We start from the raw sequence: 56,755 nt of genomic DNA, 5'->3' as shown, positions 1-56,755 counted from the left end.
TCAAGAACACCCGTTAAGAACGCGTAAAGACGGTCTGCGTCAGCCCGACGCGGCGCTTCAATAGTGTGAGCCCACGGAACGAGTGGGGAACACCATGGGAGATGCCAAGCCGTGAACCTATCCGGGACAGCCACTGCGCTGCTCGCCAGGCCGTCCAGGGTTGTGCATGAGTCAATCCCCCCCATTCTGAGCCGGGTACGGCGGGTCCTCGCACCTCGTCATCCGGCGCAGTTCGTGGTGCTCGGGTTCGGGCTGGCGATCATGGTGGGCACACTGCTGCTCATGCTGCCGCTGGCGAAGGTGGGACCAGGCGGCGCCTCCCTATTGGAAGCGTTGTTCACTGCGACGTCTGCAGTCTGCGTCACCGGCCTGATTGTGGTGGACACGCCGGTGTACTGGACCGGATTCGGGCACACTGTGATTCTGGCCCTCATCCAGGTGGGCGGCTTCGGCATCATGTCCTTCGCATCGCTACTCGGCATTCTGCTGGCACGTAAGGTGGGCTTGAAGTCACGCATTTCCGTCGCGGCAGAAACCAAGAGCGGTTTCGGCGATGTCCGCCGCGTTCTCCTCGGCGTCCTCCGAACCAGTCTCATCGTTGAGGGCCTTGTAGCAGTCGTCCTCATGTTCAGGTTCATGCTGCACTACGGGGCGGGGCCCGCGGAAGCCCTCTGGCTGGGGGTCTTTCATTCGATCTCCGCGTTCAACAACGCCGGATTCGCTCTCTACAGCGACAGCCTCATGCAGTTCGTCACGGACCCCTTCATCTGCATTCCCATCGCATCGGCGGTCATTCTGGGCGGACTCGGGTTTCCGGTCCTGTTCGAGCTGCGCAGGGAGTTCCGGCGACCGCTGCACTGGAGCATGAATACCAAGCTGGTTCTCAGCGGGACGGCCGTGCTGCTGGTGTGTGGCGGGATCTTCATCACCGCCGTGGAATGGACCAACCCCGGCACGCTTGGTCCGCTGGAGCCCCAGGACAAGATCCTCGCCGGCTTCTTCCAGTCGACCATGACCCGCACGGCCGGCTTCAACAGTGTTGATTTCGCTGCCCTCCACCCCGTGACCTGGCTTGCGATGGACGCCCTGATGTTCATCGGCGGAGGTCCCGCCGGTACCGCAGGCGGACTTAAGATCACTACGTTCGCCGTGCTCTTCTTCATCCTCTACACCGAGATCCGCGGCGGTGTCGCGGTGAACATTTTCGGCAAGCGCCTCTCGCGCGCAGTTCACCGGCAGGCCATCACCATCGTGTTGCTCGCCACAGCCCTGGTGGTGCTGTCCACGATGTTCCTGATGCTGATCACCGACTTCGGCCTCGACCGCCTGTTGTTCGAAGTCGTCTCAGCTTTTGGCACGGTCGGCCTGTCCACGGGCATCACGGCGCAGTTGCCTCCGGCGGGCCAGCTGCTCCTGATCGCGGTCATGTTCATCGGCAGGCTTGGCCCCATCACCCTCGCCTCCGCGCTTGCCCTCCGGTCACGTCCGGTCATGTACGAATACCCCAAGGAAAGGCCCCTCATTGGCTAAGTCCCGTTTGTTCACCATGAGATCCGTCGAGCAAACCGCGCAGGCGGACTCCGTCGCGGTGCTGGGCCTCGGCCGGTTCGGTGGTGCCCTTGCCCTTGAGCTGGAGGAGTCCGGTACTGAGGTGCTCGGCATTGACGCGAGTGAGGACGTCGTGCAGTCCTTCAACGGCAGGCTCACCCACGTGGTGAAGGCGGACACCACCAAGGAAGAAGCACTCCGCCAACTCTCGCTGCCCGACTTCGACCGGGTTGTCGTCGGAATCGGCAGCGACCTCGAGGCCAGCATCCTGACCACGTCACTGCTGCTGCGGTTCGAGAACATGATCATCTGGGCCAAGGCAGTCAGCGAGGCGCACGCACGCATCCTCGAGCAGTTGGGTGTTTCCCATGTCATCCGGCCTGAACACGATATGGGCAAACGGGTAGCGCACCTGGTGCGCGGCAGCATGCTGGACTACGTGGAGTTCGAGGATAACTTCGCGATGGTGAAGACCCGCCCGCCGAAGGAGTTCTGGAACCAGGAACTTGGCTCGAGCGGGCTGCGGAGGAAGTACGGGGTGACCGTGGTGGCGGTGAAGCGGCAGGGAGAGTGCTGGGACTACACGACCGCAGGCACCACCCTCTACAGCGACGATGAAATCATCGTCGCCGGTCCCACCTCCAAAGCAGAGAAGTTCAGCGCCATCCTCTGAGGAGGGACAGGCTCTGACAGAATGCAGCCATGCGCATACAGGGGACGGTAGGGCTGGGGAAGGCGAGGACTACCGTCGGCTTTGTCCTCGCTGTGATCCTGCCGCCCCTGCTCGAACTCCTCATGATGCCGGCGGGGAACGACTTCCTGGCCGTCGAGGTTCTGCTGCAGCTGGCCGCAGTTGTAGCGGTGGCGCTGGTCGGTGGGCTGTGGCCGGCGCTCCTCGCAGCGCTGTGGAGCAGCCTGATCCTCAACTACTACTCAACTGAACCGGTCGGATCCCTCGAGATCGCGGACCCCGAGAACCTCCTGACTCTCGTCATCTTCATAGGCGTTGCTGTCCCGGTGTCGCTGGTGGTCGGACTCGCTGCGCGGCGCTCGCAGGAAGCGGCACTCGCATCCGCGGAGGCGGCGACGCTCGGCGAGCTTGCGCGCGGAGTCCTGGCCGCCGAGGATTCCCTGAAGGGTTTCCTCGAGCACGTCCGGAACCACTTCGGTATGCGAACGGCGGCGCTGTTCCGAGAAACAAACGACGACGACGGCGCGCGCCCCGCCCGGGCAGGGGCACTCCAGTGGGACGTGGTGGCGAAGACGGGGACGCCGTCGTCGTCGGGCAGGCAACACCTGGACCGCGCAGACGCTGCAACGGATATCGACGGCGGATACCGGCTCGCGCTGTACGGACGCGTCCTGTCCACCAGGGAACAGCGGCTGCTCGGAGCGTTCGGATCCCAGTTCGCAGCGATGCGCCAGCGGCAGGAGCTGGTCGCGAGCACGGAGGAGAACCGGCGGCTGGCCGAGGGCAACGTCATGCGCACGGCCATCCTGCGCGCTGTATCCCATGATTTGCGCACACCACTGACGGGGATCAAGCTTGCCGTCAGCAGTCTCCGTCAGGAGGGCATCCGGTTCACGCCGGAAGAGGAGGCAGAGTTGCTGGCGACCATCGAAAATTACTCTGACCGGCTGGAATCGCTCATCGACAACCTGCTGGACATGTCCCGGTTGACCGGCGAGGCGGTGACTCCGCACATCGGGCCGGTGTATTGGACGGAGGTCGTCTCCGCTGCGCTGCAGGGATCGCCGCCGGGCCGTATCCGCGTGGAGCTGCCCGCGAACATGCCGCCGGTCGAAGCCGACTACGGGATGCTCGAACGGGTCATCGCGAACATCGCGGAGAACGCGGACAAGTATGGCGGCGAGGGTGACATCGTGATCGACGGCGCCGTTTCCGGCACAGTGCGCGGCGTCCCGGCGAGCGAGTTGCGGATCAGCGACCACGGCGTTGGGATCGATTCAGCTTCTCTCACCCGGATGTTCCAACCCTTCCAACGGTTGGGGGACGCAGCGGCGGGTACCGGCGTGGGGCTGGGACTGGCCGTCGCGCGCGGATTCACCGAGGTCATGGGAGGCGAGCTGACCGCCGAACCGACGCCCGGCGGCGGCCTCACCATGGTGCTGCGGATGCCCCTGTCCACGGGCGTTGCGGCATGACGACGGTCCTGATTGTCGACGACGAGCCCCAGCTCCTTCGGGCGCTGCACATCAACCTCCGTGCTCACGGCTACCGGCCTATCCCGGCTCCTGATGGACAGTCCGCGCTCGCCGCAGCGAGTGAACACCGGCCGGACCTGGTGGTGCTGGACCTAGGCCTGCCGGATCTCGACGGGGTGGACGTCATCAGGTCGCTTCGCAACTGGACGCAGGTGCCCATCATCGTGCTTTCCGCACGGCACGGATCAGAGGACAAGGTCGAGGCGCTGGACGCCGGCGCTGATGATTACGTGACCAAACCCTTCGGGCTGGACGAGCTGCTGGCGAGGCTGCGCGCGGCCGGGCGACGCGCCGTCGTCGTTCCTGAAGTTCCCACCGTGGAGACGGGAAGCTTCATGCTCGACCTCGCGGCCCGCAGGGCCGTGCGCGACGGCGCGGACGTGCGGCTGACTCCGACGGAGTGGAGGATAGTCGAGCTGTTGGTGCGCAACCCAGGCAAACTCATTTCCCAGAAGCAGCTTCTGATGGACGTCTGGGGTCCGGCGTACGCGAAGGAGCTGCAGTACCTGCGGGTCTACCTGAACCAGGTGCGCGGCAAGCTTGAGCCGGACCCCGCACGGCCGCGGCACTTCATTACCGAGAGCGGAATGGGGTACCGGTTCGAGCCTTAGTCTGTACCTATGACAACTGGTGTTCTGCTGGCCGTATGCCGTGTCCATGCGCTGCTGCCCACGAAGGATTCCACGGGTCTTACGGCGATCGACAAGCGCGCCGCGGAGGGCCCTGTGAAGGTGCATCCTCTCGGGCTGACCGGTGACATCCAGGCCAGCCGGAAGCACCACGGTGGGCCAACAAAAGCGCTCTACGCCTACTCCCAGGCTGACGCGGATTTCTGGTCAGCGGAGCTCGGCCGCGACATGGTGCCGGGCAAGTTCGGCGAGAACCTGCGCGTTGACGGCCTCGAGGCCACCCATGCCGTTATCGGTGAGCGCTGGCGGATCGGTGAGGTTATCCTCGAAGTGACCGAGCCGCGCACTCCCTGCGTGAACTTCGCCCGCTACCTCGGTGAACCCAACTGGGTGAAGCGTTTCGCGGCCGAGGGGCGGATCGGCACGTACCTCCGGGTCGTGAAGGGCGGGCAGATCGAGGCGGGGGACGCCGTCGTCGTCGAATCCCGGCCCGGGCACGGCGTGACCGTCGGCCAACTTTTCGCCGGCCTCTCGCCTGAGCAGGCGGACCGGCTTCAAGCCGCCGACGACGACGGCGCGCAGCTCACCCCCGACGTCCGGAAGGTCCTCGCGCGGGCACGGCAAGTCCCGGCGCCCACGCCCTGAATCGAACAGGCAGGACACGCCGCGAATAGGGCGGCTGAATCGGCGTGTCCTGCTGAATCGATGACTGTGCGCAGCCTCACGCCGACCCTGGGTCGGCTTCGGTGAAGCACTGCAGGCGCGTACTGTACACTGGAAACATCCCCCACACCGGTTTTCCCTTGATTCCTGCCCTGAAGCGGCATGGATTGGTTGTGTTGGGGCCTGCGGCGAATAAGCCAAGCAGGCAGATTCATTCAGGGAGCGCCGGCTAGAGAACATTGCACTTCACCGCTGTGAAAGCGGCCGAAGCTGAAATGTGAGGTCCTGCCGCGGGATTGAAACAGCGCTGGATTTCCTGTTCATACGGCTGCCCTTAGCCGTCCGGCTCCTAGTGAAGGACTACTTCCTCATGCCTGAAAATCTGCCCTCCGACGTCACTGACACGCCAGAAACCGAAACTCCTGATACAACGTTCGCCGACTTCAACCTGGACGGACGCGTCCTGGCTGCCCTCGCCGACGTCGGATACGAGAAGCCGTCGCCCATCCAGGCGGCTACCATCCCCGTGTTGCTGGAAGGCCGCGACGTCGTCGGCCTGGCCCAGACCGGAACCGGCAAGACCGCCGCGTTCGCTATCCCGGCGCTGTCAAGGATGGCGGAACTCGCTGACCTGAACGGTCCGGCGAAGTTCACGCAGGTCCTCGTCCTTGCACCGACCCGCGAGCTTGCGCTGCAGGTTGCGGAGGCGTTCGCTTCCTACGCCAAGCACATCGACAACTTCACCGTCCTCCCGGTGTACGGCGGATCGGCTTACGGTCCCCAGTTGGCCGGTCTCCGCCGGGGCGCGCAGGTTGTTGTCGGTACGCCCGGACGCGTGATCGACCACCTGTCCAAGGGCTCGCTGGACCTGTCCAACCTGGAGTACCTCGTGCTCGATGAGGCTGACGAGATGCTGCGCATGGGCTTCGCCGACGACGTTGAGCAGATCCTTGCGGAAACTCCCGAGGACAAGCAGGTGGCACTGTTCTCCGCCACCATGCCCGGTGCTATCCGCCGCATCGCACAGAAGTACCTGAGCAACCCTGCTGAGATTACGGTGAAGGGGAAGACCTCCACCGGCACCAACACCCGCCAGCGCTACCTGCAGGTGATGGGCCCGCACAAGCTCGACGCCATGACGCGGATCCTTGAGGTCGAGGATTTCGACGGAATCATTGCGTTCGTGCGCACCAAGATGGCCACTGAAGACCTGGCGGACAAGTTGCGTTCCCGGGGCTTCCAGGCAGCTGCCATCAATGGCGACATCCCGCAGCAGCAGCGTGAGCGCACCATCGAGGCGTTGCGTGACGGCAAGATCGACATCCTGGTCGCTACCGACGTCGCAGCCCGCGGCCTCGACGTTGAGCGCATCTCCCTCGTGGTTAACTACGACATCCCGCATGACACCGAGTCCTACGTGCACCGCATCGGCCGTACGGGCCGCGCCGGGCGTTCGGGTGACGCGATCCTGTTCATGACGCCGCGTGAGAAGTACCTGCTGCGCTCCATCGAGAAGGCCACCCGCCAGCCGGTGGAACAGATGCACCTCCCCTCTACCGAGACCGTCAACGAGCTGCGCCTGAACAAGTTCGCCGAGCGCATCACTGAGACGCTCGCCACCGAGGACGTCTCGATCTTCCGCAACCTGATCGCCAACTACGAGGACGAGCACAACGTACCGGCAGCCGAGATTGCCGCTGCGCTCGCCATCATGGCTCAGGGTGGGAACCCGCTCCTGGTCAAGGACATCCCGCAGGCACCGGCCGGCCAGAAGGAGCGCGCGGGCGGACGCAAGGACGGCTTCGGCTCACGCGGACCGACGCGCACCCTGACCGAGGGCAACGCCACCTACCGTATTGCGGTGGGCCGTCGCCAGCGCGTCATGCCGGGTTCGATCGTCGGCGCGATCGCCAACGAAGGTGGGCTCTCGTCGTCGCAAATCGGCGGGATCGACATCCGCGCTGACCACACCCTCGTGGAGCTCCCCGCTGAGCTCAGCAAGGACCAATGGCGCGCCCTGTCCAAGACCCGCATCGGCGGCGAGCTGATCCACCTTGAGCTCGATAAGGGCCGTCGCCCCAACCGCGAACGTCCTGCCGGCGACTTCAAGAAGCCTCACCGCAAGGGCGAGGGCTTCCGTAAGGATCGCGACCACGACGGCGGTTTCCGCGCCGACCGCGGGCACGACGGCGGCTTCCGCAGCGAGGGCTTCCGGTCGGACCGCGCGGCGGGCTCGGATGAGCGCAAGCCCCGCCACAAGAAGGGTGCAGGCGCCGGCAACGGGCGCCGCGACAACTGGTGATTTCAGTAGGCTGATTCGACGCCGAACTGGACCATCCGCAAAAGCGTCGTTGTTGGGCAGGATCGTGGCAAATTCCCCACGATTCCGCACAATAGCGGCGCTTTTCGCCGTTCTGAACGGTGCCCGGCGTCGTTCTTTCACGTGTCCCAAGGGTCCTCCGCGAGTGGTGCCGAGAGAATTTCTCAGCGCGGGATTTAGCTGGTAAAGTTTTCTGCTGTTGCCCCCCTAGCTCAGTGGTAGAGCGCGTTCTTGGTAAGAACGAGGTCACCGGATCGATTCCGGTGGGGGGCTCTCAAATGGGAGGCCCGCCGCAGATCGTAAGATTGAAAGCGGGCAGTCTCATTTGTGGCGGTGTAGCTCAGCTGGTTAGAGCGCACGACTCATAATCGTGAGGTCGCGGGATCGAGTCCCGCCACCGCTACAGGCAGCAGGCCGGCAGTTCTTTTTGGAGCTGTCGGCCTGCTTTTTGTTTCCCTGGGCCGCCACCCGTTCCGGCGCAGTGATCAGCCTCCTTATAGTATGGTCCGCGAGGCACATCAACAGGACAGGAACCATGACTGACAACAACTCGGCCTGGGGCCCCGGCGACAACCCGGAAGACTTCCCGACCAGGGCAAGCAGACGGCGTGCCGGCAAGGATCCCGGCACCGGACCCATCTCCGAGGTCCCGAGGTTCGCGGACCGCTTCTCGCCGGCCGAGGAAGCACCCGAGCAGGGACCAACCGTCCACGCCGAAGCCGAAGAGCAGACGGTGCGCCGTCCCGTCCTCGACATCCGCTTCGACGAATCCGCAAACAGCACGAGCACCTGGACCACATCCGTCCCGGTCACCTTCCCTACCCAGGCAGACGGCAACGGGAGCGGCAACGGCAGCAGGCCGTCCGTAACGTCCGCCCGGAGCGCCGGAACTGCAACGACGACGCCGCCGGACTCCACTCCTGGCGCACCGGCTGAATCGACCGAACTGGCTGAACCGGCCGAATCAACGACGACGACGGCGCCCGCCTCAGTGCCGGACGCCGCGTCGCCGCCCGCCTCCGTGCCGGGCGCACCAAGCGTTCCCCCGCGTTCGACCCGGCGGCCTGCGGACGAGCCCGAGGGCCGCCGTCGTTCCTTCCTCGCAACCGACAACGGAAAAGTGCCGGCGGAGACGGGCTTCCGCGGGCTGTTGACGAAGATCGGGATCCGGGTGCCCCCTTCGAAGCGCGAGCTCATCCAGCGGGCCAACACCCGCGCCGTCAGCCAGCACTGGCCCGGCCCGCGCACCATCTCGGTGGTGAACGGCAAGGGCGGTGCCAACAAGACGCCCACAACCGTGATGCTCGCCGCCGTGTTCGCGCGCAACGGTGGCGGTCCGGTTCTCGCCTGGGACAACAACGAGACCCGTGGAACACTGGGCTGGCGTACCGAGCAGGGGCCGCACAGTTCAACCGTGATGGACCTGTTGCCGCAGACCGGCCATCTTCTTTCCCCGTCCGCGCAGTCGGCGCTGCTTGCCCGGTTCGTCCACCACCAGATCGAGGACAAGTATGACGTCCTGCGGTCCAAGCCGGATGTGCTTGCGTCAGAGCAGAAGGTCACCTCGGATGACTTCGATGCGCTGCACGAGGTGGCATCCAAGTACTTCCGCCTGAACATCGTGGATTCCGGTAATGACGAAACCGCCGAGCGTTGGTTGCGGATGATTCACCACACCGACCAGCTGGTGATCGCGACAACCACTCTCGAGGAGCACGCGGAAGCAGGGGCACTGCTACTGGAAGCGTTGCGTGCGCGCGGCGGGAAGTACGCTGAACTGTCGCAGAACGCCGTCGTCATTGTCAGCCAGTCGGACAAGAATGGTACGGCTGCACAGGCCCAGGAGATTGCCGACGGGTTTGGGCAGCTGGCACGTCGTGCAGTCACTATCCCGTACGACGTCGCACTGCTGAAAGGCCGTATCCGCTGGGGCGCACTGAAACCCGCTACCCAGAGTGCGTGGCTTGGTGCGGCTGCCGCGGTGGCCGAAGGACTGTAAATAATCAGCTTGCTTATCACTTTGATCATTCCTAGGCTTGGAACGTAAGCCAACGGAATGGAGGAAGCATGACTGCGCACGATATTTCAGGCAAGAAGGTAGCTTTTCTGCTCACGGACGGCGTGGAGCAGGTCGAGCTAACCAGCCCGTGGGAGGCCGTCAAGGGTGCCGGCGGTGTCCCTACGCTCGTCGCTCCCTCGGAGGGATCAGTGCAGGGCTTCAAGGGCACGGAGAAGGGCGACGCATTCCCGGTCGACCTGACGCTCGATCAAGCCAATGCGGATGACTTCGATGCGCTTGTCCTTCCCGGCGGTGTGGTGAACGCGGATCACCTCCGTGTCGAGAAGAATGCGCAGGCCTTCGCACGCAGTTTCTTCGAACAACACAAGCCGGTGGCCGCAATCTGCCACGCACCGTGGCTGTTGATCGAGGCCGGCGTCGTCAATGGTCGTGACATGACGTCCTACCACACGCTCGAGACTGACCTGCGGAACGCCGGCGCCAATTGGACGGACGACGAAGTGGTGGTGGATCAAGGTTTCGTGACCAGCCGCAACCCTGACGATCTCCCCGCCTTCAATGACAAGGTCCTCGAGGAGATCGCGGAAGGTCCGCACGAGGGTCAGACCGCCTAGCTCAACGAATAACTGCGGAGGGTCCGGTAGCGTGGCGACATGCTCACCGGACTCTTCCTTTGCCACGGCGTGTCCTGGGCAACCTCCGGCCCCATCCTGGAGCTGACGACGCCGCAGGGGACTCCCAAGTCGCTCTCACTAGCGGAGCCGCAATTCGTCGGGTTCCGTGTCGACGGCCCGCCCGGACAGCGGTACTGCACGGGTTACGCCCAAGCGATCGGACCCACCGAACGCAACGCGCTCCCCTGCCCAACACAGACGACGGCGGAGCGTGGGTACCAGTGCGGGCCTTGTTTCGCGCGGGATGACTTCCGCTTCATGCACGACGTCCACCGTTCGGGCATCGCCCCGCCCGGGCTGGCGGCCTACCTCGCCCAGGATCACTGGCTCTACATCGCTACCTTCGCCGACGGGTCCACGAAGGTAGGGACGGCCTCGAACCGAAGCAAGTGGACGCGCCTGGCTGAGCAGGGCGCCGTCGTCGCCCGTTTCGTGGCCCACACCGAAGGCGGCCGCGTAGTTCGCGTTCTGGAGGACACGGTGACGCGCCATCTCGGACTACCGCAAGGCGTGCGGTCGGCGGTGAAGGTCGCCGGTCTCGCTCGTCCCATGCCAACGGACAAGCTCGATGCGGTGAATGGGGAGAACAGCGCGCTCGCGCGCGAACTGCTGCGCCAAGACATCGACATCGACGGCTTCCACGGAGTCGATGAGCGGTGGGATCCGCCGGCGTCCTGGCGACCAGTGCTTGCCGCGCGTGCACAGGTGTACGCGCCGAGCCCGGAGGCGGGAGAGCACGGGGGAGAAGTGCGATTCCTGCTCGGTCAAGTGGCACTTGTTGACCTGCCTGAAGGGAGCTTCCTCCTGGATCTTTCTCGCTTGCGAGGCCGGCGCCTTGAGCTCGGAAGCTTCAGGTCGCCGCCGATTGCAGTGCAGGACGAACTGTTCTGACGTTGCGACATGATGCTTCGCCGCCCGTCCTGATTGGCTAGCCCCTCGCACCGCAATCGCGCTACGGTGGCGGGCACCCTGCCGATACGCTTGTACCCATGCTGAATACGCCGTGGGAGACCGGTTCGCCGCTCTACCGGAAACTGGTCATCTCCGCCCTGATCCTGACCGGCGTCGGGATTCTGCTTGCCGTCGCCGGGGCAATGCTCCAATCCGATGTGCTGGTGTACGTGGCGATGCCCATCATCGTTGCGGGCCTGGCTGCGCACCTGGCAGGACTGGTGGTGCGTGGCAGGGATGCCCGGCGTCGTCATCGTCCAACCAACGGACGGTAAGAACGCGCCATTACAGCTAGGCTTGTGCAAGCTGGAACCGCTGGAAAAGGAGCTTCATTGACCATCAATCCGGACCTGCACGGCCGCAGTTATCCTGCCGCCGAGGTCTACGCCGTCGGCCGGGAGAAGATCCGCGAGTTTGCGCTCGCAGTAAAAGCCACGCACGCGTCGCATTTCGACGTTGAGGCCGCACGCTCCCTCGGACACCGCGACCTGGTTGCGCCTCCTACATTCGCGATCATCGTTGCGCAGCGTGCCGATGCGCAACTGATCAATGATCCGGAGGCGGGAATCGATTTCTCGCGCGTTGTCCACGCCGACCAGCGGTTCACGCATCACCGGCCCATTGTCGCTGGCGACGAACTCGTAGCCGAACTGCACGTGGACCAGGTTCGTGCCATGGGCGGCGGGGCGATGATCACCACACGCGCCGAAATCTCCACCGTTGAGGGCGAGAAGACAGCAACAACGACGTCGTCCATCCTGGTCCGCGGAGAGGAGCAGTAACCATGGCGGTAACTTTGACAGACCTTGAGATCGGACAGGAAGTCGGACGTACCTCCGTCGCGGTCACGCGGCTGGACCTGGTCAAGTATGCGGGTGCTTCCGGAGACTTCAATCCCATCCACTGGAACGAGTCCTTCGCACGCGGAGTGGACCTGCCCGGCGTCATTGCACACGGGATGTTCACCATGGGCACCGCGGTCCAGCTCGTGACGGAGTGGATCGGCGACCCGGGAGCGGTCATCGATTACCAGACGCGTTTTACCCGGCCGGTGATCGTTGAGGACACTACCGGGGAGCAGGACGCTGCCGGCGCCGTTGTCGAAGTGGTTGGCGTTGTCGGGGCGCTGGATGCTGACAACTCAACGGCTCGCATCGACCTGACCGTTTCAGCGGCAGGACAGAAGGTGCTGGTCAAGGCGCAGGCAGTGGTTCGGGTTTGGTGAGTACCCTCGCCGAACTGACCACGTCTGCGGTCGGCGGCCCTGCACGCAAACTGGTTGAGGCGTGCACAGAGGCGGAGATCATCGACGCGGTTCGCTCAGCGGACGAGGCAGGCGAACCCCTCCTGCTGATCGGCGGCGGTTCGAACCTTGTGATCGCCGATAGCGGATTCAACGGTACGGTGGTGCGGATCGCCTCGACGGGCTTCACCGTCGACGACGACGACGCCACCTGTGGAGGCGTGATGGTCACCGCCCAGGCCGGGCAGCCATGGGACGAGCTGGTCGGATATACAGTGAGGCACGCGTACTCGGGTTTGGAGGCGCTCTCAGGAATTCCGGGCTCAACCGGCGCCGTGCCGGTGCAGAACGTGGGTGCATACGGTACGGATGTCTCCCAGACAATCGCTATGGTGCGGACCTATGACCGCGAGACAAAGTCGATCAAGTCCCTTGCGAACTTCGACCTTGCATTTGGGTACCGCGATTCGCTGCTGAAGCGGACCACAGAGTCGGGTTCGCCGCGATACGTGGTGCTGACTGTCCAGTTTCAGCTGGGGCTTGGCCGGATGAGCAGTCCCGTCCGGTACGCCGAACTTGCCCGCGAACTTGGTGTCGAGGTCGGTGGTAGGGCTTACGCCAACGACGTACGCAGGGCCGTTCTGAGGCTGCGGTCGGCGAAGGGCATGGTGCTCGACGCCGGTGATCGCGACACCTACAGCACCGGATCCTTCTTCACCAATCCCGTGGTCAGCGCCGACGTAGCTGCTTCGTTGCCGGAAAGCGCGCCGAAATATCCGGCGGCGGACGGCAAGGTTAAGCTCACCGCAGCCTGGCTGATTGAGAATGCCGGCTTCGGGAAGGGTTTCGGGTTGGCTGATGATCCCGGTTACGAAGCCGCCGGTGGAAGGGCAGCTCTCTCCACCAAACACACGCTGGCGGTGACGAATCGCGGCGAAGCCTCTGCGGAAGACCTCCTGAGTATCGCGCGACTGGTGGCCGACGGCGTGCACCGGAACTTCGGCATCCGGCTGCACCCCGAACCACTTCTTATTGGATGTTCACTCGCTTGACCGGCTCTGGGCCGGTCAAGCCCGTGCATGAACGGCTCACGTGACCACCCGGCGTCGTGCCTTTTCCGCTGCCGCCCGTGTCTGCATGACGGCGTGACGGTGCCACCTGCTGTCCACGAGTTGGCGGCTGCACAGCCACTGCACCAGGCGGGACACAAGACTGATCTGCGCGAGCCTGTCGTGGAAGTCGGTAAGAAGCCAGTGTGAACTCAGAAAACGGGGGAGCGCGAACACGAGATCCTCGGCTCCGAGGACTCTCGCGAACGCTCCTTCGGGTTCGAACTGCCGTTCCAGGTTCAGAAGCGTCACGGTATCCGCTCCCACGGTGGCATCTCCTTCCGTCTCCAGGAAGAGCCGGAGGTGAAGAAGGACGCGCGCATACCGCTCTACCGTGGCGGGGTGCTTCCCACTTGCGCTCCCTGAGAAGTAGCGGGTCAGGATGTCATCTACGGAAATCTGGTTCATGCCGCTCAGTCTGCCGTCCGCCTCCGACATTTTCGGGGGAACGTACATTCGAACGAGGGAGACCGGATGAAACCTACAGGTTGCCGGTTGCGATGAGCAGCATGCGTCGGAGCGGCTCGGCCGCGCCCCACAGCAGCTGGTCGCCCACCGTGAAGGCGCTGATGTACTCCGGGCCCATCTCAAGCTTGCGGATGCGGCCGACGGGGATGTCCATGGTCCCGCTCGCTGCTACCGGCGTGAGCTGCGTCATCGACGCTTCCTTGGTGTTCGGCACCACCTTTGCCCACTGGTTGTCGGAGGCGATGATGTTCTCGATCTCACTGACCGACAGGTCCTGAGTAAGCTTCAACGTCAACGCCTGGGAGTGGGAACGCATTGCACCGATGCGGATGCATAGCCCGTCGAAGGGGATGCGCGCACCGGGAGTGACGTCCGTACCGAGGATCTTGTTAGTCTCCGCCCCGGCCTTCCACTCCTCTTTCGACTGGCCGTTGCCAAGGTCAGCATCGATCCACGGAATGACCGAGCCGGCAAGCGGAACACCGAACTGGGATGCGTCCATCTCCGGATTCTTCTGCTGGGCGAGTACCCCGCGGTCGATCTCGAGGATCGCTGAAGCCGGGTCCGCCAGGTTATCCGCAACAGCACCGTGGATGGAGCCGAACTGGTTCAGCAGTTCGCGCATGTGCCGTGCACCGCCGCCGGAGGCCGCTTGGTAGGTCATCGATGTGCCCCACTCAACCAGTCCGTTCTTGAACAGCCCGCCGAGGCCCATGAGCATGCAGGAAACCGTGCAGTTCCCGCCGATGAAGTTCTGTACTCCCCGGGCGAGCCCCGCATCGATTACGTCCCGGTTCACTGGATCGAGGACGATGATGGAATCGTTTTCCATCCGCAGTTTCGATGAAGCATCGATCCACAGGCCGTCCCATCCGGCGTCGCGCAGTTTGGGGTAGACCTCTGCGGTGTAGTCGCCGCCCTGGGCTGTGATGATGATCGGCAGTTTGGCGAGGGTCTCGACGTCGTAAGCATCCTGAAGGGGCGCCGCCCCCTCGGCGAACGACGGCGCAGCGCCGCCGGCGTTGGAGGTCGAGAAGAAAACGGGATCAATGAGCCGGAAGTCACCCTCATCCTGCATGCGCTGCATGAGGACTGAGCCAACCATTCCGCGCCATCCGACCAAACCGACGGAGGGCACGGACGCGGACGCGTGAGCTGCGGAAGTCATGGTTCAAGTCTAGGGGAGCCCCGCGTAAGCGTCCGTTTTCGGTTACGTCACAGGCACAGTACGACGACGGCGCCCGGCTTCACTGAATGGGTCGTGGAAGTCCGCGTTCCTTCCGCAGTTGGTGTGCTCGCCACTCGCGGCGAAAGTTCCTCGTGGCATAAATCCCGAGCAGCACAAACAGGCCAGTCACGATCAGGAACCAGCCAGCCTCCGGATCCCGCTCAACGAACATCCCATGGATCGGCAGATACAGAAAGATCATCGTGATCACAAGAATGGCGAGGACGTACACCAGATGGCCCCACCAGGTGCTTATCTTGGGGCCGAGTCCCGTACGGCTGACGCCATACTCGTCAGGCGTATAACTGAGCAGCTCACCATTGACTGCGCGCACGAGGATGCGCTTCTCGCCGGTGCGTTGAATGTATTCTTCATGGGCCGCAGTAGTTGCGGCATCCCGGTGGGCCCTCTCGGAGGCCTCTGACATGCTTCGCGCGGACTTCGAATCGTAAACCACGGGCTAGCCTTTCTGCGTCCACAGGCTGATCCGGAACCGTGTTCCATTCTCTGATGTGTTCCAGTCTTCCTGGGGATCCACACCGTGCAGCTTCCACGATCCAACCAGGACCGGCGCGTACGTATCGCCGTCGGCCGAGGACTCAATCAGCGTCACCAGCGCAGCATTGGCGAGCGGCGCGGCTTCCGCGTAGATCTGCCCGCCACCGATAATCCAGATCTCCTCTGCCCCCTCGCTGCGGCGGGCTTCAGTGAACGCCTCATCCAAAGAGCCGACGACGACGGCGCCAGGGTAGCCGGCCTGGTCCAAGGTTTGCCTGCTCACCACGATGTTGGTGCGCCCCGGCAGCGGACGGTAGCGCTCCGGGAAAGATTCCCAGGTGCGCCGGCCCATGATCACGGGATGTCCCTCGGTGGTGCGCTTGAAGTGCGCCATGTCCTCGGGTAAACGCCAGGGCATGCCGCCGTCGCGTCCAATAACGCCGTCAACCGTCTGGGCCCAGATCATGCCGATCACCGGTGTCCCGACAACCGACGCCGGCTTCAGGAGTTCACTCATACGGCGATCGGAGCCTTGATCGTGGGGTGGTGCTGGTAGTTCTCCACCGTGAAATCCTCCAGGGTGTAGTCGAAAATGGTTTCCGGCTTACGGTTCAGCCGCAGGGTCGGGTATGGGTAGGGCTCCCGTGAGAGTTGCTCGGCAACCTGGTCCAGGTGGTCGTCGTAGATGTGTACATCACCACCGGTCCAGACAAACTCACCGGGCTCAAGCCCCACTTGCTGCGCAACCATCAGCGTGAGCAGTGCGTAGGACGCGATGTTGAATGGTACGCCGAGGAACGTATCAGCCGAGCGCTGGTATAGCTGGCAGGAGAGCTTTCCGTCCGCCACATAGAACTGGAAGAAGGCGTGGCAGGGTGGCAATGCCATGTTCTCAAGCTCGGCGACGTTCCATGCGGAGACGATGTGCCGGCGTGAGTCCGGTTTGGACCTCAGTCCCTCGATGAGGCGTTCGATCTGGTCGATGTGCCCGCCGTCCGGTGTGGGCCACGAGCGCCACTGCACGCCATAGACGGGGCCGAGCTCGCCGTCGTCGTCCGCCCACTCGTTCCAAATCCGGACGCCGCGCTCCTGCAGCCATCGAACGTTGGAATCGCCGCGCAGGAACCAGAGGAGCTCCAGGGCAACCGACTTGAAGTGGACCCGCTTGGTGGTGATGAGCGGGAAGGACTCGGCGAGATCGAACCGGAGCTGGCGGCCGAACACGCTCCGGGTACCAGTACCTGTGCGATCCGATTTCGGGGTTCCGTTTGCGAGGACGTCGCGGAGCAGATCTTCGTACGGAGTGGGAACCGAGGTAGTCACGGGACTAAGCCTATCGGGCGAGGGGCCCGGCCTGAGCGAAGCGAAGGTTGGGAGCCCGGTAGGCGCTATCGGGCGAGGGGCCCGGCCTGAGCGAAGCGAAGGTTGGGAGCCCGGTAGGCGCTAATCGTTGTGTGGCTGGCGGTAGGCGCGATTGGGAGCAGCCCGTGCTCACCGGTAGAGAGACGCAGACTCGGATGGCGTCGCGCTCCCCGTTCGCCGCATCGGCCCGGGGAGCAGAAGGACAACGGCGGCGAAGGCGAGCATAACGGACTGAGCGGCAAACAACTCCGGTGCCATTCCAGCGGAGGGCGGTTGGTAGATATCGAAGAGCGTAGCCAGCGTCAGGGACTGGGTCCCTATGAGGTATGCGGTAAGCACCAGCATTGCCGAGGTAAGACTACGCACAATCCGATGCAGGGTTACGGCACGCAGCAGTCGGTCCTGGGCTGTGTCCGCATGCAACGACTTTGGTCGAGTCAAGCACGCCCACGCGGCGATTATCCCCAGCAGAACAAGCACGACGACGGCCGCAAAGCTGGGCACCAGCTCACCACCGGCACCGGGCGCCGCCAGGACAAGGAGGATGACGCTGTATAGCGCTGCTGCGATTGAGAGCACAAGGGCAGTCAGCAGCCATACGGGCACGGAACCCCATGAGGAAACATACGCTCTGGAACCCGGCGCATGATTGCGCCGGATCACCAGTTCGACCCCGAGCTGAACCATGAGGAACATGGAGTATCCACTTGCGATCAACACAAGCAGTGCGGTCCCCGGAGGCATCACGAACATCGCCACAGCAGTTGGAATGCCGATCAGGAGCAGCAACGCGAAGCCTATGCGTCGACCGGCATCGCTGATCTGGAGTGCCCGTGCGTACGTGCCCGCTGCTGCAGTCGGAAGCGTAGCTGGAGCGGCCAATTCGCGGTGAAGTAGCGGGGGTTTCCACAGAATGACAGCAATAAGGAGAGCCATGCAGAAGAACATGATTGGGTCTCCCAGACTGCCCCAGATCGACGGGGTGCCGATCTGGTGCAACTGGTCGGTGGGGAGCCCATTGCGGGAATAAGCAGAGGTGGCTGAAATAATGCCGGCCAGGGCGAGGGTCGTTGTCCGGAATAGCCGATTGAGGCTGATTCTTCGCACTTGCATGTCGTCTTCAACCACTAAACCCATGAAAGGGCGGCGGCCGATGACGGCCAAGGCAGCAACGGTCACGCTCAATCCGAGCACGAGGAGTGTTGCGCCAAGCACGATCGCGAACTGCGCACCCGGCACGCGTGCTGCAAAGGTCATGCTGATTGTCCCGGTGTAGTTGGTGCCTCCTGGTACACCGGGGAGGAAGGCTGCCGCACCAACCAAACAGGCGGTTGGCAGGCCAACCCCGACGGTCAACGAAAGAAGTTTCCATGGCATCAGTGTCCGCGCCCGGTCGACGAGCCGGACGCTCTTCCAATCGCAAGCTCCCGCCCGCCGCCAACTGAACTGCGCAAGAACGTAGACAGCGCCGAGGGCAATCAACGGAACCGTGACATCAACGAGGACAGCAATCAACCCGTGCCGGTCCGTGAATGTGGACGCAGCGGAACTGAAGTCTGGGCCTAGGCGGTCGTACTTTTCCGTATTGCCGCACCCACTGGCGAACAGCGCGATGAGGGCGGTCCACATACCGTGGCGACGTACGGCGCGAAGAGCGTCCTCCGAGGTGCCGGGCTTATACGCGTTGAAGCGAAGCAGGCCGTAGGCGACTGCGGCACCCAGACCGAGCGTCCACAGCGCCGATGCGGTCAGATCCATTTTGTCCCCCAGGGAATGTTTCGGTGCAAGTTCAGCGAGAGTCAGTCGTCATAGGCACGGAACTGCTCGACCGAAACAACTTGGCCGTGGTTCTTGCTGCTCACATGGCAGATGATCGCCTCGCCCGGTGCAAGGTACGGGTCAGTGGTGGGTAGCAGATTGGCTAGCTCCAGGCTCATGTGCTTCCGCAATACGTCGAGCGCAAGGGGGAGCACCGGACGGTGGGTGCACACGGCCACCGGCACCCGCTTGTCGAACAGCTTCTCGATCACGCCCTTGGCCTTGCCCGGTTTCCGGGCGGCGTTGTGCTCGGTGATCGCGTCTACAAGCTTCAGCTTCGGGTCAGCCCGCTTCACATACGGCATGACGGTCTGGACACAGCGATCCCAGGGGCTGCTCACCACTCGTTCCGGTGCCCATGCCTGAATCAACCTGCTCACGGCCACTGCCTGCCGTCGGCCGGAAGCGGCCAGCGGCCGTTCGCCTTCAGCACGCGTCCACGATGAGCGCGGCTTCGCCTTCGCATGTCGCACCAGAATGAGTGGCCAGGAAGCCAGGTTCTGTTCCTGGAAAGCCGCAACGAGCGCCTGGACGGGCTCACGGTCGGACGGATTGGTCAACAGCTCAAGTGCACGCTCGGGGCAGCACCACAGGAATTTGTCCACCTCCTTGCCGTCCGGCTTCACCTTCACGCCTTCGGTGCGGGCAGCCCAGTAATGCACGACCTTGAGTCCGGACGCCACCTGGTATTCGATTGAGGGCAGCGGTATGCCGAGCTTGATGTCGATACCGACCTCTTCACGGACCTCGCGCACCGCACACTCCGGCGTAGTCTCACCTGGATCGATCTTGCCCTTCGGCAGCGACCAGTCCTTATACCTCGGCCGGTGGATAAGGAGGACTTCCAGCTTCCCCTGTTCCTTGCGCCAACACACTGCACCGGCGGCGACGACGGCGACCTGCTGGGTGGTCGCCTGCCCCAACACGCCTGTATCGGGTGGTGTCTTCACCGGCGCGCGGGTTGCAGACGGCTGCGGGAGCGTGAGGCAAGGAGCCAGGACTGCACGTCACTCAGGGGGGCGCCGTCGTCGTCCTTGTGGTGGCGAATCCATTCGCCATCACTGCCCAGGTGCCAGCTGGCTGTCTCCGGATCCAGGTAGCGGTCCATGAGCGAGAGCAGATATGCGATGTGCTCGGGAGCCGAGAGCTGGACCAACGCCTCGACCCGACGGTCCAGATTGCGGTGCATCATGTCCGCAGAACCGATAAACACCGCCGGATCACCTCTGTTGGCGAAGGCAAAGACACGGGAATGTTCAAGGAACCGGCCCAGCACAGACCGCACGGTGATGTTTTCGCTCAGCCCGGGCACACCCGGCCGCACGGAGCAGATCCCGCGCACAATCACGTCGACGCGGACGCCGGCCTGGGAGGCGCGGTACAGCGCATCAATGAGCGCCTCGTCGACGATCGAGTTGACCTTGATGGTCACCCGCGCGTCCATCCCGGCCTGGGAGTTGATGATTTCCTGCTCAATGCGCTCAATCAGCCCCGAACGCACGGACCGTGGAGCAACGAGCAGTCGTTCAAAGGTGGACTTGGGTGCGTAGCCGGAGAGCTGGTTGAACAGCCGGGAGAGGTCCTCGCCAACCTGGTCGTTTGCAGTCAGCAGGCCCAGGTCCTCGTAGTAGCGGGCAGTCCTCGGGTGGTAGTTCCCGGTCCCGATGTGGCAGTAGCGGCGAAGCCCGTCAATCTCCTGGCGCACCACGAGGGAAAGCTTGCAGTGTGTCTTCAGGCCGACAATCCCGTACACCACGTGGACACCGGCCTGCTCCAGCTTCCGGGCCCACGAGATGTTGGCCTGCTCATCGAACCTCGCCTTGATCTCGACGAGCGCGAGAACCTGCTTGCCGGATTCAGCGGCGTCGATCAGCGCATCCACGATGGGGGAGTCCCCGGAGGTCCGGTACAGGGTCTGCTTGATCGCCTGCACCTTCGGGTCCACGGCGGCCTGCTCAAGGAATGCCTGCACGGACGTGGAGAACGAATCGTACGGGTGATGCAGCAGGATGTCCCGGCGCCGCATGGCAGCGAAGACGTTTGCCGCCTTGGACGTTTCGCTCTCGTTGAGGTCGCGGCTGGTGTGCGCGACGTGTTTCGGGAAGTGCAGGTCGCCGCGGTCGATGCGCGAGATGACGCTGAGTCCACGCAGGTCCAGCGGGCCCGGGAGATCGTAGACTTCGGCCTCATCCACACCGAGCTCGCGTGACAACAGGGCGCGGATGCTCGGGTTGATGTCGGTAGTGACCTCAAGCCGGACGGGCGGGCCGAACCGCCTTCGCAGCAGCTCCTTTTCAAGTGCCTGAAGGAGGTTTTCGGCGTCGTCCTCCTCCACTTCCAGGTCCTCGTTGCGGGTTACGCGGAAGGTGTGGTGCTCCAGCACTTCCATGCCCGGAAACAGCTGGTCGAGGTGGACGGCGATGACGTCTTCCAGCGGTATGAAGCGGGCGGTCCGGCCCGCTACGTTCCCGGCACGCGGTCCGTCAACCGAGACCAGCCGGGGCAGCTGATCGGGCACCTTGACGCGCGCGAACAGTTCCTTCTCACTCACGGGATTGCGTACCACGACGGCGAGGTTCAGTGAGAGCCCCGAGATATACGGGAACGGGTGCGCCGGATCGACCGCGAGCGGTGTCAGGATGGGAAACACTTTCTCGGCGAAGAGCTTGTTGAGCTCGGTCTTCGCCGCGCTGTCCAACTGGTCCCAGGTGGTCAGGTGAATGTTCTCGCCAGCCAGCGCGTGCCGGATGGAGTCGGCGAAGATCGCTGCGTGGCGGCGCTGCAGTTCGAGTCCCTCGGTCATGATCGTCTCAAGTTGCTCAATGGGGCTCAGCCCGGCAGCCGACGGGACAGCCAACCCGGTGGCGATTCGGCGTTTCAGCCCGGCAACGCGGACCATGAAGAATTCGTCGAGGTTGGAGGCGAAGATCGAGAGGAAGTTGACCCGTTCCAGCAGCACCAGATCAGGGTCCTCGGCGAGATCCAGCACCCGCGCGTTGAAGTCCAGCCAGCTGATCTCCCGGTCCAGGAACCGGTCCGGCGAGATCTCACCCGCGGGCAGCAGGCTGGGCGCGAACTCCGGTATGTCGATACGGTCCTGGGTTGCCCGGGCGGGAGCCACTTCCGAGGACCCATACCGTGCCGGTACCCGGGCGGCGGTTTCGGCTTCCATAGTGTCTCCTTTGTGGTTCTGACGTGCCCCGCAACCTGCCTCGACGGCAGCTAAGGGGCCCTCCTCAACCTTACAAGTTGCCGCCCGCAATACCCGGTGCGTACATTACGTCGACGTCCCACCGGGTGAACCCCAGCGAACGGTAGAGCGCGATGGCCGCGGTGTTGTCGGCGTCGACATAGAGCATGATGGCCTGGAGCCCCAACGAATGCAGGTGTTCGATCCCGGCAATCGTCAGCGCCTTCCCCAGCCCCATTCCTTGTGCCTCGGGCGTCACACCAACCACGTAAACCTCGCCGATGGCGGGGTGCTTGCCGCTGCGCGGGTGTACCTTCGTCCAGTGAAATCCGAGCAGGCGGTCATCCGATTCACGGACGGCGAGAATCAGCCCGGCCGGATCGAACCAGTCCTCCGCCATGCGGGCCTGCAAGTCTTCCAGGGTGGTGGAACCCTGCTCGGGGTGATGGGCAAACGCGGCGGCGTTGGCTTCAAGCCACGCCTGCTCGTCCCTGCCCGGCTCGAACGTGCGTAGGAGCACGCCGGCAGGTACGACGACGTCGGGCACCGCTGCTTCCAGCGCCGCCCTGGTCTGGCGCATGCGCCAGAGCTCCCGTACCGGGGTGAAGCCGGCATGGGCGGCGAGTTCGACGGCGGCGGCGTGGTTTCCGTGGGACCAGGCACGAAGTTCGGGCAGCCTGTGCTCCTTCAACGCCTGCACGAGACTGGCGCCCACACCCTGGTTGCGGTAGGTGGGCCGCACTACAAGTTCCAGGACTCCCGGTTCCCTGTCTGCCCGCGGAAAACTGACGACGGCGACGCCCGCAAGCTCTTCGTCGTCGTTCGTCCCGCCGTCGCTGGCGTAGGTGGCGAGGACCAGAAGGCCGTCGGGATGCTGCCGGGCGGTCCGCAGGTTGACGAGTGTCTGTTCGGACAGGGGCGGATTGCCGTCCGCGTCTTCTGCGGCCCGGGCCAGGCCGATGATGTCCTCCAGCACGCCGTCCTGCGGTGCGCCGTCGATGGTCAGTATGGGCCAGGTGGATCCTTGCGCTGCGCTCATGGATTCAGCCTAGTGGCCCGTGAGTGTTGAGATAATCGCTGAAACAGCCAAGCTTTCGGCGATTATCTACGCACTCAACAGGGGTGAACGGCGGCACTGTGAGGATTTTTGGTCTGAGTGCTCGGCTGGGGTAGGCTTTTTGAGCGCTCTTCGGGAGCGTTGAGGGGGATGCGCCAGTGGGGCGCCCTCGATACGTTCGACCCGTATGTCCTCCACTTAGCCGGTTCCCTTTCCGCCCAGCGGGAGGGAACCGTTTCGTTTAAGCCTGCTGACTGACTCCGGAGTCCTCCGGCTGCCGGGACAGCGTGAACCTGTAGCCAACGTTCCGCACTGTTCCGATCAGCTGCTCGTGGTCAGCTCCAAGCTTGGCCCTCAGCCTCCGAACATGGACATCGACCGTGCGGGTGCCGCCGTAATAGTCGTACCCCCATACCTCATGGAGCAGTTGGTCACGGGTGAAAACCCGCCCGGGGTGCTGGGCGAGGTACTTCAGCAACTCGAATTCCTTGTAGGTGAGGTTCATCGGCTCACCGCCTACCCGCGCGGTGTAACTCGCCTCATCGATGAAAACGCCGGAGGCGTGGATCTCGCTGCTGACCTCCTCCGCCGCGCTATTGGCCTTGGCGATCACCAGGCGCAGGCGCGCCTCCACCTCGGCCGGGCCGGCGGAGTCCAGGACGACGTCGTCGGCGAGCCAGTTCGCGGCGACCGCAGCCATCCCACCCTCGGTGAGTACGAGCATGAGAGGTGCGCTGAGCCCGGTTGCGCGCAGGAGCTGCGTGAGGGAACGGGCACCCACCAGGTCTTTTCGGGCGTCGATGATGACGACGTCGCAGGGCTCGGTTTCCAGGAGTGCCGTGGGTTCGGCGGGCAGGATGTGAACCTTGTGGCTGAGAAGCTCAAGCGCCGGAAGGACGTCCACGGAGGAGCCCGGGCTGTTGGTCAGCATCAGGATGTGCGGCATATGTCCTCCAGAAATTTGGGACGCGCATCATCGGGCGGGCGCTACGGAACCGAATGCCGACAACAGTGTGCTGGGGCGGCCGGCGAGCGGGTTCCGTCCATTATACCGGGTGTGATTCTCCGCACGCCGTAACGTTTCGTCCACAACCCCTTTTCGCCCGGCGCGCGACGGTAAGGCAGTATTGCAGGAGTGAGGATGTTGATGGCGGGAATCGTGGCGGCGGCAGCGCTTGCCGCTCTCGTGACAGCCGCCTACATCTCGCCCGAGGCGAGCGCCGCCGTCGTCGGCGTCTTGATCCTCATCGCGGCCATCGGCTGGCCGTACGTTCTCGGCGTCCCTGCCCGCAAGAGCCAGTCCGCGGTGATCGCGCTGAGCGCGCTGGCTGCCTCCGCCACTGCCTATGTTGCCCCTGACGGCAGCGCGCTGGCGTGGTTGCCCGTTGCCCTTGCACTGGGTCTCGGCGCGGTTTTCCTGATCCAGCTCATCCGGGGCACGGGCCAGAGCCATCGTCTCGAATCAACGCTTGGAGCAAGCGCCGGCCTGTTCATGATCGCACTCGGGGCCGGCTGGATCGCCGCGGAGGGGCTCGCCGTGAACGAGGGTTCCTCAGGCGTCACCCTTGTGACCGGCATCAGTGTCCTGATGGCGATTGCAACTGCCATGCTCCCGTGGCCGGACCGCATAGTCGGTCCGCTCGGCGTTGTGCTTGCGGCGCTCGCGGGCCCGCTTGCCGCACTCATCTTCACCGATGTGGAAGGCCTTGCCGCAGGTATCATCGGCGCGGTCTGCGGAGCGGTGGTCATGGCCGCACGGCGGCTTTTGATCACCCGTGACGCGCCGCTGAACGTGGCCGCAATTCTCTCTGTCGGGGTTGCGCCCATCCTGGCCCTTGGATCTCTCGTCTACTTCCTGGACAGGCTGCTGCTCAGCTGACACATGGGGCAGCTGAGCAGTTGCGGCGCGTTAGGATGGAGCCATGTCGATTCTTGCGCTGGAAATCTTCTTCATTTCGCTGCTGGTCATTGCGGGGCTGGGAATGGCCGGCTTCGCGGCGCTGGTCATCACGCGCCTGTACAAGGGCCAGAAGTAACGCACGCTGATTCATGTCGTTTGAGATCCCCACGGACCTGACCCCCGAACTCGTACCGCTGTCCTGGTTGCTGGGCACCTGGGAAGGATCCGGCAGGCTCGGTGAAGGCAACGCCGATTCGGAGCACTTTTTCCAGCGGGCCAGTTTCACCCAGCACGGTCTGCCGTATGTGCAGTACACGGCTGAGAGCTGGCTGACCGATGAAGAGGGAAACACCCTGCGCCCGTTGTCGGTCGAGACCGGATTCTGGGCGCTGGACCGGAAACTGAACGACGCCGACGTCGGCCCCGGTCTTTCCCCCGCAGACATTGTTCCTGCGCTCAAGAGTGCCGATGAAGTGGAACAGTTCCGCAATCAGGAGGGCGGCTTCGACATCACGGCGACCATCGTCCACCCCGGCGGCATCGCCGAGCTGTACTACGGCAGTATCAAGGGACCGCAGATCCAGCTCACCACGGACCTCGTGATGCGGGGGCAGCATTCAAAGGATTATTCGGCGGCAACCCGCCTGTTCGGCCTGGTCAACGGGGACCTCTTCTGGCGCTGGGACGTCGCCGCAGAGGGCAGTTCGCTGGAGCCGCACGCCTCGGCGATCCTGAAGAAAACCGCCTGAACACGGCAACGCAGCCGCACAGCGGTTCACCCTCCGTTGGAATAGCGCCGCCTCAAAGGAACGTTGGTACCCATATGAGCTATTCGAGTCCGCTCCTTTCCATGCCCGGAGCAGTGGAGTCAGGCGCGCCCGATTCCGGCGTGGCCGCCCACTACGGAGACCCTCTCAGGGAACAGCGGGCGCTGGCACGCGGTGAAGCGGTGGTGGATCTCTCCCATCGCGGCGTCGTGACGGTGTCCGGTCCGGACCGGTTGAGCTGGCTCAACACGCTCTCCTCCCAAATGCTGCTCAACCTGCAGCCGGGGGAGTCCACCGAAACCCTCCTGCTCACCGTTCAGGGCCGCATCGAGTTCAGCCCCCGCATACTCGACGACGGCGAAACCGCCTGGCTGCTGACGGAGGAATGGGAAGCTGCTCCTCTCGCTGACTGGCTGAACCGGATGAAGTTCATGCTGCGCGTGGAAGTGACGGATGCCTCGGACCAGTGGGCCGCCGTCGGCGCGGTGAAACCCGTTGAGCGATTCGAGGACCGCGTCACCTGGATCGACCCCTGGCCGAGTATCAGCGTGGGGGGTTACGCCTACAGCGTCGTCGCGGAGCCGGCGCACCCCGGCACCGACCGCCCCTGGTTCGAATACCTCGTGCCGCGTGCAGAGCTTGCCGATGCTGTGCAGGGTATTCCGCTGGCTGGCATCATGGCGTCCGAGGCATTGCGTATTGCGGCCTGGCGCCCACGGCTCGGCGTCGAAACGGACGAGCGGACCATCCCCCATGAACTTGACCTCCTGCGCACGGCGGTCCACCTGTCCAAGGGTTGCTACAAGGGTCAGGAAACCATCGCCCGCGTCCACAATCTGGGACACCCGCCGCGCCGCCTGGTGTTCCTGCAGCTGGATGGGAGCCAACACACCATGCCTGCGGCGGGCAGCGCCGTCGTCGTCGGCGGCCGGACCGTGGGGACGCTGACCTCGGCCGCCCAGCACTACGAGATGGGTGCAGTGGGTCTTGCCGTCATCAAGCGCAGCGTCGACGCCGGAGCCGTACTGGAGGTTCTCGACGGGGAAGAACGGTACGCCGCAGCACAGGAAATCATCGTGGCTCCGGATGCCGGCCAGGTAGTGGGCCGTACCAAGGGGTTCCTCAAGGGCGCGCGACCATGACCGGGCAGGGAGCAGAAAACCAGGCTGCCGAGCAGGCGATCGCGCTTGCGCACCGGCTGATGGACGCAGCCCGCGAAGGGAATGGCGCCACACTGCGCAAGTACCTCGACGCCGGTGTTCCCGCCACACTGACCAACGCGGCGGGGGACAGCCTGCTGATGCTCGCCGCGTATAACGGGCACGCCTCAGTGGTGGAAGACCTGCTTGCCCGCGGCGCAGGTGCCAACACGGCGAACGACCGCGGCCAGACACCCCTGGCGGGTGCTGTCTTCAAGGGTTACAGCGACGTCATCCGGGTGCTTGTGGACGCTGGAGCCGATCCTGACGCCGGCACACCATCGGCGCGCGAAGCCGCGACGATGTTCGGAAGGTCGGAGCTGCTCGAACTGTTCAGCCGGTGACAGGCTCAAGCGACACGCTCGTCTGACTTCCTGCCAATTCGAAGCCTGCGCCCAGCGCCGTGTGCTGCGATGCCACATTGTCCGCCCTGGCACGCCACTGCGGCACAAGCCCGGAGGCCATTGCCTCTTCCACGGCGACCGATGCCGCGAACTGCGCCAGGCCGCGCCGTCGTTCTTCAGGGGCCGTAATTACACCCACATGCGCGAGGATGCCCGCCCAGACGTCATAACCGGCCCCGGCCAGTGGAACTGGCGGGTCGCGGTCATCGTCCATCAGGATGCAGTTGTGCTCCATGGCGCTCAATCCGACTTCCGCGACGTCGTCGGGCGGGCAGAGCCGTTCCAGGGCGACGCTGTGTTCGGGATCGCTGCTGACCGGCGGCCCATCTTCGGCGAAGGTCGGCAACGCGTCGCAGAAGTAGAGGTGAGCCTCGCCGAGCGCGCGTCCGCCGTGCGGGCGGCTCAGCGAGAGCAGCGTCGAATGGCGTGCGAGTTCAACGCCGGTGATCCCGTGCGCCGCCTCCACCGCCCAGGACGGTCCAACGAGGGCTTCCTGTCCGAAGAGCGAAACGAACGTGAGCACCGAGGCACTGTTGTCCTCGCGGTAGATGCGGTCCCCACCCTGTGCCATCGCGCCGTCGTCGAGCTTCAACAGGCGCGACCACGCGAGCTGGATGATCGAAACGGTGCCGGGTTCCAAATCCATACCGGCAAGGTTAGCTGACGAGGGAAGTCAGCCGAACAGTATGGCGGCCTCGTCATAGCGGTGCTGAGGTACACGTTTCAGGTTCCCGAGGGCCGCCTCGAATCCGACGTGGGCAATCTCCGTGCCGTGCAAAGACACCATGGTGCCCCAGAGCCCGTCCACTACGGAATCGACGGCGGCCATCCCCAGGCGGGTGGCGAGCACCCGGTCGAAGGCCGAGGGGACGCCGCCGCGCTGGATGTGGCCGAGGATCGTGGCGCGCGTCTCGATCCCGGTGCGTGCTTCGATCTCCGGGGCGAGCTGATCGGCAATTCCGCCCAACCGCGGCCGGCCGAAAGTATCGAGGCCGCGCTCGGAGTGGGCCTGCTCGAGGTGGGCGGGAACAAAGCCCTCTGCCACCACAACGAGGGGCGCGCGCCCGCGGTCACGGGCGTCGGTAACCCACTCGCACATCTGCTCGATGGATGTCTGCTGCTCGGGGATGAGGATGGCGTGGGCGCCGGAGGCCATCCCGGCGTGCAGGGCAATCCAGCCGACATGCCGGCCCATGACTTCGGCGACCATGCAGCGGCTGTGCGACTCACCGGTGGTCCTCAGGCGATCAATCGCCTCAGTGGCGATCTGCACGGCGGTGTCGAAGCCGAAGGTGTAATCAGTCGCGTCGAGGTCGTTGTCGACTGTCTTCGGCACGCCCACAATCTTCAGTCCGGCATCAGTCAGGCGCTTCGCTGCGGCGAGTGTACCCTCTCCGCCGATGGCGATCATCGCATCGATACCCAACCGCTGAAGGGTCTCCTTGATGGCCTCGGGGCCGCCGTTCCCATCGAAGGGGTTGGTGCGGGAAGTACCGAGGATGGTGCCGCCCTGCTTGGAAATGCCGCGGACCGCGTGACGGGGAAGGTCAATGATGTCTCCCTCGACCACGCCCCTCCACCCGTCGCGGAACCCGACGAACTCGAGGTCATGGGACTTGATGCCATTCAGTACGGCGCCACGGATAACAGCGTTGAGGCCGGGGCAATCGCCGCCGCTGGTGAGGATGCCGATCTTCATAAAGGGGAGTTCCAATCAAGAGTGGACGGATGACTATGTCAGGCGCCTCCTTGAGCCCCGTATGATTCTAGACACACTCGCGGTTGCACGCTCAAAGATGTCTCCACCGGTCCGTGGCAGGAAGCAGGCCACGTTCCATGGCCAACACCACAGCGCGTGTGCGGTCATCGACGTCGAGCTTCGCGAAGATCCGAAGCAGGTGTGTCTTGACCGTTGTCTCTGCGATGAAAAGCTTCGCCGCAATTTCCGGGTTGCTGAGCCCCTGCGCCACCGCCTGCAGCACCTCGACCTCCCTGGGCGAAAGGGCAGGCAGTTCCGGTCCACGCAGCCGGGAGACCAGCTTCGCGGCAATCGGGGGAGCGAGCACCGTCTCACCGCGGGCCGCGGCCAGAACGGCACCAATGATGGTTTCCCCAGGGGTGTCCTTCAGGAGATAGCCCACAGCGCCGGACTCGACTGCCCGCATTATGTCCGTGTCGCCGTCGTACGTCGTCAGCACGAGGACCTTGACGGCGGGTGCGGCAGCAAGGATTTGGGCCGTTGCTCCGGCGCCGTCCAAATGCGGCATGCGCAGGTCCATGAGTACGACGTCGGGGGCACACTCCACGCTCGCGGACACCGCTTCCCTGCCGTCCCCGGCTTCGCCCACCACGAGCAGCCGCCCGTCCGTGCTCAGGAGTGCGCGCAGGCCCGCCCGCACGATGGGGTGGTCGTCAACGATGAGGACGCGAACCCTGACGGCGTCGTCGTTCACTGTGTTGGAGCCTCCTGTGTCGAAGCTTCCTGCCGAGGAGCTTGCTGCCCTGGAGCTTCGGGCTCGGCGGCCCCTTTAGCGAGCGGCACGGTCATGGTGAGCCGGGTCCCCTGCCCCGGAGCGGAGCGGACGTCGAGCGCCCCGGCAATCTCGGCCAGCCTCGCGCGCATGGAGTGCAGGCCATAACCACCCGGACTGTCCGCAACCGCAAAGCCCTCGCCGTTGTCGGAAACGGTAAGAACCAGGTCGCCGTCACGGGTCTGAAGAACCAGTTCAACCACGTCCGCACCGCTGTGGCGGCGGACATTGCTGAGAGCCTCCTGCGCACAGCGGAGCACGGCAATCTGCTGGGCGGACTCAAGCGGGGGCAAACTGTCCGGCAGCGTAAGGCGCACCTCACGGCCCTCCTGCACCGACGCTGCCCCGACGCGCCTCAGCGCACCGAGCAGGTCACCGCCCTGAAGCTGGGAAGGCCCGGCGGAGGCAATGAGCGCCCTCGCTTCCTGCAGGTTCTCCCGTGCCGTCGCGCCGATCGCAGTGAGGTCCGTTTCCAGATCCGTGGCCGGCGCTTCGGGTGATCTTCGGCGCAATCGCGCCTGGGCCGCTTCGGACAGCATGATGATCGAGGTGAATCCCTGTGCCAGGGTGTCGTGGATCTCGCGCGACATCCGTTCCCGCTCCGCCATGGCTCCCTGCTCCTGGTGCGCGTGGGCGAGCTCAGCGCGGGCGGCCTTGAGCTCAGCGATCAGCTGCCCACGGTCCTCGCTTTGGTCGATGATCTTGTAAATCCATAGGCCGAGCATGCTGGACGCCAGGAATGAGATCAGTGCCTGCAGCGCCACGCTTTGCAGGTTCTGCGGGTCGGTGCCGAACAGGCTGAGCTGCCCGAGCGCCACCACGGTGCACAGCACGGCGGTGGCAATCAGTCCGCCCCTGGGCGATCCGGAAAACATCCACACCTGCGGGAACGCGATGAAGAGCAGTACCGCGCCCGAGCCCGAGAGGAAGGCCAAAAGCCCCACAGTGGCGATGAGTAGCACCACGTACGCCCGCGGACGCCACGTTTCCAGATACTCCAGCCGGGCCAGGAACGGATAGGCGCCTGCCAGGACTGCAATGGCGATGAACATGGCCGCCCGGGTACTGCCGCCTTCAACGCTCAGCAGCACCACGAGCACCACAGATGCCAGGGCCGTGTAGAAGCCGATGTGCCACCAGCGCATACCTCTCAGCCACACCGAATCGTCGGGCAGCAGCGTCGGATTGCGGGCCGGTTCAACGGTCATGGGTTCACTGTACGACGGCGGCTGCGGGCAAGAGACTGCGCGGTCACTTCTGCGGCGGCCAGCGGAAGAACAGTCGCGCGAGGACCAACCCGGCCACGAGCCAGACGCCAATCACCACCGCGGCCATTCCCAGGTTCCAGGTCCCGCCGGGCTCTACCGTTTCCCAGCCGGCGGGCAGGAAAACAGAACGCATTCCACTGGCGGTCCAACGAAGCGGAGTGAGGTCCGCAATAGTGCGCAGCCAATCGGGGATCTGCGAGAAGGGAAAGTAGACGCCGGAGATGAAAGAGAGCAGCAGGGGTGGAACAGCGGACATGGTGGACGCTCCTTGCCCGGACTTCGCCAGGCAGGCAAACACGATTCCGACCGCTGACCAGGCTGCGGTCGAACCCAGGAGCAGCCACGCGAAGGTAAGCCACGCGCTCACTGTCGTTGGCAGCTCGACGCCGAACAGGAACCGCGCGCCGAGGAGGAGAAGCGCGCTCTGGGTCACGATCAGGAACGCGGTGACTCCGGTCTTGCCGAGGAAGTAGGACAGGCTGGGTAGCGGTGTCCCGGCCAACCGCTTGATGGATCCGTTGAACCGTTCGTCCGCCACATAGCCGCTGAGGTTCTGGAAACCGCTGAGGATGGTGCCCAGCGCAAGCATGCCCGGCAGGTAATACTCAGCGGGGGTCAGCAGCGACTCCGGCCTGGCTGGATCGCCCATGCTTGCATCGCTGCCGAAGACAGTGCTGAAGAGACCCATCATGATCAGCGGGAAGAACAGGGTGAAGACGAGCGACATGGGGTCCCGCGAAAACATCCTGGTTTCGAGCAGGGTCCGCCGCCAACCCAGCACCAGGGCGTTTGGTTTCCACGGAGTTGAAGTGCTGGGGCCGCGCGCGTCCTGAAGAGTGCTCATGATGTGGCTCCTGCTGTGTGGTCATGGCTGCGTTGCCCGGCGCTGGTTTCCTTGTGCTGCTTGAGCAGCTCGAGATAGATGTCTTCGAGGGTCGGTACGCGGACCTGCAGGTTTCGCGGTTCGCGGCGGCCGCCGTCGCTGAGCCGGTGCACCAGCTCTGCCGGCTGCTCCGTGACCTCCTCGCGGGCGATGCCCGGGTGGGCGCCGTCGTCGTCGTTCCAGGTCACCCGGGGCCGGCGAAGCTCAGGCCCCCCGAGCGAGTCGGGTGTACCCTCGGCAATCAGCTGGCCGTCGGTGATGATGCCCAGCCGGTCCGCTAACTGTTCCGCCTCGTCGAGGTAGTGGGTGGTCAGGACAATGGTGGTGCCTCCCGCGCGGAGTCCACGGATCAGTTCCCAGAAGGCGCGCCGTGCGTCAGGGTCGAACCCGGTGGTCGGCTCGTCGAGGAAGAGCAGTTCGGGGTTGCCGATGAGACCCATGGCAACGTCCAGCCTGCGCCGCTGGCCGCCCGAAAGGGTGCTGATGCGTTGGGAATCCTTGCCGTCCAATCCCACGGCGGTGATGAGTTCGTCCACGTCGCGGGGGCGGGGATAGTAGGCGGCGAGAGCCTGCAGCGACTCGGCCACGCGAAGCGCACCGGCGTCGGTTGCCTCCTGCAGGACAACGCCGATCCTCGCCCGAAAGGACGGCACAGCCTTGTACGGGGTGGTTCCGAGGACGCTGACCCGGCCGGATGTGGGTTTCCGGTGCCCCTCGAGAATCTCGATCGTGGTGCTCTTCCCGGCGCCGTTGGGGCCGAGCAGGGCGTAGGTTTCACCCGCCCGGACTGAGAAGCTCAAGCTGTTCACGGCGCGCAGTACGCCTGACTTGGCAGCGGGGTATTCCTTGGTGAGGCTGTCGACTTCGATCGGCAAGGCAGGGCCGCCCGCCTCGCCAGTATGCGGGGACGCGTTGAACGCGGTGGTTCTCATGACTCAAGCGTGCCGTCCCCGGGTGTGGTTGCGTAAGCGTATGTCGACTGAAAGGGCGTGTCCACCGGTTGGTGGACACGCCCTTTGCAGAGTCTTCGACGTACACGTCAGCGGCGATTCCCCACCAGTTGCTCGAGGGCGATGGTGCCGTCGGTCTTGGGCAGCAGGATCCACAGCACAATGTAGAGCGGGATTCCGATGAAGGGCAGCAGGAAGCTGAGCAGCACACCGAGCCGGACAAGGCCGACCCGCCAGCCGAGCTTCAGCGCGATACCGGAGGCAATGCCGCCGAACCACCCGCCGGGGGCACGCTTGATGGGTGAGGAGCGGAGGGCGTTGAAGAAGGAGTTCATGGGTCCATGCTTTCGTATTGGAGGTTGCTTGTCACGGGGTCTCGTTGCGGTCCGGGCTGTCTGTGGCTCCTACGACGACGGCGGCAGTGGCCGCGCGCGGTCCACTTTCCTCTCGCGGCGGGTCATCGACAGTACGCCGCCGACCACGAGGGCGAGGCCGGTGCCGATCAGCAGAGCCATCACCACCAGAACGGGGTCCAGCATGATGTCCGTGAGTGCGCCGGCAAGGATCAGGGCACCGACCACTATGGTGACCACACCCCAGATGATGGTTCCGGGACGTACCCGGGTGGCGCCGTCGTCGTGGTTGGTGGTGTGGATGGAGCTCATCGTTGCTGCCCGCTTTCGGTGTCTTCAAGTGCTGCTTCTGTGGTGGAAACCGTGACGTGGCTGACCACTCCGCGGACATCCAGGATGATGCGGGGGCCTTCGGCGCCCTCATCGATGTGGAGGGTGCCCGGCCGCCAGATTCCGCCGAGGGTAGTGGTGTCCGCCGCGGTTACGAGCTCAGTGGAGCTCAAGGCCACCATGGACCGGACATCCACGGGAACGTCCTCAGGCACCAGGATGCCCACGTTTCCCGCAGCAGCGTTGACCGGGATGATGACGTCCTCGGTGATGCCGTCGAGGTCCGTCAGGTCCAGCCGGCCCTGGCCGGCCACGACTGTGTACCCCTCTTCGGCCGGTTCGACGCTGCTGATTGACCACTGGCCTTGCGTTGCGAGCACCCAGTTGCCGGTTGACGGCACGGCAGCGGAGACGATGCTCGCTATGAGGCCCACCGCCGCGAGGAATCCAAGTACTCCGGAGGTTTGCCCGCGCATCCCCATCAGGACCACACCGAGCCCGATAACCACCACGCCTGTCGCCACGGCAACGGTGAAGCGGTCACCGCCCAGGGACAACAGCCCGAGGTAGTCGAGGGCGAGGACCAGGCCGGCGAGAAGTACGGCTCCACCGAGGAACACGGCGACATCGGCCCCGCTGGGCCCCGGCACTACCGGCTTCGGCGCCTTCTGTGGCTTGTTCACCGGCGGGGTGTACGGCCGGGGATGGAAGGTATGCGGCGCGTACTGTGCCGTCTGGTCCCTCGGTGTCTCCACGGTGAGCGGCATAGTGTGCGCCGTGTGCCCATCCGTCGGAACGGGTGTGCCTGCATCCGGGGCGCCGGCGTCTGCCTTCTTCCGGTTGGCCGAGTTGGAAATCCAGTAGACGATGAAGACAACTACGCCGATCCAGAACAGGCTCCAGATGAAGCCGCCGAATCCTCCTGTACTGCCGAAGAAGGGCACATTCGGACGCCACAGCCCCAGGATCGAAACAACCAGGGCCCCGGTCATTCCCGATGTCCAGCTGCCACGGGCAGCTGACTCGGCGTGGATCCGTCCGTCTGGTTCCGGCAGGAGCGCCCAGGCCAGACCGTATGCGAGCAGACCGATGCCGCCGAAAATCGCGAGTACGACGAAGAGCCCGCGCACCAGGATGGGGTCCAGGCCGGTGCGTGCAGCGATCCCGCTTGCCACACCGCCAATCCAGCGGTCCTGGCCGCGAACCACGTTCAGGCTCCGAAGCCAGCCGAAGAAGCCGCCTGCTCCGGCCGGACGGTTGGTCGCTGTGGGGGTCGGTTCAGTCGAAGGTGATTCACCGGACGCTGCCGATCGGTCTGCTGGTTCGTCCGGCGTCGAAGGAGGGTCCTGATGCGAGTTCATACATTCATCCTGCTGCCCGAAACCGGGACGGACCATCGGGGCTCACCCTGAACCTCCCCTGAGCGGTACCCGGATTCCCCTGATAAGCGGTTGCGCACGGCCCTGACCCCATCTAACTATGTTTCGATTGGTGCATGAGACTTGCGCTGATCCGCTCCGACGACGCCGTGATCGCCGGTGTCTGCGCAGGCCTGGCCGCCCATCTAGGGGTGTCCCTGCGTGCGGCACGTATCGGCATGGTTGCGCTCGCGCTGGTGGGCGGAGCGGGTCTGGTTCTCTATGGCTGGCTGTGGCTGCTTGTTCCGACAACTGAGGAACGACGGCGCGCGCAGTCCACGGCAGCTCAGCCGGCCGGGCTGCGGTTGGGTGCGCCCGCGCTCGCCGGCCCCGAGCCTGAGACGACCGGCGTCATACGTTCGCCGGGGCGCCGGGAGGTGATTATCGGCGTCGGGCTTCTGGTGGTGGCTGCCGCGTTCGTCGCCCAGCAGCTCGGTGTGAACATCCAATGGGGTTGGCTGGTACCGGTCGGTGCGGTGGCGCTGGGCGCGGTGCTCGCGTGGTCGCAGATTGATGAAGCCCGTCGGGCCAAGCTCATGGACCACGCGGGAGCCACCCGGGCAGACGGCCTCGCCCGGCTGGCGGCCGGTCTGGTCCTCGTCATGGTGGGCGTGCTGATCCTAGTCTCCGGTTCCCTCTCATGGCAGTTCTCCTGGCCGGTGCTGCTGGCGGCCGGTGCGGTACTCGGCGGCGTGGGTCTGGTGCTGGCTCCTTGGGCAGTGAAGTTCTGGAAGGATCTGGAGGCTGAGAGGGCAGGGCGTATCCGGGAAACTGAGCGCGCCGAGATTGCCGCGCACCTTCACGATTCGGTGCTGCAGACCCTCGCCCTCATCCAGAACCGGGCCGGATCGGAGCAGGACGTTGTGCGGTTGGCGCGGGCACAGGAACGGGAGTTGAGGCGCTGGCTTTATGCGGATGCCGCACGCCGAACCGGGAATCTTGCGGACAGCATCAAGGCCGCGGCGGCGGAAGTCGAGGAAGCCTACGGGCACCCCGTCGACGTCGTTTCAGTTGGTGACATGCCGATGTCCATGCGGCAGGAAGCTCTGGTCCAGGCCGCGCGGGAGGCGATGGTCAACGCAGCCAAGCACGCAGGCGGTGCCATCTCCGTCTATTTCGAGGCGAGCGGGGGCGTATCGCAGGTGTTCGTGCGGGACCGCGGGAACGGCTTCGACCTCGATGCCGTACCTGCCGACCGGCTGGGAATACGTGAATCCGTCATCAACAGGATGCAACGGCACGGAGGAACTGCAGGGATCCGCAGTTCAGAAACAGGAACGGAAGTGCAATTGACCATGCCGGAAGCCGAAGCAGGTGGGACACATGAGTGAGCCGGTGACCGTCGTCGTCGTCGATGACCACGCCATTTTCCGGTCGGGCCTCAAAGCGGACCTCGACGGACGGGTGCACGTGGTTGCCGAGGCCGCGACGGTGGAGGATGCGGTCACGGTGGTAACTCAACACCGGCCGCAGGTGGTCCTGCTGGATGTCCATCTGCCCGGCGGCAAGGGCGGCGGCGGCGCGGAGGTGATTGCCGGCTGCGGCGACGTCCGGGATTCCACACGGTTCCTGGCCCTCAGCGTCTCGGATTCGGCCGAGGACGTGGTTACCGTAATCCGTGCCGGCGCCCGTGGATACGTTACGAAGACCATCTCCGGAGCGGACATCTCGGATGCCGTCCTGCGGGTCGCTTCGGGAGACGCCGTCTTTTCTCCGCGCCTCGCGGGCTTCGTGCTGGATGCGTTCGGCACTGCGGCGGTCGCCGCCGTCGACAGTGAACTGGACCGCCTCTCGGCGCGCGAACTCGAAGTGATGCGGTTGATTGCGCGTGGATACAGCTACAAGGAGGTTGCCAAGGAGCTGTTCATCTCGATCAAGACCGTCGAAACGCACGTCTCAGCGGTGCTCCGGAAGCTCCAGCTCTCCTCAAGGCACGAGCTCACCCGGTGGGCTGCCGAGCGACGGCTTCTGTAAGAAACGTCCTAGCGTGCGGTGCCGAGGAACTGCTGAAGCCGGCCCACGCCCTCAGCAAGATCCGCGTCGCCCAGCGCGTAGGAGAGGCGGAGGAAGCCGCTGGGACCGAACGCCTCACCCGGCACGACAGCAACCTCTACGGTGTCGAGGATCAGCGCCGCAAGCTCAGCCGAAGTCAACGGTCGGGCCCCGGCAAGCTCGCGTCCCAACAGGTTGCGCACGTCCGCATATGCGTAGAACGCACCATGCGGCACGGGGCACTCAACGCCGTCGATCTCGTTAAGGCCGGAAATTATGGCACGACGACGGCGGTCGAAGGACTTCTTCATCTCATCCACTGCGGTCAACGGCCCGGACACAGCCGCCAACGCAGCCATCTGCGAAACGTTCGCGACGTTGGAAGTGGCGTGGGACTGCAGGTTCGTTGCCGCCTTCACAACATCCTGGGGGCCGATCATCCAGCCCACCCGCCATCCGGTCATTGCGTAGGTCTTGGCCACACCGTTCAGGATGACCACGCGGTCGCCGAGCGACGGCGCGGCAGTGGCGATCGAGGTGAAGGGTACGTCGTCGTACGTGAGGTGTTCGTAGATCTCGTCCGTGATGACCCAGAGACCTTTCTCCGCAGCCCAATCGCCGATCTCACGGACCTGTTCCGGTGGGTATACGGAGCCTGTCGGGTTCGAGGGGGAAACGAACAGAAGGACTTTCGTGCGGGGTGTGCGGGCTGCTTCGAGCTGGTCGACCGTGACGAGGTAGGACTGCTCCGGGCCGGCGAACACTTCAACAGGCACGCCGCCGGCCAGCCGGATGGCCTCGGGATAGGTGGTCCAGTACGGCGTGGGGACAAGAACCTCGTCTCCGGGATCCAGGAGCGTGGCAAAGGACTCATATACGGCCTGCTTGCCGCCGTTTGTCACGAGTACCTGGGACGGGTCAACCTGGTATCCGGAGTCGCGCAGGGTTTTCTCCGCGATTGCCTTGCGCAGTTCGGGGAGGCCGCCTGCGGGGGAGTAGCGGTGAAACCGTGGCTGCCTGGCGGCCTCGATAGCCGCCTGAACGATGTAGTCCGGCGTAGGGAAGTCGGGCTCTCCGGCACCGAAACCTATCACGGGCCGCCCTGCGGCTTTCAGCGCTTTGGCTTTCGCGTCGACGGCGAGCGTGGCGGACTCAGCGATCGAGGCGATTCGCTGGGACACACGCCCGGCGGCATGCTGGGTCAGGGCGTCGGCGGCAGTCATGGTCTTCCCGTCGGTCGGAGGATGAATTCCCCTCCAGCTTAGGGCTTCAGATGGAGTGAACGCCCGTCATGACGCACCGCCGTATCCCCTGCGTTGACCGGGACACGGTTGGATCCCTGAGTCGGATCCCGTCCGGTTCGACGTTGCGTTCCAGATTGCGTAGACTAATTCCTCGGTGTTGAAATCGCCATGCTGTTCTGTGCCTGCATTACGGGCACAGGTAGCGGCGGGAATCACTCCAAAGGGTAGTGGCGCAATTGGTAGCGCAGCGGTCTCCAAAACCGCAGGTTGCAGGTTCGAGTCCTGTCTGCCCTGCGCATCACCGTCATGGATGGCATGCGGCAGTGCGGCGTTGAACGCTCAGTGAGTCTTTGGTCAGTGCGGCCGGCTCAGATACCTAACAAGATTGATGAGGTTGAAGGTGACCGATACGGCTGCGAGCAGCTCCAAGGGAAGCCCCTCCGACAAGCAGGAACCCAAGCGCGGGTTCTTCGGCCGGATCATCCTTTTTGTCAGGCAGATCATTGCCGAACTGCGCAAGGTGGTTGTACCCACACGCAAAGAGCTGGTGCGGTTCACCATCACCGTCCTGGTGTTCGTGATCATCATGATGCTCATCGTGACCGGTCTGGACTACCTGTTCGGATCCGGCGCAGTGTGGCTCTTTGGCGGCGAAGGCTAGTTTCTGCCTCCAAGGGGCAGTATCGAGCAAGCACAGCAATCCAGAAAGCAGGCAGCTAGGTGTCCGAGCAAGAACTCGAACGACAGATCACAACCGACGAGGAAGATCTGGGTACCGAGGATGAGGTAACCACGGCAGGTGCACAGGACGCACCTGCCGATGCTGTTGCGCCCGAAGACAACGACGACGCCGCTGAATCTGACGCCGCTGAGCCCGAAGCTGCTGAGCCTGAAGTTGACCCTGTTGCTGATTTCAAGGCGAAGCTGCGTCGGCAGGATGGCGACTGGTATGTGATCCACTCCTACGCAGGTTATGAGAACCGCGTGAAGGCCAACCTGGAGACCCGTATCCAGACCCTGGACATGGAGGATTACATCTTCGAAATCCAGGTGCCCATGGAAGAAGTGGTGGAGATCAAGAACACCACGCGCAAGATTGTGAACCGGGTTCGGATTCCGGGGTATGTGCTTGTCCGCATGGATCTCACCGACGAATCGTGGGGTGCGGTGCGCCACACGCCGGGCGTCACCGGTTTTGTAGGAAACGCACACGATCCGGTGCCGTTGAGCCTGAATGAGGTTTTCTCCATGCTGGAGCACACCATCGTGAAGGCTGGGGCGGAGGCCGGCAAGCCGGCTCGGGCCCAGGCAACCCCGACCCTGGTCAACTTCGAGGTTGGCGAATCCGTGACGGTCAACGAGGGTCCGTTCGAGACCTTGCCGGCAACCATTTCGGAAATCAAGCCCGAGTCACAGCAGTTGGTTGTCCTCGTGTCGATCTTCGAGCGCGAGACGCCGGTGACCCTCTCCTTCAACCAGGTCACCAAAATCCAGTAAGCTTCGTCCTCGTCGGGTTCGCTTTGATCCGGCAGGACGGCCGGCCGCCACGCCATGGCGGTCAACAATCCACGGGACGCTCCTGTCACGTGGAACGAATGTAAGAAAAGGACCCTTTCATGGCCCCCAAGAAGAAGGTCACCGGCCTCATCAAGCTGCAGATCCAGGCAGGCGCCGCCAACCCGGCTCCTCCGATCGGTCCTGCACTTGGTCAGCACGGTGTCAACATCATGGAGTTCTGCAAGGCGTACAACGCCGCCACGGAATCCCAGCGCGGGAATGTCATTCCCGTCGAAATCACGGTGTACGAGGACCGCTCGTTCACCTTCATCACCAAGACTCCGCCGGCCGCAGAGTTGATCAAGAAGGCTGCGGGCGTCCAGAAGGGCTCGGCTACGCCGCACACCGTCAAGGTCGCCAAGCTGACCAAGGCTCAGGTTGAGGAAATCGCCACCATGAAGATGGAAGACCTCAACGCCAACGATGTTCAGGCTGCAGCCAAGATCATCGCAGGCACCGCCCGCTCCATGGGCATCACCGTCGACTAACGGTTGACAACACCAATCATCAAAAAAACACCGTGCCTCACCGGCCCGGATGTTTGTGGCAGGGCCGAGCGCGGTCCGCAGACCACAACTGCATAAGGAGAAAGAGCAGATGGCAAAGCGCAGCAAAGCATATGAGGCAGCTGCCGCCAAGATTGACGCGAACAAGCAGTACGCGCCGGTCGAGGCAGTAAAACTGGCGAAGGACACCAACCCTTCGTCATTCGATGCAACGGTTGAGGTGGCTTTCCGCCTCGGCGTTGACCCCCGCAAGGCGGACCAGATGGTGCGCGGCACCGTCAACCTGCCTCACGGTACCGGCAAGACGAAACGCGTCCTCGTGTTCGCAACCGGTGACAAGGCTGAAGCGGCAATTGCTGCCGGCGCCGATTTCGTCGGCTCCGATGACATGATCGAAAAGGTTGCCGGCGGTTGGGTCGATTTTGACGCCGCCGTTGCTACTCCCGATCTCATGGGCAAGGTCGGCCGCCTCGGCAAGGTTCTTGGCCCTCGCAACCTGATGCCGAACCCGAAGACCGGCACGGTAACCCCGGATGTCACCAAGGCTGTCAACGACATCAAGGGTGGAAAGATCGACTTCCGTGTCGACAAGCACTCCAACCTGCACTTCATCATCGGCAAGGTGTCCTTCGACGCGGTCAAGCTGGCTGAGAACTACGCGATCGCGCTGGAGGAAGTGCTTCGTCTGAAGCCGTCCGCTTCGAAGGGACGCTACATCCAGAAGGCGACCGTCAGCACCACCTTCGGACCGAGCATCTCCGTCGATCCCAACGTCACCAAGGTTCTGGCAGACGCGTAATTAGCGGATTTCCCAAAGGGCGGGTGCAGCTTTGGCTGCATCCGCCCTTTGTTTCTTTATGGCGAATCTGTAGTGATTGACAGTTCCCAATCAGTGCATCATCATGATGCTATGACCACTACCTCCGTCAGCATCCGGCGCTATGAGCTTCCGGAGTCTCTCCAGGTTCCTGAAGCGCGGCCGTTCATCGCTGCCTCAGACCTCAGCAACCTCGTCGAGCGCGAAATCTGGGGCAACGATGACCACAGTTTCACGGCCGAAACCCGGTTCGAGAACGCCCGCCCCAATGGCTACGAGGAGCGGGCAACCTTCCTCGCATTCGCGGGTGAGAGGGTTGTGGGAAAGGCCGTGGTCGATGTCCCGCTGACCGATAACCTGCGTACCTGCTACGCCTACGTGCTGGTACACCCGGAATCTCGGCGCGGGGGTATCGGCGCGTCTCTGTACGCGGCAGTCGAGGGCCATGCGCTGTCCATGGGCCGGAATACACTCATGGCCTGGACGGACCAGCGGGCGGGCTTTGACATGTCGAAGGATGTACTAGTCCCGGCCACAGGGGCGGGTTCCTTCCCCGCGCAGAGCCTTCCGGCGCTATTTGCAACGCACCTTGGTTACACGCTTGCGCAGGTGGACCGCGCAAGTGTCCTCCCGGCCCCCGGAAATGCACAGTTGAGGAACCTCGCTCTACAGGCGGCCAAGGCAGCGGGGCCGAATTACGCCATCGTCGACTGGATGGACAGATGCCCGGACGGGGTACTTGAGCAGTACGCCCAGTTGCGTAAAACCATGAGTACCGACGTCCCTATGGGTGAACTCAAGTGGGAAGTCGAATCCTGGGACGGCGCGCGGGTGCGCGAGGGGGAGGAGCGGTTGATGCGCGAAGGCGGTAGCAGCCTGGTGCGAGCCGTCCTCCACAAGCCCAGTGGCGATTTGGTTGGCCATACTGTCCTGGAGCGCAGGGCGGAAAAGCCGGACACCGTCTATCAGGAAGATACGCTGGTGCTTTCGCCGCACCGCGGACACCGCCTGGGTAGGTGGTTGAAAGCTGAGAACCTGATCGCCGTCGCTTCTGCGTGGCCCGAAGCCCGGCGCATCTTCACCTGGAACGCCGAGGAGAACGGCCATATGCTCGCCGTCAACGTGGAACTTGGCTTCGAGCCCGTGGGGTTTACCGCGGCGTGGCAGAAAGTGCTGAATGGGTAGCCGGGGTGCGATGACGGCGGGCGCCCGTCGTCGTCCGCTTTTGTCCCTTGATTTGGCGGGTAGCTCCCGCTCCCGTAAGCTTGAACAACCAAAGACCGTCGGTCGATGATCACCTCCGCAAGAAGCGCAGTTCGCTGTGTGTGGAAGTGAGCGTCTGAAAGTTCCCTATCAAAGGGCGGCCAGCGCAGGTGAACGAAGCTCACTTCCTCAGGGTTTATACCCTGCCGGTGGAAAGCCCCGTGCATCTGCGCGGGGCGTTTTTTATTGGAACCGTACACCGGCACCAATTCCCCGGAAGGAGGGTTATGGCAACGCCAACAAAGGTTTCGGCCGTGGATGAGATCACCACTGATTTCAAGGAATCCGCCGCCGCTGTCCTAACCGAATACCGTGGGCTCTCTGTTGCACAGCTCAAGGAACTGCGTCGCTCGCTCGGCGCGGACACCAAATACGCTGTCGTCAAGAACACCCTGACTGGCATTGCGGCCAAGGAAGCCGGTATCGACGCGTTCGATGGCCAGCTTGCCGGACCTACCGCAATCGCCTTCATCAAGGGTGACGCCGTTGCTGCGGCAAAGAGCCTGACGGATTTCGCGAAGACCAACCCACAGCTCGTCATCAAGACCGGTTACTTCGAGGGTAAGGCCCTCGACGCTTCGGCGGTTACCGCTCTTGCTGCTCTTGAGTCACGTGAGTTCCAGCTTGCCCGTGTTGCAGGTGTCCTCAAGGCACCCATGTCAATGCTTGCCCGCGCCGTCGATGCGCTGCGCATCAAGTTGGAGGAGAACGGGGACGCTGCACCTGCGGCAGCAGCCGTTGCTCCCGCGGCAGAGGAAGCACCCGCAGCTGCGGATGCGGCACCTGCCGAGGCTGCGGAAGACGCAGCTACCCCCGAAGAGAAGTAAGTCTCTCACCCACCAATCTCCCGGTGCCGCGTGCACCATTTCAGGAAGGATGCTTAGCCATGGCGAAGCTCACCAACGAAGAGCTCATCGAAGCTTTCAAGGAACTGTCCATCATCGAGCTCTCGGACTTCGTAAAGCTGTTCGAAGAGACCTTTGACGTCACCGCTGCTGCTGTTGCTGTTGCCGGCCCCGCCGGTGGCGGCGCTGGCGAAGCTGCCGAGGAAGAGAAGGACTCCTTCGACGTCGTCCTCGAAGCTGCCGGCGACAAGAAGATCGCGGTCATCAAGGAAGTACGTGCCCTGACCTCCCTCGGCCTCAAGGAAGCCAAGGACCTGGTCGACGGTGCACCGAAGGCTGTCCTCGAAGGCGCAAACAAGGAGACGGCAGAGAAGGCCAAGGAGTCCCTCGAGGCCGCCGGCGCTACCGTCACCCTCAAGTAAGTTCCTCGAACTTCATAAAGCAGCCTCGGAACCGTTCGGTTCCGGGGCTGCTTTGTCTGTTGGAGCAGATCAGTCGCGGTATAGCAGGAGGGCTTCGCCCTGGCCGCCGCCTCCGCACAGCGAAACTGCGGCCTTACCGGTTCCCCGCCGGTTCAGTTCCGTTGCTGCGTGGAGCGCAAGTCGGGCACCCGAGGCGCCGATGGGGTGGCCGAGGGCGATCGCACCACCGTGAATATTGCACTTCTCGAGCGGGAGGTCCAGATCCTTCAGGGACTGGCACGCTACGGATCCGAACGCCTCATTGATTTCGATGAAGTTCAGATCCGCTGTCGACCAGCCGGCGCGCTCGAGCGCTTGGGTGATCGCGCGGGAGGGCTGGGAGTGCAGCGAATTGTCCGGTCCCGCTACCTGGCCCGGACGGCCGACGACGGCGAGCACGTTCAGTCCGCGTTCCGCGGCATTGGCGCGGGTTGTGAGAACGAGTGCGGCAGCGCCGTCCGACAGCGGGGAGGAGTTTCCGGCCGTGATGGACCCGTCTTTCGAGAATGCCGGTCGGAGTCCCGCAAGGGTGTCTACGGTGGTGTTCGGGCGGACACCCTCGTCCTGGTTCACGACAATATCCTCGCCCTTCCGTTGCGGCACGCGCACGGGGATGATCTCCTCGTCGAATACGCCGGACTCCATGGCCGCGGCGGCGCGCTGGTGCGACGAAGCCGCAACCGTGTCCTGCGCGGTGCGGTCGATTTTGAGGCTGGTGTTGCCCCGTTCGGTCGAGGATCCCATCGATTCGGCGTCGAAAGCATCGGTCAGGCCGTCATGCGCGACCGAGTCCACGGCGGGCATTGTTCCGTAGGTCCAGCCCTGGCGCGCACCGGGAAGCAAATGCGGACCGCGGGTCATCGATTCCTGGCCGCCCGCAACCACCACGGTCGCCTCGCCGCTTCGGATGAGGCGCGCGGCATCGATCACCGCAGTCAGGCCGGAGAGGCAGACCTTGTTGACCGTGACACTGGGGACATCCCACCCGATCCCGGCCTTGATCGAAGTTTGGCGGGCGGGATTCTGCCCGCAGCCGGCCTGGACCACGTGGCCCATAATGACGGCGTCGACGTCGCCGGTCGAGACGCCCGCCCGATCGAGCGCGCCCGAGACGGCGAAAGCACCGAGCTCCACCGCGCTGAAGGACGCGAGCTGCCCGTTGAGGCGGCCCTGCGGTGTGCGGGCGCCGCCTACGATGACGACGTCCTGCGGATTCTGTTCGAGGGTATTCATGGGATTACTGCTCACTTTCGTCATTGAAATGCCGCTATGCACAAGGCTACCGGCGCCAGGGCCAACTCAGCTAATGGTCATTCACTGAAATCATTTGACCGGGGAGCAATGGCCGACGCTCGCATATACCACATCGGGTTGGACATTGTCGCTAGCTGTGCCGTACAGTTGATATTTGCGTCTTCCCTCATAACCTCAGCCTTCATATAGCGGTGGGCTTTGCCTCGCATTTGCCATTTAACGGATTTCTCGACGATCGAGATCTTCCGTCCATTGGTTGCGGGCGTCAGGTTGGCACCGAAACGGTGCGGGGAGTGATCGTAAGAACACGCCTGTTGGTCTGTGGAAGGATCCCTCTTGGTCGCCCCGAGCACCTCAAATAATGCAACCGCTACCAGCCAGGTCGACGCCGACGGCGCCGCACCCCGGCTATCATTCGCAAAGATTCACGAACCGCTGGATGTTCCCAATCTTCTAGCCCTCCAAACAGACAGCTTTGACTGGCTTGTCGGTAACGAGCGTTGGAAGGCGCGCGTCAAGGAGGCGCTGGAGCAGAACATCCCCGGCGTAGCCACCACTTCCGGCCTTGCTGACATCTTTGAAGAGATCTCACCGATCGAAGACTTCCAGGGCACCATGTCCCTGAGCTTCTCCGAACCTGAGTTCGCGGATCCGAAGTACACCATGGCTGAGTGCAAGGACCGCGACGCCACGTACGCTGCACCGCTGTACGTCAAGGCCGAGTTCATGAACAACAACACGGGCGAGATCAAGCAGCAGACCGTGTTCATGGGCGACTTCCCGCTGATGACAGAGAAGGGTACGTTCGTCATCAACGGCACCGAGCGTGTCGTCGTCTCGCAGCTGGTCCGTTCCCCAGGCGCCTATTTCGAGCGCGCTGCGGACAAGACCAGCGACAAGGACATCTTCAGCGCGAAGATCATCCCCTCGCGCGGTGCATGGTTTGAGCTGGAGATCGACAAGCGCGATCAGGTCGGCGTTCGTCTGGACCGCAAGCGCAAGCAGTCGGTCACCGTCCTCCTGAAGGCGCTCGGCTGGACCGAGGGCCAGATCCTGGAGACCTTCGGTGAGTACGACTCCATCCGCGCAACCCTTGAGAAGGATGCTACGGAGACCCAGGAAGATGCCTTGCTGGACATCTACCGGAAGCTGCGTCCGGGAGAGCCGCCCACGGTTGAGGCTGCCAAGACCCTGCTGGACAACCTCTACTTCAACTCCAAGCGCTATGACCTGGCGAAGGTTGGCCGCTACAAGATCAACCGCAAGCTCGGCATTGACAAGAACCTCGGTGATCCTGACGCCTCAGTCCTGAACATCGATGACATCGTTGCGATGATCAAGTTCCTGGTTGCCCTGCACGCTGGTGAGAAGACCCTGGCCGGTAAGCGCGACGGCGAAGAGGTGGAGCTCCGTGTCGAGGTCGATGACATTGATCACTTCGGCAACCGCCGCATCCGCGCCGTCGGCGAGCTCATCGAGAACCAGGTCCGTACTGGCCTGTCCCGCATGGAGCGCGTTGTCCGCGAGCGCATGACCACGCAGGATGTCGAGGCGATCACGCCGCAGACCCTGATCAACATCCGTCCGGTTGTCGCAGCGATCAAGGAGTTCTTCGGGACTTCCCAGTTGTCGCAGTTCATGGACCAGAACAACCCGCTCGCCGGCCTGACGCACAAGCGTCGCCTGTCGGCACTAGGCCCGGGTGGTTTGTCCCGCGACCGCGCCGGCATGGAGGTCCGTGACGTCCACCCCTCGCACTACGGACGTATGTGCCCCATCGAAACCCCTGAAGGCCCGAACATCGGCCTGATCGGTTCACTGGCGTCCTACGGCCGGATCAATACCTTCGGTTTCATTGAAACCCCGTACCGCAAGGTCGAAAACGGTGTTGTGACGGACCAGATCGATTACCTGACCGCGGATGACGAGGTGGAGCGCCTTATTGCCCAGGCAAACGCTCCGCTGGATTCGAACAGCAAGTTCGAAGAGGACATGGTCCTGGTCCGTACCCGTGGTGGTTCCGGCGAGCCGGTTCTCGTTGCCGCAACCGACGTTGAGTACATGGACGTTTCCCCGCGCCAGATGGTTTCGGTCGCAACGGCAATGATTCCGTTCCTCGAGCACGACGACGCCAACCGTGCGCTCATGGGTGCCAACATGCAGCGTCAGGCTGTGCCGCTGCTGCGTTCCGAGCGTCCTCTCGTGGGAACCGGCATGGAGCGTAACGCCGCTGTTGACGCCGGCGACGCCGTGACGGCCAACAAGCCGGGCGTTGTCACCGAAGTGTCGGCTGATCTTGTTGCCGTCCTGAACGACGACGGCACCGAGACCAACTACCCGATCATGAAGTTCGCGCGCTCCAACCAGGGCAACGCGTACAACCAGCGGGTACTGGTCGCAGAGGGTGACCGCGTGGAGTACAACGGCATCATCGCCGACGGCCCGTCCACCGATCAGGGTGAACTGGCTCTCGGCAAGAACATGCTCGTTGCCTTCATGTCCTGGGAAGGCCACAACTTCGAGGATGCGATCATCCTCTCGCAGCGCATCGTCTCCGACGATGTCCTGACCTCAATCCACATCGAGGAGCACGAGGTTGATGCCCGCGACACCAAGCTGGGTGCCGAGGAAATCACGCGTGATATCCCGAACGTCTCCGAAGAGGTTCTGGGCGCGCTCGACGAGCGCGGCATCATCCACATCGGTGCTGAGGTTGAGGCAGGCGACATCCTGGTTGGCCGTGTCACACCGAAGGGTGAAACGGAACTGACCCCGGAGGAACGCCTGCTGCGCGCGATCTTCGGTGAGAAGAGCCGCGAAGTCCGTGACACCTCGCTCAAGGTGCCCCACGGCGAGTCCGGTACGGTCATCGGCGTGCGTATCTTCGATCGCGACAACGACGACGAACTGCCCCCCGGTGTCAACCAGCTCGTGCGGGTCTACGTCGCGCAGAAGCGCAAGATCACCGACGGCGACAAACTCGCCGGCCGTCACGGTAACAAGGGCGTCATCTCCAAGATCCTGCCCGTCGAGGACATGCCGTTCCTTGAGGACGGCACACCCGTCGACATCGTCCTGAACCCGTTGGGTGTTCCTGGCCGTATGAACGTCGGACAGGTATTGGAGATCCACCTTGGGTGGGCCGCCAAGCAGGGCTGGAAGATCGAAGGCGAGCCCGAGTGGCTCAAGAACCTTCCGAACCTGCCGCGCGAGGTAGCTTCGACCACCGTCGCAACCCCCGTCTTCGACGGCGCGACCGAGGACGAGATTGTCGGCTTGCTCAACTCGACCAACGTGACCCGTGACGGCGAGCGCCTGATCGGCGAGTCCGGCAAGGCACGGTTGTTCGACGGCCGTTCCGGCGAACCGTTCCCGGACCCCATCTCGGTGGGCTACATGTACATCCTGAAGCTCCACCACCTGGTGGACGACAAGATCCACGCCCGGTCCACCGGTCCGTACTCGATGATCACGCAGCAGCCGCTGGGTGGTAAGGCACAGTTTGGTGGCCAGCGCTTCGGCGAGATGGAAGTTTGGGCTCTCGAGGCCTACGGCGCGGCGTACACGCTGCAGGAACTTCTGACCATCAAGTCGGACGACATCCATGGACGCGTCAAGGTGTACGAGGCCATCGTCAAGGGCGAGAACATCCCGGAGCCCGGCGTTCCGGAGTCCTTCAAGGTTCTGATCAAGGAAATGCAGTCGCTGTGCCTGAACGTGGAAGTCCTTTCCACGGACGGCACCACCATTGAGATGCGTGACTCGGATGAAGAAGTCTTCCGGGCCGCGGAAGAGTTGGGCATCGACCTCTCACGGGCCGAGCCGAGTTCTGTCGAGGAAGTGTAAGGCGACGTATCGGACTTAGTTCCGGGCCGATGCCTGGAGGAAAGGCGGCTTTAATATTTCGGAGGCCGCCCGCGGCCGAGGAAATTTCGTTGCCGCCGATCCAGGTAGCGGTCCGGGACACCCGGCACCCAACCAAACACCTCCCACCGCACCCAAAGACTTCTTGAGTTTAGAGATAAAGAGAGACAGGGACCACATGTCCAGCGAATCCTCATTCGGCCTCATGCGAATCGGCCTGGCCACCGCGGAAGAGATCCGCGGCTGGTCGTACGGCGAAGTGAAGAAGCCGGAAACCATCAACTACCGCACGCTCAAGCCTGAGAAGGACGGACTCTTCTGCGAGAAGATCTTCGGTCCTTCCCGTGACTGGGAATGCTACTGCGGTAAGTACAAGCGCGTGCGCTTCAAGGGCATCATCTGCGAGCGGTGTGGCGTTGAGGTCACCCGTGCGAAGGTGCGCCGTGAGCGGATGGGCCACATCGAGCTCGCAGCTCCGGTTACGCACATCTGGTACTTCAAGGGCGTCCCCTCGCGTCTTGGCTACCTCCTTGACCTGGCGCCGAAGGACCTTGAGAAGGTCATCTACTTCGCTGCCTACATGATCACCTCGGTTGACGAGGAGAACCGCCACGCGGAACTGCCGAATCTCCAGGCTGAGCATGACCTTGAGAAGAAGCAGCTGGTTGATCAGCGCGATTCAGACATCGCGACGATTGCCCGCGACCTTGAGGATGAGCTCGCTCGTCTTGAGGGTGAAGGTGCGAAGGCTGCCGACAAGAAGAAGGCACGCGATTCCGCCGACCGCCAGATGGCAAACGTCCGCAAGCGTGCCGACGCCGAGATCGAGCGCCTGGAGCAGGTTTGGGACCGCTTCAAGACCCTGAAGGTCGCTGACCTTGAGGGCGACGAGGGCCTGTACCGCGAGTTGCGCGACCGCTACGGTCTGTACTTCGAAGGTTCCATGGGCGCCGAAGCGATCAAAAAGCGCCTCGAGAACTTCGACATGCAGGCAGAAGCAGACCTGCTGCGCGACATCATCCAGAACGGTAAGGGACAGCGCAAGACCCGCGCCCTGAAGCGGCTGAAGGTTGTCAACGCGTTCCTTACCACCACCAACAGCCCGTTGGGCATGGTGCTGGACGCCGTACCGGTGATCCCGCCGGAACTGCGCCCGATGGTTCAGCTGGACGGCGGGCGCTTCGCGACCTCCGACCTGAACGACCTGTACCGTCGCGTGATCAACCGGAACAACCGCCTGAAGCGTCTGCTTGACCTCGGTGCGCCTGAGATCATCGTCAACAACGAGAAGCGCATGCTTCAGGAAGCCGTTGACTCGCTGTTCGACAATGGTCGTCGTGGACGCCCTGTCACAGGGCCGGGCAACCGTCCGCTGAAGTCGCTCTCCGACATGCTCAAGGGCAAGCAGGGCCGCTTCCGTCAGAACCTGCTCGGTAAGCGCGTTGACTACTCAGGCCGTTCGGTCATCGTCGTCGGCCCCCAGCTGAAGCTGCACCAGTGTGGTCTGCCCAAGCAGATGGCTCTGGAACTCTTCAAGCCGTTCGTGATGAAGCGCCTGGTTGACCTCAACCACGCCCAGAACATCAAGAGTGCCAAGCGGATGGTGGAGCGTTACCGCCCGCAGGTCTGGGATGTCCTCGAAGAGATCATCACCGAGCACCCTGTGCTGCTGAACCGTGCACCAACCCTGCACCGCCTCGGCATCCAGGCGTTTGAGCCGCAGCTTGTTGAAGGCAAGGCTCTCCAGCTTCACCCGCTGGTCTGTGGAGCCTTCAACGCTGACTTCGACGGCGACCAGATGGCCGTGCACCTGCCGCTGAGCCCTGAAGCCCAGGCCGAGGCCCGCATCCTGATGCTGTCCTCGAACAACATCCTGAAGCCTTCGGACGGGCGCCCGGTCACCCTGCCTTCGCAGGATATGATCATCGGTCTGCACCACCTCACCACCAAGCGTGAAGGCTCGGCAGGGGAGGGGCGCGTCTTCTCCAGTCCCGCCGAAGCCATCATGGCTTTCGATTCAGGCGAGCTCCACCTCAACTCGGTCGTGAAGATCCGGGTGCCGGGCTTCGTGCCGGGTCCGGATATCGCGGCTCCCGAAGGATGGGAAGAGGGCGCTCCTGCGCTCATCGACACCACGCTCGGCCAGGTTATCTTCAACGAAACCCTGCCGGAGGATTACCCGTGGGTGGACAAGGTTGCAGACAAGGGCGAGCTCTCGGCCATCGTCAATGACCTTGCGGAGCGTTACCCGAAGGTCGTCACCGCTGCAACGCTGGATAACCTGAAGGATGCCGGTTTCTACTGGGCAACCCGCTCGGGTGTCACCGTTGCCATCTCCGATATCTCCGCGCCGATCAACAAGGCCGGAATCATGGAGGGCTACGAAGCGCAGGCCGCCAAGGTCCAGGGTCAGTTCGACAAGGGCCTCATCGCCGATGAGGAACGTCGTCAGGAACTGATCGACATCTGGAACAAGGCGACCAACGAGGTAGCAGAGTCGATGCGTGGGGCAATGCCCAAGGACAACACCATCAACCGCATGGTCTCCTCGGGTGCCCGTGGTAACTGGCTGCAGGTTCGCCAGATCGCCGGTATCCGTGGCCTGGTGGCCAACCCGAAGGGTGAGATCATCCCGCGTCCGATCAAGTCCTCCTACCGTGAGGGTCTTTCGGTCCTGGAGTACTTCATCGCAACCCACGGTGCCCGAAAGGGTCTGGCCGATACCGCTTTGCGTACCGCTAACTCGGGTTACCTGACCCGTCGCCTGGTGGACGTGTCGCAGGACGTCATCGTGCGCGAGGACGACTGCGGAACCGAGCGTGGCCTCAATGTCACCATTGCGGTCCCGAACCACGACGGTGAGCTGGTCCTGCACGAGGAAGTCGAGAACTCAGCGTACGCCCGTACGCTGGCTACCGACGTCGTCGATTCGAACGGCGAGGTGCTGGCACCTGCGGCGTCCGATGTCGGTGACGTGCTGATCAACAAGCTGTTCGCAGCGGGAGTGACGGACATCAAGATCCGTTCGGTCCTGACCTGTGAGTCCAGCGTTGGCACCTGTGCGCTCTGCTACGGCCGTTCGCTTGCCACTGGCAAGACGGTTGACATCGGTGAGGCTGTGGGCATCATCGCTGCGCAGTCGATCGGTGAGCCGGGTACCCAGCTGACCATGCGTACCTTCCATACCGGTGGTGTTGCATCGGCTGAGGACATCACGCAGGGTCTGCCCCGTATCCAGGAGCTCTTCGAAGCGCGTACCCCGAAGGGTGTTGCGCCGATCTCCGAGGTCGCCGGCCGGGTCACCATCGAGGATGCAGAGAAGCAGCTGCGCCTGGTGGTCACGCCCGACGACGGCTCCGAGGAAATCGCGTACCCGGTCCTGCGGCGTGCACGGCTCCTTGTATCCGACGGCGATCATGTCGAGGTCGGCCAGCAGCTGGTCTTCGGTGCGGTGGATCCCAAGCAGATCCTCCGTATCCTCGGCCCGCGCAAGGCACAGGAATTCCTGGTCGACGAGGTGCAGCGCGTGTACCGCAGCCAGGGCGTAGGCATCCACGACAAGCACGTGGAAGTCATCGTCCGGCAGATGCTGCGGCGCGTGACCGTCATCGAGTCCGGCGACTCCGACCTTCTCCCGGGTGAGCTGGCCGAGCGTCGCCGCTTCGAGGATGAGAACCGGCGTGTGGTGTCCGAGGGCAAGAAGCCGGCTTCCGGCCGTCCCGAGCTCATGGGTATCACCAAGGCATCGCTTGCAACCGAATCATGGCTGTCGGCCGCTTCGTTCCAGGAGACCACGCGTGTTCTCACGCAGGCCGCCATGGAAGGTAAGAGCGACCCGCTGCTGGGGCTCAAGGAGAACGTGATCATCGGTAAGCTCATCCCGGCCGGCACCGGCCTGGACCGCTACACGAAGGTCACCGTTGAGCCTACTGAGGAAGCCAAAGCGAACCTGTTCACTGGTCCGAGCGCCTTCAGCGACTTTGACTACGCAGGCGTTGACGGTGGCTTGAGCCCTGAGTTCCATGCCATCCCGCTGGATGACTACGACATGGGGTCTTCGAACGATTTCCGCTAGGAAGCTCTAAATAGTAAGGCGTAAAGGGGCCCGGACTGCAGAGTCCGGGCCCCTTTACCAGGCTGTAAGGGTGCGGGTCGGCAATCTGGTAGACTGGTCGGGAATTGTTTGTGGCAGTGGATTGGCGTCTATTCGACGTATCTCCGGGTTGTAGGGAACTTGTACAACGAATGCCACATTTTTGCACGCCTACGGTCGTTTTTGCTCGTGTCCTTCAGAGGCACGCCAATCGACTGACAAGCTCCGTTTGCTGCAATCGGCTCCGGCCGGCGGTGGCGCGCGGAGTCAGCAGAGATCTGATCTCAAGACAACATACGGAGAACTGAGAAGTGCCTACCATTAACCAGCTGGTCCGTAAGGGCCGGTCACCGAAGGTCTCCAAGACCAAGGCGCCCGCACTGAAGGGTAGCCCCATGAAGCGCGGCGTCTGCACCCGCGTCTACACCACCACCCCGAAGAAGCCGAACTCGGCTCTCCGGAAGGTTGCGCGCGTTCGCCTCAACGGCGGCATCGAGGTAACCGCATACATTCCCGGTGTAGGTCACAACCTCCAGGAGCACTCCATCGTGCTGGTGCGCGGTGGTCGTGTGAAGGACCTTCCCGGTGTCCGCTACAAGATCGTCCGTGGCGCACTGGATACCCAGGGCGTGAAGAACCGCAAGCAGGCTCGCAGCCGCTACGGCGCAAAGATGGAGAAGAAGTAATATGCCTCGTAAGGGCCCGGCCCCGAAGCGGCCGCTCGTTGTAGATCCCGTTTACGGTTCACCACTGGTCACGCAGCTGATCAACAAGGTACTCGTCGACGGCAAGAAGTCCACCGCTGAGCGCATCGTCTACGGCGCGCTTGAAGGCGCCCGTACCAAGTCGGGCGGTGACCCCGTTGCGGCCCTCAAGAAGGCGATGGACAACGTCAAGCCGAGCCTCGAGGTTCGCTCCCGTCGCGTCGGTGGTGCAACCTACCAGGTGCCCGTCGAGGTCAAGCCGGGCCGTTCCACGGCTCTGGCTCTCCGCTGGCTGGTCGGCTACTCGAAGGCTCGCCGCGAGAAGACCATGACCGAGCGCCTCCAGAACGAGATCCTCGATGCTTCGAACGGTCTGGGCGCCGCTGTGAAGCGCCGCGAAGACACGCACAAGATGGCCGAGTCCAACAAGGCCTTCGCTCACTACCGCTGGTAATCGCGCTGCCGGTCCTGATCCCGCTCCGGCGGCGTGAAGGACCGGCGGTCCAGTAGAACTCCACCTTAGAAAAGGGAGACACCGTGGCACAGGACGTGCTTACTGACCTCAACAAGGTCCGCAACATCGGCATCATGGCCCACATTGATGCCGGCAAGACCACCACTACCGAGCGCATCCTGTTCTACACGGGTGTAAACCACAAGATCGGTGAGACGCACGACGGCGCCTCGACGACTGACTGGATGGAACAGGAAAAGGAACGCGGCATCACCATCACCAGCGCCGCGGTGACTTGCTTCTGGGAACAGAACCAGATCAACATCATTGACACACCCGGCCACGTTGACTTCACCGTCGAGGTTGAGCGCTCACTGCGCGTCCTTGACGGCGCCGTTGCCGTATTTGACGGCAAAGAAGGCGTAGAGCCCCAGTCCGAGACGGTATGGCGCCAGGCCGACAAGTACGAAGTTCCCCGCATTTGCTTCGTCAACAAGATGGACAAGCTGGGCGCTGACTTCTACTTCACGGTTGACACCATCATCAGCCGCCTTGGTGCGAAGCCGTTGGTCATGCAGCTGCCGATCGGTGCCGAGAACGACTTCGTAGGCGTCATCGACCTGCTCTACATGCGCGCACTCGTGTGGCCTGGTGACTCCAAGGGTGATGTAACCATGGGCGCCAAGTACGAGATCCAGGAAATTCCTGCTGACCTCCAGGCAAAGGCTGAAGAGTACCGCGCAGCCTTGGTCGAAGCTGTTGCTGAATCTTCGGATGAACTGATGAACAAGTTCCTCGAGGGCGAAGAGCCCACCATCGAGGAGCTGAAGGCCGGCATCCGCAAGATGACCATCAACTCGGAGATCTACCCGGTTCTCTGTGGCTCCGCATTCAAGAACCGTGGTGTGCAGCCGATGCTCGATGCCGTCATCGACTACCTGCCTTCCCCGCTGGACGTTCCGCCGATGGTTGGACACGACCCACGCAACGATGAGACCGAGCTGACGCGTAAGCCGAGCACCGAAGAGCCGTTCTCGGCTCTTGCGTTCAAGGTTGCGACTCACCCGTTCTTCGGACAGCTGACGTTCATCCGGGTCTACTCGGGGCACGTCACCGCAGGCACCGGCGTGGTCAACTCCACCAAGGGCAAGAAGGAACGCATCGGAAAGCTCTTCCAGATGCACGCCAACAAGGAAATCCCCGTGGATGAAGCCTTCGCGGGCCACATCTACGCGGCTATCGGGCTGAAGGACACCACTACCGGTGACACCCTGTCCGACTCCTCGAACCAGATTGTCCTTGAGTCGATGAGCTTCCCGGAGCCCGTTATCTCGGTTGCGATCGAGCCGAAGACCAAGGGTGACCAGGAAAAGCTTTCGACTGCCATCCAGAAGCTCTCGGCTGAGGATCCGACTTTCCAGGTTTCCCTCAACGAGGACACCGGCCAGACGATCATCGCCGGAATGGGCGAGCTCCACCTGGACATCCTGGTCGACCGCATGCGCCGTGAGTTCAAGGTCGAAGCTAACGTCGGCAAGCCGCAGGTTGCGTACCGCGAGACCATCCGCGGTACGGTGCAGAAGCACGATTACACCCACAAGAAGCAAACGGGTGGATCCGGGCAGTTCGCGAAGATCCAGATCAAGATCGAGCCGATGGACACCGCCGAGGGCGAGCTGTACGCATTCGAGAACAAGGTCACTGGTGGCCGTGTTCCGCGTGAGTACATTCCGAGCGTCGACGCCGGTATCCAGGACGCGCTTAACGACGGCATCCTGGCCGGGTACCCGGTGGTCGGCATCAAGGCAACGCTGCTTGACGGCGCTTACCACGATGTTGACTCCTCCGAAATGGCGTTCAAGATCGCTGGTCGCATGGCGTTCAAGGAAGCTGCCCGCATGGCGAAGCCCGTACTGCTCGAACCGCTGATGGAGGTGGAAGTCCGCACGCCTGAGGAATACATGGGTGATGTGATTGGCGACCTGAACTCCCGCCGCGGTCAGATGCAGTCCATGGAGGATGCAAGCGGTGTGAAGGTCATCCGTGCCCATGTGCCGCTGTCCGGCATGTTCGGGTACATCGGTGACCTGCGTTCAAAGACCCAGGGTCGTGCCGTCTACTCGATGCAGTTCGACAGCTACTCGGAGGTCCCGAAGGCAGTAGCCGACGAGATCATTCAGAAGACCCGCGGAGAGTAACCGAAGGCTCCCCTCGGTAGACGGGAGCCGAACGCCGGTGGGCGGACACTTGCTGACAAGGTCTGCCCACCGCGCGCAGCGCAATGGATTCATCCTTTGAATCAGGCGCAAAACAGCAATTTCACCAAAGTAAAAGCCCCCAGTAGACTTGCATGAGTTTCAGCCGCGAAAAGCGTGGCTGGGGAGTAAGTCTTCTAAAAACGTTCTAGGAGGAACCCGTGGCGAAGGCAAAGTTCGAGCGGACTAAGCCGCACGTTAACATCGGCACCATCGGTCACGTTGACCATGGAAAGACGACGTTGACGGCTGCCATTTCCAAGGTGCTTTACGACAAGTACCCCACACTCAACGAGGCCCGTGACTTCGCGTCGATTGACTCGGCTCCCGAGGAGAAGCAGCGCGGTATCACGATCAACATCTCGCACGTTGAGTACCAGACCGAGAAGCGCCACTACGCACACGTAGATGCTCCCGGTCACGCTGACTACATCAAGAA

The 56,755-nt window shown here is 63.4% G+C and carries 53 protein-coding genes and 3 tRNA genes (1 of these 56 only partly in view); 35 read left to right on the top strand and 21 right to left on the bottom strand.

Going from position 1 to position 56,755, the window contains the following annotated elements; all coding sequences use genetic code 11:
- The first annotated feature begins 261 nt into the window (after positions 1-261).
- The 15 genes from ACX80C_RS13095 to ACX80C_RS13025 all read left to right on the top strand — a co-directional run bounded on the left by ACX80C_RS13095 (position 262) and on the right by ACX80C_RS13025 (position 13,326).
- Complete coding sequence (locus ACX80C_RS13095; RefSeq protein ID WP_459326911.1) at positions 262-1,530, top strand: TrkH family potassium uptake protein; 1,269 nt, start codon at positions 262-264, stop codon at positions 1,528-1,530.
- The gene (locus ACX80C_RS13090; RefSeq protein ID WP_459326894.1) at positions 1,523-2,221 is read left to right on the top strand and encodes a potassium channel family protein; all 699 of its coding nucleotides are present in this window, start codon (positions 1,523-1,525) and stop codon (positions 2,219-2,221) included. Before ACX80C_RS13095 ends, ACX80C_RS13090 begins: the two co-directional genes overlap by 8 nt.
- 29 nt (positions 2,222-2,250) lie before the next feature.
- Positions 2,251-3,714, top strand: a complete 1,464-nt coding sequence (locus ACX80C_RS13085; protein WP_459326893.1) for a sensor histidine kinase — start codon at positions 2,251-2,253, stop codon at positions 3,712-3,714.
- The gene (locus tag ACX80C_RS13080; protein WP_459326892.1) at positions 3,711-4,385 is read left to right on the top strand and encodes a response regulator; all 675 of its coding nucleotides are present in this window, start codon (positions 3,711-3,713) and stop codon (positions 4,383-4,385) included. Before ACX80C_RS13085 ends, ACX80C_RS13080 begins: the two co-directional genes overlap by 4 nt.
- Positions 4,386-4,394: 9 nt before the next feature.
- Entirely contained in the window at positions 4,395-5,048 is a 654-nt protein-coding gene (locus ACX80C_RS13075) for an MOSC domain-containing protein (RefSeq protein ID WP_459326891.1), read from the top strand.
- A 388-nt stretch (positions 5,049-5,436) separates the two neighbouring features.
- On the top strand, positions 5,437-7,368 hold the full coding sequence (locus tag ACX80C_RS13070; RefSeq protein ID WP_459326890.1) for a DEAD/DEAH box helicase: 1,932 nt from the start codon (positions 5,437-5,439) through the stop codon (positions 7,366-7,368).
- A 219-nt stretch (positions 7,369-7,587) separates the two neighbouring features.
- Positions 7,588-7,659, top strand: a tRNA-Thr gene (locus ACX80C_RS13065).
- 56 nt (positions 7,660-7,715) lie between these two features.
- Positions 7,716-7,789: transfer RNA gene (locus tag ACX80C_RS13060), tRNA-Met, on the top strand.
- 132 nt (positions 7,790-7,921) lie between these two features.
- Entirely contained in the window at positions 7,922-9,385 is a 1,464-nt protein-coding gene (locus tag ACX80C_RS13055; protein WP_459326889.1) for a MinD/ParA family ATP-binding protein, read from the top strand.
- A gap of 68 nt (positions 9,386-9,453) precedes the next feature.
- Positions 9,454-10,020, top strand: a complete 567-nt coding sequence (locus ACX80C_RS13050; RefSeq protein ID WP_459326888.1) for a type 1 glutamine amidotransferase domain-containing protein — start codon at positions 9,454-9,456, stop codon at positions 10,018-10,020.
- 39 nt (positions 10,021-10,059) lie between these two features.
- Positions 10,060-10,971 carry a DUF2797 domain-containing protein gene (locus ACX80C_RS13045; protein WP_459326887.1) on the top strand — a complete coding sequence of 304 codons (912 nt, stop codon included), beginning with the start codon at positions 10,060-10,062 and terminating at the stop codon, positions 10,969-10,971.
- A gap of 98 nt (positions 10,972-11,069) precedes the next feature.
- Entirely contained in the window at positions 11,070-11,306 is a 237-nt protein-coding gene (locus ACX80C_RS13040) for a hypothetical protein (RefSeq protein WP_459326886.1), read from the top strand.
- Positions 11,307-11,363: 57 nt separating this feature from the next.
- On the top strand, positions 11,364-11,813 hold the full coding sequence (locus ACX80C_RS13035) for an FAS1-like dehydratase domain-containing protein (RefSeq protein WP_459326885.1): 450 nt from the start codon (positions 11,364-11,366) through the stop codon (positions 11,811-11,813).
- A 2-nt stretch (positions 11,814-11,815) separates the two neighbouring features.
- Positions 11,816-12,256, top strand: coding sequence for a MaoC/PaaZ C-terminal domain-containing protein (locus ACX80C_RS13030; RefSeq protein ID WP_459326884.1), 441 nt, complete (start codon positions 11,816-11,818; stop codon positions 12,254-12,256).
- The gene (locus ACX80C_RS13025) at positions 12,253-13,326 is read left to right on the top strand and encodes a UDP-N-acetylmuramate dehydrogenase (RefSeq protein WP_459326883.1); all 1,074 of its coding nucleotides are present in this window, start codon (positions 12,253-12,255) and stop codon (positions 13,324-13,326) included. The genes ACX80C_RS13030 and ACX80C_RS13025 overlap by 4 nt, the downstream gene beginning before the upstream one ends.
- Before the next feature lie 36 nt (positions 13,327-13,362).
- On the opposite strand, the gene ACX80C_RS13020 is transcribed toward ACX80C_RS13025, so the two are convergent.
- The 10 genes from ACX80C_RS13020 to ACX80C_RS12975 form a co-directional block, all read right to left on the bottom strand.
- Positions 13,363-13,791 carry a hypothetical protein gene (locus ACX80C_RS13020; RefSeq protein ID WP_459326882.1) on the bottom strand — a complete coding sequence of 143 codons (429 nt, stop codon included), beginning with the start codon at positions 13,789-13,791 and terminating at the stop codon, positions 13,363-13,365.
- Between the two features lie 73 nt (positions 13,792-13,864).
- Complete coding sequence (gene asd / locus ACX80C_RS13015; RefSeq protein WP_459326881.1) at positions 13,865-15,019, bottom strand: aspartate-semialdehyde dehydrogenase; 1,155 nt, start codon at positions 15,017-15,019, stop codon at positions 13,865-13,867.
- Between the two features lie 79 nt (positions 15,020-15,098).
- Positions 15,099-15,536 carry a hypothetical protein gene (locus ACX80C_RS13010; RefSeq protein WP_459326880.1) on the bottom strand — a complete coding sequence of 146 codons (438 nt, stop codon included), beginning with the start codon at positions 15,534-15,536 and terminating at the stop codon, positions 15,099-15,101.
- A gap of 3 nt (positions 15,537-15,539) precedes the next feature.
- Positions 15,540-16,094, bottom strand: a complete 555-nt coding sequence (locus ACX80C_RS13005) for a dihydrofolate reductase (protein ID WP_459326879.1) — start codon at positions 16,092-16,094, stop codon at positions 15,540-15,542.
- On the bottom strand, positions 16,091-16,900 hold the full coding sequence (locus tag ACX80C_RS13000; RefSeq protein ID WP_459326878.1) for a thymidylate synthase: 810 nt from the start codon (positions 16,898-16,900) through the stop codon (positions 16,091-16,093). Before ACX80C_RS13000 ends, ACX80C_RS13005 begins: the two co-directional genes overlap by 4 nt.
- 168 nt (positions 16,901-17,068) lie before the next feature.
- Positions 17,069-18,697: a hypothetical protein gene (locus ACX80C_RS12995; RefSeq protein WP_459326877.1), complete on the bottom strand. Its 1,629-nt coding sequence runs from the start codon at positions 18,695-18,697 to the stop codon at positions 17,069-17,071.
- Positions 18,698-18,738: 41 nt separating this feature from the next.
- A complete protein-coding gene (locus tag ACX80C_RS12990; RefSeq protein WP_459326876.1) occupies positions 18,739-19,707 on the bottom strand; it encodes an NUDIX hydrolase in 969 nt (322 codons plus the stop codon).
- Positions 19,704-21,929 carry an RNA degradosome polyphosphate kinase gene (locus ACX80C_RS12985; RefSeq protein ID WP_459326875.1) on the bottom strand — a complete coding sequence of 742 codons (2,226 nt, stop codon included), beginning with the start codon at positions 21,927-21,929 and terminating at the stop codon, positions 19,704-19,706. Before ACX80C_RS12985 ends, ACX80C_RS12990 begins: the two co-directional genes overlap by 4 nt.
- A 70-nt stretch (positions 21,930-21,999) precedes the next feature.
- On the bottom strand, positions 22,000-22,986 hold the full coding sequence (mshD, locus tag ACX80C_RS12980) for a mycothiol synthase (RefSeq protein ID WP_459326874.1): 987 nt from the start codon (positions 22,984-22,986) through the stop codon (positions 22,000-22,002).
- Between the two features lie 259 nt (positions 22,987-23,245).
- Positions 23,246-23,950 carry a winged helix-turn-helix transcriptional regulator gene (locus tag ACX80C_RS12975; protein WP_459326873.1) on the bottom strand — a complete coding sequence of 235 codons (705 nt, stop codon included), beginning with the start codon at positions 23,948-23,950 and terminating at the stop codon, positions 23,246-23,248.
- A 201-nt stretch (positions 23,951-24,151) separates the two neighbouring features.
- Between ACX80C_RS12975 and ACX80C_RS12970 the strand changes: the two genes are divergently transcribed.
- The 4 genes from ACX80C_RS12970 (at position 24,152) to ACX80C_RS12955 (ending at position 27,214) form a co-directional block, all read left to right on the top strand.
- Entirely contained in the window at positions 24,152-24,883 is a 732-nt protein-coding gene (locus tag ACX80C_RS12970; protein WP_167994245.1) for a hypothetical protein, read from the top strand.
- Between the two features lie 170 nt (positions 24,884-25,053).
- A complete protein-coding gene (locus ACX80C_RS12965) occupies positions 25,054-25,653 on the top strand; it encodes a heme-binding beta-barrel domain-containing protein (protein WP_459326872.1) in 600 nt (199 codons plus the stop codon).
- A 74-nt stretch (positions 25,654-25,727) separates the two neighbouring features.
- Positions 25,728-26,813 (top strand): CAF17-like 4Fe-4S cluster assembly/insertion protein YgfZ, encoded by a 1,086-nt coding sequence (gene ygfZ / locus ACX80C_RS12960; RefSeq protein ID WP_459326871.1) that lies wholly within the window; start codon positions 25,728-25,730, stop codon positions 26,811-26,813.
- Complete coding sequence (locus tag ACX80C_RS12955) at positions 26,810-27,214, top strand: ankyrin repeat domain-containing protein (protein WP_459326870.1); 405 nt, start codon at positions 26,810-26,812, stop codon at positions 27,212-27,214. Before ygfZ ends, ACX80C_RS12955 begins: the two co-directional genes overlap by 4 nt.
- On the opposite strand, the gene ACX80C_RS12950 is transcribed toward ACX80C_RS12955, so the two are convergent.
- The 9 genes from ACX80C_RS12950 to ACX80C_RS12910 all read right to left on the bottom strand — a co-directional run bounded on the left by ACX80C_RS12950 (position 27,204) and on the right by ACX80C_RS12910 (position 34,950).
- On the bottom strand, positions 27,204-27,920 hold the full coding sequence (locus ACX80C_RS12950) for a GNAT family N-acetyltransferase (protein WP_459326869.1): 717 nt from the start codon (positions 27,918-27,920) through the stop codon (positions 27,204-27,206). The two genes, ACX80C_RS12955 and ACX80C_RS12950, sit on opposite strands and share 11 nt — an antisense overlap.
- 27 nt (positions 27,921-27,947) lie before the next feature.
- Positions 27,948-28,973 (bottom strand): 6-phosphofructokinase, encoded by a 1,026-nt coding sequence (locus ACX80C_RS12945; RefSeq protein ID WP_459326868.1) that lies wholly within the window; start codon positions 28,971-28,973, stop codon positions 27,948-27,950.
- Between the two features lie 91 nt (positions 28,974-29,064).
- Entirely contained in the window at positions 29,065-29,727 is a 663-nt protein-coding gene (locus ACX80C_RS12940; protein ID WP_459326867.1) for a response regulator, read from the bottom strand.
- On the bottom strand, positions 29,724-31,013 hold the full coding sequence (locus tag ACX80C_RS12935) for a sensor histidine kinase (protein WP_459326866.1): 1,290 nt from the start codon (positions 31,011-31,013) through the stop codon (positions 29,724-29,726). Before ACX80C_RS12935 ends, ACX80C_RS12940 begins: the two co-directional genes overlap by 4 nt.
- 43 nt (positions 31,014-31,056) lie before the next feature.
- Positions 31,057-31,917, bottom strand: coding sequence for an ABC transporter permease (locus ACX80C_RS12930; RefSeq protein WP_459326865.1), 861 nt, complete (start codon positions 31,915-31,917; stop codon positions 31,057-31,059).
- Complete coding sequence (locus ACX80C_RS12925; RefSeq protein ID WP_459326864.1) at positions 31,914-32,888, bottom strand: ABC transporter ATP-binding protein; 975 nt, start codon at positions 32,886-32,888, stop codon at positions 31,914-31,916. The genes ACX80C_RS12930 and ACX80C_RS12925 overlap by 4 nt, the downstream gene beginning before the upstream one ends.
- Before the next feature lie 107 nt (positions 32,889-32,995).
- Positions 32,996-33,241 (bottom strand): PspC domain-containing protein, encoded by a 246-nt coding sequence (locus tag ACX80C_RS12920; protein WP_459326863.1) that lies wholly within the window; start codon positions 33,239-33,241, stop codon positions 32,996-32,998.
- 69 nt (positions 33,242-33,310) lie between these two features.
- Positions 33,311-33,571 carry a hypothetical protein gene (locus ACX80C_RS12915; protein ID WP_459326862.1) on the bottom strand — a complete coding sequence of 87 codons (261 nt, stop codon included), beginning with the start codon at positions 33,569-33,571 and terminating at the stop codon, positions 33,311-33,313.
- Positions 33,568-34,950 carry a PspC domain-containing protein gene (locus ACX80C_RS12910; RefSeq protein WP_459326861.1) on the bottom strand — a complete coding sequence of 461 codons (1,383 nt, stop codon included), beginning with the start codon at positions 34,948-34,950 and terminating at the stop codon, positions 33,568-33,570. Before ACX80C_RS12910 ends, ACX80C_RS12915 begins: the two co-directional genes overlap by 4 nt.
- Positions 34,951-35,084: 134 nt before the next feature.
- Here ACX80C_RS12910 and ACX80C_RS12905 point away from each other — a divergent pair, with 134 nt between their 5' ends.
- Together ACX80C_RS12905 and ACX80C_RS12900 are read left to right on the top strand one after the other, a co-directional pair.
- Positions 35,085-36,338 carry an ATP-binding protein gene (locus tag ACX80C_RS12905; protein ID WP_459326860.1) on the top strand — a complete coding sequence of 418 codons (1,254 nt, stop codon included), beginning with the start codon at positions 35,085-35,087 and terminating at the stop codon, positions 36,336-36,338.
- A complete protein-coding gene (locus tag ACX80C_RS12900) occupies positions 36,331-36,981 on the top strand; it encodes a LuxR C-terminal-related transcriptional regulator (RefSeq protein WP_459326859.1) in 651 nt (216 codons plus the stop codon). The genes ACX80C_RS12905 and ACX80C_RS12900 overlap by 8 nt, the downstream gene beginning before the upstream one ends.
- Positions 36,982-36,989: 8 nt before the next feature.
- Here ACX80C_RS12900 and ACX80C_RS12895 read toward each other — a convergent pair whose 3' ends face one another.
- Positions 36,990-38,222, bottom strand: a complete 1,233-nt coding sequence (locus ACX80C_RS12895) for a pyridoxal phosphate-dependent aminotransferase (RefSeq protein WP_459326858.1) — start codon at positions 38,220-38,222, stop codon at positions 36,990-36,992.
- A 242-nt stretch (positions 38,223-38,464) separates the two neighbouring features.
- Between ACX80C_RS12895 and ACX80C_RS12890 the strand changes: the two genes are divergently transcribed.
- The 8 genes from ACX80C_RS12890 to rplL all read left to right on the top strand — a co-directional run bounded on the left by ACX80C_RS12890 (position 38,465) and on the right by rplL (position 43,653).
- Positions 38,465-38,537 (top strand) — tRNA-Trp (locus ACX80C_RS12890).
- A 106-nt stretch (positions 38,538-38,643) separates the two neighbouring features.
- A complete protein-coding gene (gene secE, locus ACX80C_RS12885; RefSeq protein ID WP_459326857.1) occupies positions 38,644-38,904 on the top strand; it encodes a preprotein translocase subunit SecE in 261 nt (86 codons plus the stop codon).
- Positions 38,905-38,963: 59 nt separating this feature from the next.
- A complete protein-coding gene (nusG, locus tag ACX80C_RS12880) occupies positions 38,964-39,740 on the top strand; it encodes a transcription termination/antitermination protein NusG (protein ID WP_459326856.1) in 777 nt (258 codons plus the stop codon).
- A gap of 119 nt (positions 39,741-39,859) precedes the next feature.
- Positions 39,860-40,288: a 50S ribosomal protein L11 gene (rplK, locus tag ACX80C_RS12875; protein WP_167994209.1), complete on the top strand. Its 429-nt coding sequence runs from the start codon at positions 39,860-39,862 to the stop codon at positions 40,286-40,288.
- Positions 40,289-40,397: 109 nt separating this feature from the next.
- Entirely contained in the window at positions 40,398-41,105 is a 708-nt protein-coding gene (gene rplA, locus ACX80C_RS12870) for a 50S ribosomal protein L1 (protein ID WP_459326855.1), read from the top strand.
- A gap of 111 nt (positions 41,106-41,216) precedes the next feature.
- The gene (locus ACX80C_RS12865) at positions 41,217-42,308 is read left to right on the top strand and encodes a GNAT family N-acetyltransferase (RefSeq protein ID WP_459326854.1); all 1,092 of its coding nucleotides are present in this window, start codon (positions 41,217-41,219) and stop codon (positions 42,306-42,308) included.
- Positions 42,309-42,613: 305 nt separating this feature from the next.
- The gene (gene rplJ, locus ACX80C_RS12860; RefSeq protein ID WP_459326853.1) at positions 42,614-43,213 is read left to right on the top strand and encodes a 50S ribosomal protein L10; all 600 of its coding nucleotides are present in this window, start codon (positions 42,614-42,616) and stop codon (positions 43,211-43,213) included.
- Between the two features lie 59 nt (positions 43,214-43,272).
- The gene (rplL, locus tag ACX80C_RS12855; protein WP_459326852.1) at positions 43,273-43,653 is read left to right on the top strand and encodes a 50S ribosomal protein L7/L12; all 381 of its coding nucleotides are present in this window, start codon (positions 43,273-43,275) and stop codon (positions 43,651-43,653) included.
- A gap of 69 nt (positions 43,654-43,722) precedes the next feature.
- Here rplL and ACX80C_RS12850 read toward each other — a convergent pair whose 3' ends face one another.
- Positions 43,723-44,925, bottom strand: a complete 1,203-nt coding sequence (locus ACX80C_RS12850) for an acetyl-CoA C-acetyltransferase (protein WP_459326851.1) — start codon at positions 44,923-44,925, stop codon at positions 43,723-43,725.
- A 357-nt stretch (positions 44,926-45,282) separates the two neighbouring features.
- Here ACX80C_RS12850 and rpoB point away from each other — a divergent pair, with 357 nt between their 5' ends.
- The 6 genes from rpoB to tuf form a co-directional block, all read left to right on the top strand.
- A complete protein-coding gene (gene rpoB, locus ACX80C_RS12845) occupies positions 45,283-48,792 on the top strand; it encodes a DNA-directed RNA polymerase subunit beta (protein WP_459326850.1) in 3,510 nt (1,169 codons plus the stop codon).
- A 196-nt stretch (positions 48,793-48,988) separates the two neighbouring features.
- Complete coding sequence (locus ACX80C_RS12840; RefSeq protein ID WP_459326849.1) at positions 48,989-52,885, top strand: DNA-directed RNA polymerase subunit beta'; 3,897 nt, start codon at positions 48,989-48,991, stop codon at positions 52,883-52,885.
- A 329-nt stretch (positions 52,886-53,214) separates the two neighbouring features.
- Positions 53,215-53,589: a 30S ribosomal protein S12 gene (gene rpsL / locus ACX80C_RS12835; RefSeq protein WP_026545668.1), complete on the top strand. Its 375-nt coding sequence runs from the start codon at positions 53,215-53,217 to the stop codon at positions 53,587-53,589.
- A gap of 1 nt (position 53,590) precedes the next feature.
- Complete coding sequence (rpsG, locus tag ACX80C_RS12830; protein ID WP_459326848.1) at positions 53,591-54,061, top strand: 30S ribosomal protein S7; 471 nt, start codon at positions 53,591-53,593, stop codon at positions 54,059-54,061.
- Positions 54,062-54,144: 83 nt separating this feature from the next.
- Positions 54,145-56,259, top strand: a complete 2,115-nt coding sequence (gene fusA, locus ACX80C_RS12825; RefSeq protein ID WP_459326847.1) for an elongation factor G — start codon at positions 54,145-54,147, stop codon at positions 56,257-56,259.
- A gap of 218 nt (positions 56,260-56,477) precedes the next feature.
- Positions 56,478-56,755: the 5' portion of an elongation factor Tu gene (tuf, locus tag ACX80C_RS12820; protein WP_167994189.1), read on the top strand. Its footprint extends 913 nt past the window's final position; the window shows 278 of its 1,191 coding nt (coding positions 1-278); it begins with the start codon at positions 56,478-56,480; its stop codon lies off the right edge, out of view.

The sequence above is a fragment of the Arthrobacter tecti genome (assembly GCF_054511355.1).
This window is presented reverse-complemented; position numbering and strand designations above follow the sequence as displayed.

Excerpts from the sequence above, each read along its gene's own strand:
- ACX80C_RS12975 (WP_459326873.1), bottom strand. The coding sequence starts at position 23,950 with ATGCCGCACATCCTGATGCTGACCAACAGCCCGGGCTCCTCCGTGGAC.
- ACX80C_RS13030 (WP_459326884.1), top strand. The coding sequence starts at position 11,816 with ATGGCGGTAACTTTGACAGACCTTGAGATCGGACAGGAAGTCGGACGT.
- ACX80C_RS13085 (WP_459326893.1), top strand. The coding sequence starts at position 2,251 with ATGCGCATACAGGGGACGGTAGGGCTGGGGAAGGCGAGGACTACCGTC.
- ACX80C_RS13070 (WP_459326890.1), top strand. The coding sequence starts at position 5,437 with ATGCCTGAAAATCTGCCCTCCGACGTCACTGACACGCCAGAAACCGAA.
- ACX80C_RS12915 (WP_459326862.1), bottom strand. The coding sequence starts at position 33,571 with ATGAGCTCCATCCACACCACCAACCACGACGACGGCGCCACCCGGGTA.
- ACX80C_RS12850 (WP_459326851.1), bottom strand. The coding sequence starts at position 44,925 with ATGAATACCCTCGAACAGAATCCGCAGGACGTCGTCATCGTAGGCGGC.
- ACX80C_RS13080 (WP_459326892.1), top strand. The coding sequence starts at position 3,711 with ATGACGACGGTCCTGATTGTCGACGACGAGCCCCAGCTCCTTCGGGCG.
- ACX80C_RS12905 (WP_459326860.1), top strand. The coding sequence starts at position 35,085 with ATGAGACTTGCGCTGATCCGCTCCGACGACGCCGTGATCGCCGGTGTC.
- ACX80C_RS12950 (WP_459326869.1), bottom strand. The coding sequence starts at position 27,920 with ATGGATTTGGAACCCGGCACCGTTTCGATCATCCAGCTCGCGTGGTCG.
- asd (WP_459326881.1), bottom strand. The coding sequence starts at position 15,019 with ATGACTTCCGCAGCTCACGCGTCCGCGTCCGTGCCCTCCGTCGGTTTG.
- ACX80C_RS12895 (WP_459326858.1), bottom strand. The coding sequence starts at position 38,222 with ATGACTGCCGCCGACGCCCTGACCCAGCATGCCGCCGGGCGTGTGTCC.
- ACX80C_RS13005 (WP_459326879.1), bottom strand. The coding sequence starts at position 16,094 with ATGAGTGAACTCCTGAAGCCGGCGTCGGTTGTCGGGACACCGGTGATC.
- ACX80C_RS12900 (WP_459326859.1), top strand. The coding sequence starts at position 36,331 with ATGAGTGAGCCGGTGACCGTCGTCGTCGTCGATGACCACGCCATTTTC.
- ACX80C_RS12965 (WP_459326872.1), top strand. The coding sequence starts at position 25,054 with ATGTCGTTTGAGATCCCCACGGACCTGACCCCCGAACTCGTACCGCTG.
- ACX80C_RS13040 (WP_459326886.1), top strand. The coding sequence starts at position 11,070 with ATGCTGAATACGCCGTGGGAGACCGGTTCGCCGCTCTACCGGAAACTG.
- rplL (WP_459326852.1), top strand. The coding sequence starts at position 43,273 with ATGGCGAAGCTCACCAACGAAGAGCTCATCGAAGCTTTCAAGGAACTG.
- ACX80C_RS12910 (WP_459326861.1), bottom strand. The coding sequence starts at position 34,950 with ATGAACTCGCATCAGGACCCTCCTTCGACGCCGGACGAACCAGCAGAC.
- ACX80C_RS12985 (WP_459326875.1), bottom strand. The coding sequence starts at position 21,929 with ATGGAAGCCGAAACCGCCGCCCGGGTACCGGCACGGTATGGGTCCTCG.
- ACX80C_RS12925 (WP_459326864.1), bottom strand. The coding sequence starts at position 32,888 with ATGAGAACCACCGCGTTCAACGCGTCCCCGCATACTGGCGAGGCGGGC.
- ACX80C_RS12945 (WP_459326868.1), bottom strand. The coding sequence starts at position 28,973 with ATGAAGATCGGCATCCTCACCAGCGGCGGCGATTGCCCCGGCCTCAAC.
- ACX80C_RS13050 (WP_459326888.1), top strand. The coding sequence starts at position 9,454 with ATGACTGCGCACGATATTTCAGGCAAGAAGGTAGCTTTTCTGCTCACG.
- ACX80C_RS13045 (WP_459326887.1), top strand. The coding sequence starts at position 10,060 with ATGCTCACCGGACTCTTCCTTTGCCACGGCGTGTCCTGGGCAACCTCC.
- ACX80C_RS12995 (WP_459326877.1), bottom strand. The coding sequence starts at position 18,697 with ATGGATCTGACCGCATCGGCGCTGTGGACGCTCGGTCTGGGTGCCGCA.
- ACX80C_RS12840 (WP_459326849.1), top strand. The coding sequence starts at position 48,989 with ATGTCCAGCGAATCCTCATTCGGCCTCATGCGAATCGGCCTGGCCACC.
- rplK (WP_167994209.1), top strand. The coding sequence starts at position 39,860 with ATGGCCCCCAAGAAGAAGGTCACCGGCCTCATCAAGCTGCAGATCCAG.
- ygfZ (WP_459326871.1), top strand. The coding sequence starts at position 25,728 with ATGAGCTATTCGAGTCCGCTCCTTTCCATGCCCGGAGCAGTGGAGTCA.
- ACX80C_RS12865 (WP_459326854.1), top strand. The coding sequence starts at position 41,217 with ATGACCACTACCTCCGTCAGCATCCGGCGCTATGAGCTTCCGGAGTCT.
- ACX80C_RS13095 (WP_459326911.1), top strand. The coding sequence starts at position 262 with ATGGTGGGCACACTGCTGCTCATGCTGCCGCTGGCGAAGGTGGGACCA.
- mshD (WP_459326874.1), bottom strand. The coding sequence starts at position 22,986 with ATGAGCGCAGCGCAAGGATCCACCTGGCCCATACTGACCATCGACGGC.
- ACX80C_RS13075 (WP_459326891.1), top strand. The coding sequence starts at position 4,395 with ATGACAACTGGTGTTCTGCTGGCCGTATGCCGTGTCCATGCGCTGCTG.
- ACX80C_RS12955 (WP_459326870.1), top strand. The coding sequence starts at position 26,810 with ATGACCGGGCAGGGAGCAGAAAACCAGGCTGCCGAGCAGGCGATCGCG.
- ACX80C_RS13020 (WP_459326882.1), bottom strand. The coding sequence starts at position 13,791 with ATGAACCAGATTTCCGTAGATGACATCCTGACCCGCTACTTCTCAGGG.
- rplA (WP_459326855.1), top strand. The coding sequence starts at position 40,398 with ATGGCAAAGCGCAGCAAAGCATATGAGGCAGCTGCCGCCAAGATTGAC.
- ACX80C_RS12935 (WP_459326866.1), bottom strand. The coding sequence starts at position 31,013 with ATGACCGTTGAACCGGCCCGCAATCCGACGCTGCTGCCCGACGATTCG.
- rplJ (WP_459326853.1), top strand. The coding sequence starts at position 42,614 with ATGGCAACGCCAACAAAGGTTTCGGCCGTGGATGAGATCACCACTGAT.
- ACX80C_RS12970 (WP_167994245.1), top strand. The coding sequence starts at position 24,152 with ATGGCGGGAATCGTGGCGGCGGCAGCGCTTGCCGCTCTCGTGACAGCC.
- ACX80C_RS13055 (WP_459326889.1), top strand. The coding sequence starts at position 7,922 with ATGACTGACAACAACTCGGCCTGGGGCCCCGGCGACAACCCGGAAGAC.
- rpsG (WP_459326848.1), top strand. The coding sequence starts at position 53,591 with ATGCCTCGTAAGGGCCCGGCCCCGAAGCGGCCGCTCGTTGTAGATCCC.
- ACX80C_RS12930 (WP_459326865.1), bottom strand. The coding sequence starts at position 31,917 with ATGAGCACTCTTCAGGACGCGCGCGGCCCCAGCACTTCAACTCCGTGG.
- ACX80C_RS12920 (WP_459326863.1), bottom strand. The coding sequence starts at position 33,241 with ATGAACTCCTTCTTCAACGCCCTCCGCTCCTCACCCATCAAGCGTGCC.